Raw genomic sequence first — 56,154 nt, forward strand, 5'->3', positions numbered from 1 at the left:
GGGGGGGGGGCGGTCCCGGGTCTGCATCGCACCGCTGCGCGCTGCGCCGCATCCGGGACGACGACGGAGCGGGCCGGGAGCGGTCCCGGGTCTGCATTGCACCGCTGCGCGCTGCAATGCGCCCGGGACGACGGGCGCGGATCGGCGCGGCGCGCTTCTTTTCCCCGCTTCGCGTCGCCCGCTTCTCCCCCCGGCGCGACATGGCCTAAGCTCGTCCCATGTCGAATCGCGCCGCCGCCCAAGCCGCCGCCCCTGTCATCCGCCGTCTGCCGCCGGCGGCCGTCAACCGCATCGCGGCGGGCGAGGTGATCGAGCGCCCCGCCGCGGCGGTCAAGGAGCTCGTCGAGAACAGCCTCGACGCGGGGGCGCGGCGCGTCGACATCGAGATCCGCGACGGCGGCAAGACGGAAATCGTCGTCGCCGACGACGGCGTCGGGATGGGCCCGGACGATCTTCTCCTCGCGGTGGAGCGGCACGCGACCTCGAAGCTCGCGCCCGCCGCCGACGGCGAGTACGACCTGACGAACATCGCCACCATGGGCTTTCGCGGCGAGGCGCTGCCGTCGATCGGGGCGGCGGCGCGCCTCGACATCACGAGCCGGGCGCGCGGCGCGCGTGAGGCGTGGCGATTGTCCGTGCACGGCGGCGCTGTGGACGGACCGGCGCCGGCCGCCTTTTCCGGACACGGAACGCGCGTCGAGGCGCGCGATCTGTTCTACGCCACGCCGGCCCGGCTGAAGTTTCTAAAATCCGCCCGAGCCGAGGCTGGCGCCGTCGCCGAAATCGCGCGCCGGCTCGCCATGGCCTTTCCCGCGACCGCCTTTTCGCTCGTCTCCGAAGGGCGCAGGGTCTTCGCCCTCCCCGCGGAAAGCGACGACGCGGAAGGCCGCCTGAGGCGGCTCGGCGCGATCATGGGCCGGGAGTTCGAGGAGAACGCCCTGCCCATCGACGCCGCGCGCGAGGGCGTGCGGCTTTCGGGCTTCGCGGGCCTGCCGACCTTCAATCGCGGCCTGCCCGACAAGCAGTTTCTGTTCGTGAACGGACGGCCGGTGCGCGACAGGCTGATCGTCGGCGCGGTGAGGGGCGCCTACGCCGATTTCCTCGCCCGCGACCGCCACCCCGTCGTCGCGCTGTTTCTCGAAACCCCGCCCGAGCTCGTCGACGTCAACGTCCATCCGGCGAAGACGGAAGTGCGCTTCCGCGACCCGGGGATGGTCCGCGGCCTCATCGTCGGGGCGCTGCGTCATGCGCTCGCCGAGGCCGGCCATCGCGCGGCGACGACGACCGCGGCGTTCGCGCTGGGCCGGCTGCGCGCGGGCGGCGGCCCGTCGCGAGCCTACGCGCCGATCCGGCCGGGCCTGTCTCCAGCGGCGGCGCCCAACCCCTTCGCGCCGCATGCGGAGGATTCTGCCGCGGCGCCCGGCGGCCTCGGCGATCGCGCGCGCGCCTTCGCCCCGGCGCTGGCGGGAACCGACGCGCCCGGCGCGCGCGCCGATATCGCCGCGGGGGACGGCGCCGCGGCCCGGCGATTTCCCCTCGGCGCGGCGCGCGCCCAGCTTCACGAGACCTATATCGTCGCCCAGACCGAAGACGGGCTCGTCATCGTCGACCAGCACGCCGCCCATGAGCGGCTCGTCTATGAGAAGATGAAGGCCGCGCTCGCCGCAGGCGCGGTCCCGCGCCAGGGCCTTCTGATTCCCGAGATCGTCGAGCTCGAACCCGACGAGGCCGAGCGCGTCGCGGCGCGGGCCGAGGAGTTCGCCGAGCTCGGGCTCGTGCTCGAACGCTTCGGCGAGGACGCGGTCGTCGTGCGCGAAATTCCGGCGCTTCTCGGCCAGGCCGATATCTCCGCGCTGGTGCGCCGGCTCGCCGACGATCTCGCCGAACTCGGCGACGGCCTGGCGCTCAGGGAGCGGCTTGAAGAGGTGTGTTCGGCGATGGCATGCCGCGGCTCGGTGCGCGCCGGGCGCCGGCTCACGGTCGAGGAGATGAACGCGCTCCTGCGCCAGATGGAGGCCACGCCCCATTCCGGCCAGTGCAATCACGGCCGGCCGACCTATGTCGAGCTGAAGCTCGCCGACATCGAACGCCTGTTCGGCCGGCGCTGAGGGGACCGGCCGCGAAGGGCGGTTGACGGGCGCGAAATATGTAACCAGTATGGTACATTAGAAAGCGCGGGAGGAACATCATGCGACGGCGGATTCTTGCGGCGGCCCTTATGGGGCTGTGGACGGCGGGGGCGGGCGCGGCGGCGGGCGGCGAGCCTTCGAAGACGGCGGTCGCGGCCTATGAGCCGATGGCGCCGTTCGCGCCGCTCGCCGGTTCGGCCTGGCGCGGGGAGGGCGCGGGTCCGGACGGCGCGCCGATCGTCGACACGGTCGTCTACGACTTCATTCTGGAAGGGCGCGCCCTGCAATCGACCCATCGGCTGGCCGACGGAAGCTATGGGGGGCGCACCATCATCTTCTACGATGAAGGCGCGAAGGAATACGTCTTCCACTATTTCACGACGGCGGGCTTTCATACGACGGGAACGGTGAGGCTCGAGGAGGACGGCTTCGAGGCCGTCGAGACAGTGCACGGCCACGAGACGATCGCGCAGGTGCGCGCGCGCGCGACCATCGGCGAGGATGCGCTCACGGTCGATTCTCTCTATGTAGACAGGAACGGGGTCGAGAAGCCGGGCCGGACCATGACCTATCGCCGGCTCGACGCGAGACCGAAACTGTTCGCAGACGGAGAATAAGATCTTGCTGCAGCCGGAGTTCGTCCCGCTCGCCGCGCTCGGCGATTACGTCGCGCGCGCGGACGAGGAGATGCGCGCCCGCGCGCGCGCCTTTTTCGAGGAGATCCGGCGCCGCCACACGGTGCGCGAGTTCTCGCCCGAGCCCGTGCCGCGCGACGTCGTCGAGACCTGCATCGCCGCGGCCGGGCGCGCCCCGTCCGGCGCCAACCAGCAGCCCTGGCGTTTCGTGCTGGTGGGCGATCGCGAGATCAAACGGAAGATCCGCGCCGCCGCCGAGGCGGAGGAGCGCGCCTTCTACGCCGGCAAGGCTTCGCCCGAATGGCTCGACGCGCTCGCGCCGCTCGGCACCGACGAGGTCAAGCCCTATCTCGAGATCGCGCCGTGGCTGATCGCCGTCTTCGCCGAGCGCCGCAACGCGGCGGCGACGGGCCGCGAGCAGAAGACCTATTACATGAACGAGAGCGTCGGCATCGCGACCGGCTTTCTCATCGCCGCGCTGCATCACGCGGGGCTCGCCACGCTCACCCACACGCCGAATCCGATGGCGTTTTTAAGCGAGATTCTCGACCGTCCGCCCTCGGAGAAACCCTACATGCTGATCGTCGCAGGCCGGCCGGCGGCGAACGCGCAGGTCCCCAAACATGCGCTGAAGAAGAAAGCGCTCGAGGACATTCTGCGCGTCGTCTGACGGCCGCGCTCAGCCCTCGGCCGCGCGCCGGGCGAGGGCTTCGACCCGGTCGGCGGCCTCTTCGAGCGCGCGCCGCGCCGCGCCGGCGCTTTCGGGATCGAGCGGGGCGCCGGCGGCCTCGAGATCGGCGAGGCGCTTGCGCGTCTCGAACAGCTCGTCGCACACGGTGAGCGCGGCGAGCAGCATCAGCCGCGCGTCGCCGATCTGGCCCAGCTCGCCCGACAGGCGCGTCACATGGCGGTCGAAATAGTTGGCGAGCTGCTGCAGGCGCTGCTCCTGGCCGTCGTCGCAGGTGACCTTGTAGAGGCGCCCGTTGATCGCGATGTCCGCCTGCGCCATGGATCACGCCTCGTTCGCTTGAGCGCCGGCCGCGCCGTCGGCTTCGTCGAGAATGGCGCGCAGCTCCGCGATCACGCCGGCGATGGCTTCCGAGGCGGCCTCCGCGCGCGCCCGCGCGGCGCGCGACTGGCGGCGGGCGGCCTCTGCGAACTCGCCCTGAAGGGCGAGATTGTGAAGGCGCTGGGCGAGCGCGTCTTCCAGCGCCTCGACGGCGCCGGAGAGCCGCGCGGCCGCGTCTTCAAAGGTCGACATGGGATCGCGTCTCCTCGACTGCGGCGCGGCCAGTTTGGCGAGCGCCGCGGCGTCTGTCCAGAAAGGGCGGATTCATCCTTTAGTCAGGATGCGTTGTCGGTTAGGAGCGCTCTCTTGACCCTCCGGCGCCTGCGAGGCATGAAGCGCCGCGAGAAAGCCGCATCGCGATCCATCCCGCCCAGATCGAGGTTCGAATGGCCGACACCGCCCGCGCCGGGACTGCGCCCGCCGATCCCGCCCTTTTCGCCGGCATGGCCAACGCCATCCGCGCGCTCGCCATGGACGCGGTGGAGCAGGCGAAATCCGGCCATCCCGGCATGCCGATGGGCATGGCCGACGTCGCGACGACGCTGTTCGCGCGGTTCATGAAGCTCGACGCCGCCGCGCCGGACTGGCCCGACCGCGACCGCTTCATCCTGTCGGCCGGCCACGGCTCGATGTTGATCTACGCCCTCGGCTGGCTCCTCGGCTATGAGGGAATGGACCTCGACCAGATCCGGAACTTCCGCCAGCTCGGGTTCAAGACCGCCGGCCATCCCGAATACGGCCACGCCCCGCTCGTGGAGACGACGACCGGCCCGCTCGGCCAGGGGCTCGCCAACGCCGTCGGGATGGCGATCGCCGAGGCCCATCTCGCCGCCCGCTTCGGCGAAGACCTCGTCGACCACTACACCTATGTGATCGCGGGCGACGGCTGCCTGATGGAAGGGATCAGCCACGAGGCGATCGCCCTCGCCGGGCATCTGAAGCTCCGTAAGCTGATCGTTCTGTTCGACGACAACCGGATTTCGATCGACGGGCCGACCGCGCTCGCCGACTCGACCGACCAGCTTCAGCGCTTCGCCGCCTCGGGCTGGGCGACGGCGCGGGTCGACGGCCATGACCCGGAAGCGGTCGCGCGCGCCCTCGAGGCCGCGCGGGAAAGCGACCGGCCGAGCCTCATCGCCTGCCGCACCGTCATCGGCCGCGGCGCTCCGAAGAAGGGCGGCACGGCGGCCGCGCACGGCGCGCCCCTGGGCGCGGAGGAGATCGCGGCCGCGCGCGAAGCGCTGGGCTGGCCGCATCCGCCGTTCGAGATTCCGGACGACATTCTCGCCGCCTGGCGCGAAGCCGGCCGGCGCGGGCGCGCCGCGCGCGAAGCCTGGCGCGCGCGTCTCGACGCCTCCCCGCAAAAGGACGCGTTCGAGGCCGCGCTCAAGGGCGACTACGCCGAAACGCTGGCCGGGGCGATCCGCGAGTACAAGAAGGTTCTCGCTGAAAATCCGCCCAAGGTCGCCACGCGCAAGGCTTCGGAAATGGCTCTCGAGGTCGTCAATGCGGCGATCCCCGACACGGTGGGCGGCTCGGCGGACCTGACGGGCTCGAACAACACCAAGACCAAGGGTCTTGATGTTCTGAGCGCGGAGAATTACGCCGGCCGCTACCTCCATTACGGCGTGCGCGAGCACGCCATGGCCGCGGCGATGAACGGCATGGCGCTGCATGGCGGCGTCGTTCCCTATGGCGGCACGTTCCTCGTCTTCTCCGACTATTGCCGGCCGGCGATCCGTCTCGCCGCGCTGATGGGCCAGCGCGTCGTTTTCGTCATGACCCACGACTCGATCGGACTCGGCGAGGACGGTCCGACCCATCAGCCGGTCGAGCATCTCGCCGCCCTGCGCGCGATTCCCAATCTCAAGGTGTTTCGTCCGGCCGACGCGGTGGAGACGGCCGAATGCTGGGAGCTCGCGCTGGCGAGCCGCGACGGGCCGAGCGTCATCGCGCTCACCCGCCAGAATCTCGCGCCCGCCCGGCTCGCCCATGAGGACGAGAACCGCTGCGCGCGCGGCGCCTATGCGATCGCGGAAGAGGCGGACCCGGACGTGGTGCTGATCGCCACGGGCTCGGAGGTCGAGATCGCCCTCGCAGCGCGCGAGAAGCTCGCCCAAGGCAAAATCCGCGCCCGCGTCGTCTCCGCGCCGAGCTTCGAGCTGTTCCGTCTGCAGCCGGAGAAATACCGCGCCAGGCTGCTCGGCAAGGCGCCGCGCGTCGGCGTGGAGGCGGCGGTCCGTCAGGGGTGGGATCTGTTCCTGCGCCGCAAGGACGCCTTCGTCGGCATGACCGGCTTCGGCGCGTCGGGCAAGGGGCCGGACCTTTACGCGCATTTCGGGATCGCTGCAGACGCGGTCGCGAAGGCTGCAAAGAAGCTGATCGATTAGGAGAAGGACGATGACCGTAAGAGTCGCAATCAACGGGTTCGGGCGCATCGGGCGTCTGGCGCTGCGCTCGATGATCGAGCATGACCGGCAGGGGATCGAGGTCGTCGCCATCAACGATCTCGGGCCTGTCGAGACCAACGCGCATCTCTTGCAATACGACTCCGTACACGGACGCTTCCCGCAGGAAGTCAAGACGACCGCCGACAGCATCGACGCCGGTCGCGGGCCGATCAAGGTCTTCGCCGAGCGCGATCCGGCGAAGCTGCCGTGGAAGGATCTCGGCGTCGACATCGTCTTCGAATGCACGGGCGTCTTCACCGACCGGGAAAAGGCGGCGCTTCATCTCGACGCCGGCGCCAGGCGGGTGCTGGTCTCCGCCCCTTCCAAAGGCGCGGACAAGACCATCGTCTACAAGGTCAACCACAGCGCGCTGACGAAGGACGATCTCGTCGTCTCGAACGGCTCGTGCACGACCAACTGCCTCGCGCCGGTCGCGAAGGTTCTCAACGACGCGGTCGGGATCGACTACGGCTACATGACGACGGTGCATTCCTACACCGGCGACCAGCCGACGCTCGACACGCTGCACAAGGATCTTTACCGCGCGCGCGCGGCGGCCATGTCGATGATCCCGACCTCGACCGGCGCGGCCAAGGCGCTCGGCCTCGTCCTGCCCGAGCTGCAGGGCAAGCTCGACGGCTCGTCGATCCGCGTGCCCACGCCGAACGTCTCCGTCATCGACCTCGTCTTTACGGCGTCGCGCGAGACCGCGGTCGAGGAGGTCAACGGCGCGGTGATCGAGGCCGCCGACGGGCCGATGAAGGGCGTGCTCGCCTACACCGACAAGCCGCTGGTCTCGTCGGACTTCAACCACAATCCCCATTCCTCGACCTTCGCGCTCGCGCAGACGCAGATCATCAAGGGCCGGCTCGTGCGGGTGCTGGCCTGGTACGACAACGAATGGGGCTTCTCCACGCGCATGGCCGACGTCGCGCTCGAGATGGCCAAACACCTCTGAGGAGCCGCACTCCATGGGCGGGGGACGGGCCAAGACGGGGCGAATGCGGCGCGCGATCGCCGCGCTCGCCCTGGCCGCCGGCGCGAGCCTTTCGGCCTGCGACGGCGAGCCGGACGCCCGGAATCAGCCCCTGGAGCCCGCGGTCGAGCCCGGTCCGGGGGCGCAAGACGGCGAGCGGCCGACGGCGCATCAGCCGGTTTACATCGGCGTGTGGGCGGCGGAGCCCGCGCTTTGCGGCGTCGCCCCCGGCTCGGCCGATCCGTCGCCCGTCGCCTTCACGGCGGACGCCTTCATCGGCTATGAGAACCGCTGCCGCATCGCGAACGCGCAAGAAGGGACCGAAGGCGGCTACCGGCTCGATCTTCTCTGCGAGGGCGAAGCCGCGCCCTACGCCGAGACCGTCGATGTCGATGTGGGCGGCGACATGCTGCGGCTGAGCCGCGCGGACGGGCAGGAGACGGTTTTCGTCCGCTGTCCCGCCGACGATCGGAAGGAGCGATGATGGCGCGCTATCGCACGCTTGACGATTTCGACGTGGCCGACAAGCGCGTTCTGGTGCGCGTCGATTTCAACGTCCCCATGAAGAAGGGCGAGGTGACCGACGCGACGCGCATCGAGCGGGCGCTCCCCACCATCAAGGAGCTCTCCAAGCGCGGCGCCAAGGTGATCCTGCTGTCCCACTACGGGCGGCCCGACGGCGCGCCGAATCCGGAGTATTCCCTGCGTCCCGTGGCGAAAAAGCTCGGCGCGCTGCTCGGCGGGCCTGTGGAGTTCGCTTCCGACTGCGTCGGCGAGCCGGCGCGCCGGACGGCCGCGCGCCTCATCGGCGGCGACGTGGCGCTGTTCGAAAACACGCGCTTTCACGCCGGCGAGGAGAAGAACGACCCCGACTTCGTGAAGGCGCTCGCCGAGAACGGCGATCTCTACGTCAACGACGCCTTTTCCGCGGCCCATCGCGCCCACGCCTCGACCGAGGGGCTGGCGCGCGTTCTGCCGGCGGCGGCCGGCCGGGCGATGCAGCGCGAGCTCGATTACCTCGCCGCGGCGCTGTCGAACCCGGAGCGCCCCATGATCGCCGTGGTGGGCGGGGCCAAGGTTTCGAGCAAGCTCGACCTTCTCCTCAATCTCATCGGCAAGGCGGACGCGCTCGTCGTCGGCGGCGGCATGGCCAACACCTTCCTGTTCGCCAAGGGGCTCTCCGTCGGCAAATCGCTGTGCGAGCCGGGCCTCGCGGACACGGCGCGGGAGATCATGGCGCAGGCGGCGGAAAAGGGATGCGAGCTCGTCCTGCCCGTCGACGCGGTGGTCGCGAAAAAATTCGAGGCCGGCGCGCCGAGCGAGGTTGTCGCCGTCGATGCGGTCAGACCCGACGACATGATCCTCGATCTCGGGCCGGAAAGCGTCGATCTGATCGCCGCGAAGATCGAGGCCGCCAAAACGCTCGTGTGGAACGGACCGCTCGGCGCGTTCGAGATCGCGCCCTTCGACACGGCGACGGTGGAGGCCGCGCGCTTCGCGGCCCGGCGCGTGAAGGAGGCCGGTCTCGTCGCGGTCGCGGGCGGGGGAGACACCGTCGCCGCTCTCAACCACGCGCAGGCCGCGGACGACTTCACCTACGTTTCGACCGCCGGCGGCGCCTTTCTCGAATGGCTGGAAGGCAAGACGCTGCCGGGCGTTAAAGCGCTGGAAGCGAACGAAGACAAAGGGGACGAGCAATGAACCTCGACGCGCTCAACAAGATCGCGCTCGCCATGATGACCCCTGGCAAGGGAATTCTGGCGGCGGATGAATCCTCAGGCACCATCAAGAAGCGTTTCGAGTCCATCGGCGTCGAGTCGACGGAGGAGAACCGCCGGGACTACCGCGAGATGCTCTTCCGCACCGAAGAGGCGATGAAGGAATACATCTCCGGCGTCATCCTGTTCGACGAGACGATCCGCCAGAACGCGAAGGACGGAACGCCGCTCGTGAGGCTGATCGAGCAGGCCGGCGCCGTCCCGGGAATCAAGGTCGACAAGGGCGCGAAGGATCTTCCCTTCGCGCCGGGCGAGAAGATCACCGAAGGCCTCGACGGGCTGCGCGACCGGCTGAAGGAGTATTACGGGCTCGGCGCGCGCTTCGCGAAATGGCGCGCCGTCATCGACATCGGCCGCGGCGGCGACCGCGCGATTCCTTCCGTCTGCTGCATAAAGACGAACGCGCACGCGCTCGCCCGCTACGCCGCGCTCTGCCAGGAGGCGGACATCGTGCCGATCGTCGAGCCGGAAGTGCTGATGGACGGCGATCACGACATCGACCGCTGCTACGAGGTCACCGAATACGTGCTGCGCGCGGTCTTCGCCGAGCTCTACGACCAGCGCGTGGCGCTCGAAGGAACGATCCTCAAGCCCAACATGGTCGTGCCCGGCAAGAAATGCCCCAAGCAGGCGGGCGTTTCGGAAGTCGCCGAAAAGACGGTGAAATGCTTCCGCGCCGCCGTGCCGGCGGCCGTGCCGGGGATCGTGTTCCTGTCGGGCGGCCAGTCCGACGAGGAGGCGACGGCGCACCTCAACGCCATGAACGCGCAATATGCGGACTGGCTGCCCTGGCCCCTGTCCTTCTCTTACGGGCGCGCGCTGCAGGCCGCCCCGCTCAAGGCCTGGGCCGGCAAGGCCGAGAATGTCCCCGCCGCGCAGAAAGCCTTCGCCCACCGGGCCCGCATGAACGGCCTCGCCCAGCGCGGCGAGTGGTCCGACGGACTCGAAGAGGCGGCGTAAAGCCGGCCGGACGGTTCCGCCGTCCTCCCGGCGATGGGATCGAAGGGGCGGTCGCCGGCGGGGTCGCAGCCGGCGAGGGCGAGCGCAAAAAGCGCGACGGCGACGGACGCCGCCGGGGCGCGGGCCGCTGGGGATCGACGCATGACGCTGTCCTCCCGGCGCCATTCTATCCGAAGGCGGCGGCGATGCGAAATTTCCCCTCCCGCCCCCCCTCCCGCCCTTGACGCGGGCCGGCCGCGTACCGACATTTATTTTTGGTAAACCGGTCAGTGTAAGACTTGCCGCCGCCGCTCCGGAGATGTCGTCATGATGGCCGCCGAACACGCCAGCGCGACGCAAACCGTTCCCCCCGAAAAGATCGAGTGGATCGGGGGCTGTCCGACGCCGCCGGCCCCGCCGGTGCGCCCGCTGCACGCGCTCGTCTCCGTCGTCAAGCTCGTCCTCAACAAGGAAGACACCCGTCAGGTGTTCGAAGCCGTCGCCGCCCTGTCCGGCCGGGCCGGCAAGCGCACGTTCAGGCGGTTCGTCGCCACGCCGTACGGGCGCAGGGTCGTGAGCGAGCCAGTGAAGCTCGAGGAAATCCTTTCCGACCGCGAAAGGCTGCGCGCCATGCCGGAAGGCAGCTTCGGGCGCGCCTATCTCGCCTTCATGGAAGGGGAGAATCTGACGCCCGAAGGGCTCATCGATTCCGCCGCCGAAGCGGGCATCGACTTCCGCGGCGATACGCAGTTCCCGGAATATCGCCGCCTGTTCCTGCATCTCGACGTCAGCCACGACCTCTGGCACGTGCTCACCGGCTACGGGCGCGATGCGCTGGGCGAGTTGTGCAATCTGTGCTTCACCCGCGCCCAGACGCGCAATCCGGGCTTCCGGCTCATCATCTGGATCGGGCTTCTCGCCATGAAGCTCGAACGGCCCGGCCAGCCTTTCTGGCGTGCGGCGAACGAAGCCCGCCGCATGGGGCTTGAGGCCGAATGGATTCCCGCCCAGGATGTCGAGGCGCTGCTGCCGCTGCCGCTCGGGGAAGTCCGCCGCAGGCTGAACATCCTGGCGCCGACGGTCTACAATGCGATCCCCGAAGAGGTGAAGCGCGATCTCCTCAAGCCGAAGGTCAAGAAGACCCAGGCCCAGCGCGAAGCCGAAGCCGCGATGGCGGGGTAAGATTCAGGTTTTGGGTTTCAGGTTTTAGGGCTTAAGGGTAGGCCGCGCCGTTCGTCGCCGCCCGAAACCCAACACCTAAAACCTAAGCCCTGAGCATTATGTCCTGCCGCCTTTATCTCGTCACGCCGCCGCGCATCGCCGATCTCGCCCGGTTCGCCGCGGATTTCGAGGCCGCGCTCGACGCCGGCGACGTCGCCTGCGCGCAGCTCCGCCTCAAGGACCGCGACGGAACGCCGGCGCCTGACGAGGAAATCCTGCGCGCGGCGGCGGCGCTCCTGCCCCTGGCGCGGGCGCGCGAGACCGCGTTTCTCGTCAACGACCGGCCGGACCTCGCGAAAAAGGCGGGCGCCGACGGCGTTCATGTCGGCCAGCAGGACGCGGCCTGCAGGGACGCCCGCGCGCTTCTGGGGCCTGACGCCATCATCGGCGTGACCTGCCACGACTCGAAGCACCTCGCCATGATCGCCGGCGAGGAGGGCGCCGATTACGTCGCCTTCGGCGCGTTCTTCCCGACGGATACGAAAGAGGCGCCGACCCGCGCCGATCCCGCGCTCATCGAATGGTGGGCCTACGCCACGACGCTTCCTTGCGTCGCCATCGGCGGGATCACGCCGGAGAATTGCGGCGTCCTGGCGCGCGCCGGGGCGGATTATCTCGCCGTCTGCGGCGCCGTATGGAATGATCCCGACGGTCCGGCGGCGGCCGTGCGCCGGTTCGAGGCTGCGATCCGCGCCGCGCAGGAAGCCCCGCCCGCTGGAATCAGCGGATAAGAAGACTATGGCCGCTCGCCCCATGTCGCCCGCGCTGACGCTTCTGGCCGCCGCGCTGCTCGCCGCCGCGCCCGCCCTTCCGGCGCGCGCCGAGGCGCCGACGGTCGCCGCCGCCTTCGAGCGGATGGTCGCGGGCGATTACGCTGCGGCCCGCGCGTTGGCCGAGCCGCTCGCCGAAGCCGGCGACCGCGACGCGCAGCATCTGCTCGGCTATCTCGAAGAAAAGGGCCTCGGCGGGCCTAAAAATCTCGAGCGCGCGCTCGACCTTTATTTCAGGGCCGCGAGCGCCGGCAGCGCGGACGCGCAGTTCGCGCTCGGCGAGCTCGCCTTTTACGGGGACGGCGTGAAGCAGGACTCGGCGCGCGCCGCGCAATGGTACGCGCTCGCCGCCGACAACGGCCATCCGCCGGCGCAGGTCCGCCTGGGACTCCTTCTGATGAGCGGCGACGGCCTCGCGCGCGATCCCGTTCGCGCCGCCGACCTGTTCGAGGCGGCGGCCGAAGCCGGCGAGGCCGCGGGCCGGTTTTATCTGGGCGCGGCCTACCTTTCCGGCGACGGCCGCAGGCAGGATTTCCGCAAGGCCAAGGAGCATCTTCTTGTCGCCGCCGGGCAGGGCCATCCGGAGGCGCAATTCGATCTCGCGCTGATCCTCGGCGGGGACCTCGCCGGCCCGCCCGACCCCGCGGGGGCCGCCCGCTGGATGCGCGCCGCGGCGGAAGCGGGCCTTCCCGAAGCGGCGGTCGCGTATGGGCTTCTCATCCATGACGGCCGGGCGGGAGAGACCGACGACAGCCCCGCCGACTGGTTCGAGCGCGCGGCCGAAGCGGGCGACCCGCAGGGGCGGTTCCTTTACGCCGTCGCGCTGGCGGAGGGCGACGGGCGGGCGCGCGATCCGGTCGCCGCCCTGCAATGGGTCGACCGGGCGCTGCTCGGCGCGGCGGAGATGAGTCCGGAGCTGCGCGCCAGCGCCGAAGCCCTGCGCGCCCGGCTTGCGGCGGAGATTTCCGGGCGTTCCGACCTGCGGCCCTGATGAAAAATTCCCGTTTCGTTCTCTCGCGAAGCGGGCCATGCTTGACGGCGCATGACCATGAGCGCGCGCATTCGCATTCTGGGGCTTGATCCGGGCTCGGCCGTCACGGGCTGGGGCGTCATCGACTGCGACGGCCCGCGGCTGTCCTTCGTCGCCGCCGGCGCGGCGCGCGCGCCGCGCGGCGAAAGCGCGGCCGGCCGGCTCGCCTGCATCTTCGCCGCCCTGCGCGCCGTGATCGAGACGCACCGGCCCGACGAGGTCGCGGTGGAAGAGACCTTCGTCAACGCCAGCCCGCGCGACGCGCTGGTTCTGGGCCAGGCTCGCGGCGTCGCGCTGCTCGCGCCGGCGCTCGCCGGGCTCGAGATCGCCGAATACGCGACCAACCGCATCAAGAAGGCGGTCGTGGGCCAGGGCCACGCCGCCAAGGCTCAGGTGCAGGCGATGGTGCGCGCGCTTCTGCCGGCGGCGGGGGCGCAGCCGGCGGACGCGGCCGACGCGCTCGCCGCGGCCATCTGTCATGCCCACTGGCGCGGCGCGCGCCGCCTCGCCCGCACGGTCATGGAGGCGCAGGCGTGATCGGGCGTTTGAGGGGAACCGTGGCGGCGGTGTTCGAGGACGGCGCGCTCATCGACGTCGGCGGCGTCGGTTACGAGGTGCACGCTCACGCGCGGCTGCTGCACAGGCTCGCTGCGGGCGAGGCGGCGACGCTCAGCGTCGAGACGGTCGTGCGCGAGGACATGATCCGGCTTTACGCCTTCGAAAGCGAGGCCGAGCGCCAGGCCTTCCGCCTGCTGCAGGGCGTGCAGGGGGTCGGCGCGCGCCATGCGCTCGCGGTGCTCGCCGTTCTGCCGCCGGACGATCTTTATGACGCCGTCGCGGCGCAGGACGCCGGCGTCGTGGCGCGCGCGCACGGCGTCGGCAAAAAGCTCGCCCAGCGCATCGTCAGCGAATTGCAATCGAAGCTCGGCGCGCTCGCCGGAACCGGGCGCGGCTTCGCCGTCGTCGCGCGTTTTCCCGCCGCGGCGAGAAGCGACGCCGGCGCGCCCGACAGCCGCGCCGACGCGGTCTCGGCGCTCGCCAATCTCGGCTATGACGGCGTCGCCGCGCGCCGCGCCGTCGCCCTCGCCGCCGAGTGTCTCGGCGAGCAGGCGGGCGTCGAAGATCTCATCAAGGGCGCGCTGAAGGAGCTCGCAGCGGCGTGACGCCCGAACCCGCCCATAAGGACGACCGCCTGATCGACGCGCTTTGCTGTTCCCCTCTCCCGCGTTGCGGGAGAGGGGTTAGGGGTGAGGGTGGCGGCGCTGTGTTTTTGCACGCAGTTTACGTCGTCATGCGAGGCCGGTTTCCCTCGCGCCCGGTTCTCTCCCCTCTCCCGCCGGGGCGGGAGAGGGGAGAGAACCGGGCGCGCCGTTTCGCCTTGAATGCTTCGCCATGCTCCCGGCCCCGGCGCGCAAGCGAGAGCGAAGACGTCAGCGCGGCGTCGCATCGAACGACGATGGGGCGGTCATGAATCCGCGTCCGAATACCCGGGTCGCGCGTCGTTTCCGCAAGAACGCCAATGCGCCGGAGCGACGGGCGTGGGAGTCGCTGCGCTCCCTTCGCGCGCAAGGTTTTCCGGTGCGCCGTCAACATCCGATAGGTCCGTTCATCGTCGACTTCGCGATCGTCAAGGCGAAGCTGGTCATTGAGATAGACGGCGGCGTTCGCCGCCTTTCGTCCGTCTCGGAAAAAGACGCCGTTCGCGAGCAGGCGATCAGGGGACAGGGCTGGCGGCTCTTGCACGTTCCCGCCGCGACTGCGATGAGCCGGGATCATCTTCTCGCGCTGGTTCAGAAAGAGCTTGGGCTTTGATGCGACGAATCCACCCTCACCCCCGGCCCCTCTCCCGCAAGACGGGAGAGGGGAGAACGCGCGGCGTTTGGGGAGGCCCTCGTGTCTGAACTCCTGCGCAAGGACGACCGCCTGATCGACGGCGCGCGCAAGGCCGAAGACGCCGACGCGGCGCTGCGCCCGAAGCGCCTCGACGACTTCGTCGGCCAGCCCCAAGCGAAGGACAATCTGCGCGTTTTCGTCGAGGCGGCGCGCGCGCGCGGCGAGGCGCTCGATCACGTGCTCTTTCACGGCCCGCCCGGCCTCGGCAAGACGACGCTCGCCCAGATCGTCGCCAACGAGCTCGGGGTGAATTTCCGCGCGACCTCGGGGCCGGTCATCACCAAGGCGGGCGATCTCGCCGCGCTCCTCACCAATCTCGAGGCGGGCGACGTTCTTTTCATCGACGAGATTCACCGCCTCTCGCCGGCGGTCGAGGAAGTGCTCTACCCGGCGATGGAGGATTACGCCCTCGATCTCATGATCGGCGAGGGACCCTCGGCGCGCTCGGTGCGGATCGACCTGCCGCGCTTCACGCTCATCGGCGCGACGACGCGCTCGGGCCTGCTCGCCAAGCCCCTGCTCGACCGCTTCGGCATTCCCGTGCGGCTCGATTTTTATTCCCATACGGATCTTTGCGCCATCGTGCGGCGCGGCGCGGAAAAGCTCGGCGCGGCGATCTCGCAGGACGGCGCGATGGAGATCGCGCGGCGCTCGCGCGGCACGCCGCGCGTCGCCGGCCGGCTCCTGCGCCGGGTGCGCGACGTCGCCACCGTCGAGGGCGCGCCGGTGATCGACCGCGCCGTCGCCGACCGCGCGCTCGCCCGGCTCGAGATCGACGCCGTCGGCCTCGACCCGCTCGACCGGCGCTATCTTCGGCTGATTGCGGAGCATTTCGGCGGCGGGCCCGTCGGGGTGGAGACCATCGCCGCGGCCCTCGCCGAGGCCCGCGACGCCGTCGAGGACGTGATCGAGCCGTTCCTCCTGCAACAGGGCCTCATCCAGCGCACCCCGCGCGGGCGCGCGCTGTCGGCGAGCGCCTGGCGGCATTTGGGCCTGCCGGCGCCGAAGGGCGTCGGGCCCGGCCTGTTCGACGAGGCGGAGACGTGACGGGGCTCGCCGACGCGCTGCCCGCCGACCATGAAGCGGCGATTCTGGTCGGGCGCGTGTGGCGGCGGGACGCCGGCGGGCCGTCGCCCGCGCTCTTCCGGGACGGGACGGTCTTCGATCTCTCGGCGCTCGCGCCGACGACGAGCCTTCTGTTCGAGATCGACGACCTGCCGGCGCGCCTGCGGGAAGGGTCTTTCGACGCGCTTGGCGGCCTCGACGAAATCGGCCCGCCGGGCGCGGATGCAGACCTGACGCTTCTGGCGCCCTGCGATCTTCAGGCGGTGAAGGCGTGCGGCGTCACCTTTGCGGCGAGCCTGATCGAGCGGGTGATCGAGGAGCGCGCCGGCGGGGATCCGGCGAAGGCCGACGCGATCCGCAGCCGCCTCGCCGCGCATGTGGGCGCGAGCCTCGAAGGCGTGCGCCCCGGCTCCGGGGCCGCCGCCCGGCTCAAACAGGCGCTGACGGCCGAGGGCCTGTGGTCGCAATATCTCGAAGTCGGGATCGGTCCCGACGCGGAGATTTTCACCAAGGCCCAGCCGATGTCCGCGGTCGGCTGGGGCGCGCCCGTCGGGGTTCATCCGGCCTCGTCTTGGAGCAATCCCGAGCCGGAGATCGCGCTGGCGGCGAATTCGAAGGGGCGCGCCGTCGGAGCGAGCCTCGGCAACGACGTGAACCTGCGCGATTTCGAGGGGCGCAGCGCGCTTCTGCTCGGCAAGGCCAAGGACAACAACGCCTCCTGCGCCGTCGGGCCGTTCGTCCGGCTTTTCGACGACGATTTCGCCATGGCGGACGTCGAGCAGGCGGTCGTGCGCCTGGAAATCGAGGGGCGCGACGGCTTTTCGCTCGCCGCCGAAAGCCGCATGAGCGAGATCAGCCGCCCGCCCGCCGCGCTGCTCGCGCAGACGATCAACGAGAACCATCAGTATCCGGACGGGCTGATGCTGTTTCTGGGCACGATGTTCGCGCCGGTCGAGGATCGCGGCGAAAAGGGGCGCGGCTTCACCCATCGCGAGGGCGACCGGGTCGTCGTCTCCTCGCCCCGTCTCGGCGCGCTCGTCAATGTCGTGACGACGAGCGACCGCGCGCCGCCCTGGACTTTCGGCGCCGGCGCGCTGATGAAGAATCTCGCCGCGCGCGGGCTCCTCGGGAATTCATGACCGACTTCGCCGTCGCCATCCGCGTCTATTACGAGGACACCGACTTTTCGGGCGTCGTCTATCACGCGCGTTATCTGCATTTCTTCGAGCGCGGGCGCACCGAGGCGCTGCGCGCGTGCGGGGTCCGTCATTGCGAGCTTTTGCAGCGGGCCGAGCCGCTGGTCTTCGCGGTTCGGAAAATGACGGTCGAATGGCTTGCGCCGGCGCGCATCGACGATCTGATCGAAGTGCGCACGCGGTTCGTCGAGACGCGCGGCGCGCGCTTTCTGCTCGAGCAGGAAATCCGCCGCGAGGGGCGGCTTCTCGCCCGCGCCGACGTGGAGGCCGCCTGCATGAACCGGGACGGCCGGCCGCGCCGCCTTCCGGCGGACGTCGCCGGGCGGCTCGCTGCTCGCGTCCGCGACGAAACATCGAGGGCGCGCTCAACCGGCGATTAAAAATCCGACAGGCGCGCGTCGCTTTCGCCGCGCCGGCCGCGATTCGGCCAAATTGTATGGGCATCTGCGCGGCGAACAGGTTACAAGATCGCATGCGGCGGTGTTATTGGACGGCGCAGGGCGGCGCTTGCGCCGCGAGTCCAGGGTCGAAGGAAGACCAGGGTCGAGGGAAGCAACGAGGCCGTCACGCCGGCCGCCTAATATATTCGGCAATTCCGTCAGCGGCCCGCCGGCGCGGGCAGGTGCAGGGGATCGTAAACTATGGAGACTGATGTCGCGATAGCGGCGGGCGCAGGACTGGGGGGCGATTTCAGCCTCTGGAGCCTGTTTCTGAGCGCCGGCCTGGTGGTGAAGGCCGTCATGGGCATCCTGGCGGTCGCTTCGGTCTGGTCCTGGGCGATCATCATCGACAAATCGATGTTGTTCGGCCGGCTCAAGGCGAAATCGCGCCGGTTCGAGGACCAGTTCTGGTCGGGCCGGCCGCTTGACGAGCTGCATCGCAAGATCGCCGACAAGCTGGACCATCCGATGGCCCGGGTGTTCGCCGCCGGCATGGGCGAGTGGGGCCGCGCCAAGGACGCCGGACGCACCGACGCGCTCGTGGCCGGCGCCAAGCAGCGCATCGAGAAGGTCATGAACGTCGCCGTCGCCCGCGAGCTCGAAGCGGCCGAGCGCAATCTCGGCACGCTGGCGACCATCGGCTCGGCGGCGCCCTTCGTCGGCCTGTTCGGCACGGTCTGGGGCATCATGACCTCGTTCCAGGCGATCGCGGCCACCAAGGACACCAATCTCGCCGTCGTCGCGCCGGGTATCGCCGAGGCGCTGTTCGCCACCGCCCTCGGCCTTCTGGCGGCGATTCCGGCGGTGGTCGGCTACAACCGTTATTCCGCCGCGCTCAATTCCTTCGCCGTGCGCCTTCAGGGTTTCGCCGACGAGTTCGCGGCGATCCTGTCGCGCCAGCTCGATGAAAGGGCGCGCTGATGGCTGCAGGCGTCGTCCAGACCGGAACAAGCAACGGCCGGCACCGTCCGGGCCGGCCGCGGCCGATGGCGGAGATCAACGTCACGCCCTTCGTCGACGTCATGCTGGTGCTGCTGATCGTGTTCATGGTCGCCGCGCCGCTGCTGACCGTCGGCGTCGCCGTCGACCTGCCGGAGACCGCCGCCCAGCCGATCCCGGATCAGGGCGAGCCGCTCACCGTCACGGTCGCCGCGGACGGGACCATTTATCTGCAGGAGACGCCGGTGGAGCTCGAAAATCTGGTGCCGCGGCTCAACGCCATCGCCACGGCCGGCTATGAACAGCGGATCTACATTCGCGGCGACCAGTCGCGCTCTTACGGCGAGGTGGTCCGCGTCATGGGCCGCATCAACGCCGCGGGCTATCGCCAAATCGGCCTCGTCACCGATCCAGAGTTGAACTAGCGCGACGGGGAGGCGCCGCGGGAGCCCATGCGTTTCGGCCTCTTCGCTTCGATCCTGCTGCATCTCGCGGTCGCGGGCCTCGCCTTCCTGTCGCTGCCCGAGAGCTGGCGCACGCGGATCGTGAGCGAGCCTGTAGTGCCGATCGAGCTGATCTCCGAAGCGGAGCTGGCGGAGCTGACCAGCGCGCCCGCGGCGCGTCCCGAGCCGGAGCCCGAACCGGAGCCCGAACCGGAGCCTGAACCCGAACCTGAACCCGAACCCGCGCCGCCGGCGGCGGCGGAGGTCAGGCCCGAGCCGGCGCCCGCGCCGCCGCCGCGAGTCGCCGCCGCCGAACCCGAGCCCGAACCGAAGCCGGTCGAGCCGGAGCCGGAACCGGAACCTCAGCCGAAGCCCGAGCCGCCCAAGCCGCAGCCCAAGCCGAAACCGAAAGACGAGGAAATCGATCTCGACCGCCTCGCGGCGCTGGTCGACAAGGCGCGCGACCGGCAAGCCGCTCCCGCGCAGGCGCCGGCCGAAACCGCTCAGCAGGCGGACAGACCGCAGGCCCGCGTCGGCCCCGGCGACCGTCTGACGGCCAGCGACCGCGCGAAGATGAAAGCCGCCGTCGCGCGCTGCTGGAACGTCACCGCGCTCGCCGGCGCGCCGGAGGCGAACAAGCTCATCGTGACCGTCGAATTCGAGCTCAAGCGCGACGGCACGCTGGCCGGCCAGCCGCGCGTGGCGAACGCGACCCAGATCGCCCTTTCCGGCAACCGGTTCTGGCGGGCGGCGGAGCAGACGGCGCTGCGCGCCATAATTTCGTGCCAGCCCTATGATTTCCTGCCGCAGGAACGCTATGACGACTGGAAAGCGTGGGCGATCAATTTCGACCCCAGCGAGATGGCCGGATATTAATTCTTTCAGGGGCGCGAACCGCCGGAAAGCGAGACGATGAGCAAGACCTTCAGACTGCTTTTGAGCCTTGTCGCCTTACTCGCGGCTGCGGCCGCGCCGTTCGCCGCTTCGGCGCGGGTGCGCATCGACGTCACGCAGGGCAATATCGAGCCGATGCCGATCGCCGTGCCGGATTTCATCGCGACCAGCGCGCCGATGAGCGATCTTGCGCGCGACATCACCGACGTCGTCAAGGCCGATCTCGACCGCTCGGGCCTGTTCGCGGTGATTGATCCGCGCGCCTATATCGAGAATCTCGAATCGGTGAACGTGCGCCCGCGCTTTCCGGACTGGCGCCTCATCAACGCGCAGGTGCTGGTCGTCGCCGAAACCCGCGATCTCGCCGACGGACGCATCGAAGTCGCCACGCGCGTCTGGGACGTGTACGCCGGCGAGCAGCTCGGCGCGGTCGCTTTCAAGACGCCTGCGGACAATTGGCGCCGAGCCGCCCACAAGGTCGCCGATTTCGTCTATAAGTCGCTCACCGGCGAGGACGGCTATTTCGACACCCGCGTCGTATTCGTCCATGAAACGGGACCGAAGGACAATCGCGTCAAGCGCCTGATGATCATGGATCAGGACGGCGCCAATCCCACCTTCCTGACCGACGGGCTGAGCTATCAGGCGCTGACCCCGCGTTTCTCTCCGACCCAGCAGCAGATCACCTATATGGCCCTGTTCCAGAATCGTCCGGGCCAGGTCTATCTGTTCAACATCGAGACGGGCGAACAGGAGCAGCTCGGATCGTTCCGGGGCATGACCTTCGCGCCGCGCTTCACGCCGGACGGCGCGCGCGTGCTCATGTCCATGGAACGGGGCGGCAATTCCGACGTATTCATGATGGATCTGGCCACGCGTCGACTTACGCGGCTTACGGACAATCCCGCCATCGACGTGTCGCCCTCGATGTCGCCCGACGGCCGGCGAATCGCTTTCGCGTCCGACCGCGGCGGCTCGCAGCAGATCTATGTGATGAACGCCGACGGATCGAACCAGCGCCGGATCACCTTCGGAGAAGGGCGCTATCAGACGCCCGTGTGGAGCCCGCGCGGCGACCTCATCGCCTTCACGCGGCAATATCAGGGCCGATTCTACATCGGCGTGATTCGCCCTGACGGGACGGGCGAGCGCCTGTTGACCGAGAGCTATCTCGACGAAGGGCCGACCTGGGCCCCGAACGGCCGGGTCATCATGTTCTACCGTCAGACCCCGACCAATCGCGACGGCTCGGGCGGGACGAGCGCGCTCTGGTCGATCGACCTAACGGGCCAGAATCTGCGCCGAATCCCCACGCCGGGCGACGCCTCGGATCCCGCCTGGTCCCCGCTTCTGCCGTGAGGGAAGAAGGATGGAGAACCCGCAACCGAAAATTCATTAGGGCGCCGGAACGGCTTTGCTTGCGCGCGTCAACGGACGCCGCTACTTTTCAGCCATTGGTTAAACTTTGACGTTTAACTGATAGGCGATCGTAAAGGGCCCGATTATAAGTTGTAGCGCGCCCGGCGATCGCGAGGCGCAGGGTCAATTCGAGGGGCTCAAAGCGGGGGCGCTCGCAAAGCCCGAAGATGGCAAGGTGGAGCAGGGAAGATCATGAAGTTCGATACCGTCGTCAAAGTCGCCAGCGCCGCCAGCGCGCTGATTTTGCTTTCGGCATGCGCCAGCAGCTCGGGTCCGGACGTCGCGGCGACGGATACGGGCGCGGCGACGACCGCGCCGGCCCCGTCGGGCCCGGCGCCGGGCAGCCAGGCCGATCTCGAACAATCGGCCGGACATCGCGTTTTCTTCGCCTACGATCAGTACACGCTGACGCCGCAGGCGCAGGCCACGCTCGCCCGTCAGGCCGCGTGGCTCAAGCAGTACCCCAATGTGCGCATTCTGATCGCCGGCAACTGCGACGAACGCGGCACGCGCGAGTACAACCTTGCGCTGGGCGCCCGCCGGGCGGAGGCTGCGCGCGCCTATCTCGTCAGCCTCGGCGTCGACGGCTCGCGCATCACCACGGTCTCCTACGGCAAGGAGCGCCCGATCGATCCGCGCTCGACCGAGGAAGCCTGGTCGCTCAACCGCAACGCGACGACCACCATCACGGGCGTGAGCTCGTAAGCGGCGCGCAGCTTTAAGGCGAATTTCGCCGTCGACAGCGCCGGCCCCGGCGTCGAACCGGGGTCGGCGTTTTTCGTCGCGGCGGGCGTCGTCGTCGGGTCCCCGCCACGGTTTCGTCGCAGAAGGCGGGTATCGCCGAGCGGTGACTCGCGGCGGCGTTTGCCGTTAGAGTGCGCCCTCGCGCCGACCGTCCCATGGCGGCGACAAGGCCGTCCGGCGCTAGAGGATGCGCAAAAGAAAGAGCGACATCATGCGTGGAAAGATCTCCGTTCTGCTGGCTTCCGGCGTTCTGGCCATGGCGGGCGCGTGCGCTTCCGGCCCCGCCGCGGCGCAATCGACGAAGGAAAGGCTGACGGCGCTCGAGCAGGCCGTGGCCGATCTCCAGGCGCGCGCGCCGGCCGCCGCCGACACTTCGGTCAGGCTCGGCCAGCTCCAGGAGCAGATTCAGGAGCTCACCGGCCGCATTGAGGAGCTGTCCTATGAGCTCGAGCGAACCCAGGCCCGGCTCGACGCCGTGAGCGCGGCGCTGGCGGGCGGCGCGGAAGGCGCCGACGGGGCGGCGGCGACGGGCGGGCCGGTCGCGCTCGGACCCGGCGGCGATCCGATCGCCGAGCGCATCGCCGAGGCGAGCGGCGAGGAGTCCGACGTCGCCCTGCCGTTCGATCCCGACGAGGCGTTCAGTTACGCGTCGGGCTTTCTGCTGCGCGGCGATTACGCCCGCGCGGAGGAGGCGTTCGAGCTTTACCTGGAAGCGTTTCCCAATCATCCGCGCACGGCGGATGCGCAGTTCCGCCTCGGCGAGATTTATCTGGCGACAGGCAAGAACGCCGACGCGGCGGACGCCTTCATCGCGCATATCAAGAAATATCCGAACGATTCGCGCGCGGCCGAAGCCTATCTGAAGCTCGGCACGGCCTTTGCGCGCCTCGGCCAGACGGGCGAGGCCTGCCAGGTCTTCAAATCCATGCGCTCGAAATTTCCGAACGCGTCGCAACCCGTGCGCGATCGCGCCGATCTCGAAATGTCGCGCATCAATTGCCGCTAGGCGCGATCGGGCGCTGAGGCGAAAAGGCGCCGCTGCGATGCCCGCGCCCCTCGATCTTGATTTTTTTTGCGCGCGCCTGTCCGCTCTCGGCGCGCCGCGACGGTATATCGTCGCCGTCTCCGGCGGGCCGGATTCGATGACGCTCGCCCGCCTTGCGGCGGCTCATCAGCGGAGGGGCGCGGCGCGCGTCCTCGCCGTCACCGTGGATCATGGCCTGCGCCCCGAATCCCGCGCCGAGGCGGCGCAGGCGGGCGACTGGTGCCGCGCCGCCGGTCTCGACCATCGCATCCTGGTCTGGGAAGGCGAAAAGCCGACGACGGGGCTGCAGCAGGCCGCGCGGCGCGCCCGCTATCGGCTGCTCGCCGCGCAGGCGGCGGCGAACGGCTTCGAAGCGGTCCTGACCGCCCATACGGCGGACGACCAGGCCGAGACCGTCTTCATGCGGCTCGCGCGCGGCGCAGGCCCCGCAGGGCTTGCGGGCATGGCGGCGCGTAAGATGATCGCCGCCGGCGCCGCGCCGCCGGTCGCCCTGCTGAGGCCCTTTCTCGACGTCTCCCGCGCGCGGGCGCGGGCGACGCTCGAAAGCTTCGGCCAGCCGTGGATCGACGATCCGTCTAATGACGATCCGGCTTTCGAGCGGGTGCGCGCCCGCGCGCTGCTCGCCGCGCTCGAAGAGCAGAATCTCCTGACCGGCGAGGCGCTGCGCCGGACGGCCGCGCGCGCCCGCGCCGCGAGCCTTGCGATGAGGCGGGCGGAGGAAGACGCGTTCGCCCGCGCGGGCGGATGCTTTTACGCCGGCGGCTGGGCGTCCGTGCGCGCCGAGGCCGCGGCCGAGCCCGGATTCGAGGCGGTCGCGGCGCGCCTCGTTCGCGCGGTTTCGGGCGGCGATTACGCGCCGTCGCCTGAAGACGCCGCCGCGGCGCTCGCGGCGGCGCGCGCTTCCGGCGCGGCGACCCTGGGCGGGGCGCTGCTGAAACGGCGCGGCCCGGCGCTTTTCTTCCTGCGCGAGCCGGCGGCCCTGTTGGGCCGGGCCGGCGTCGCGCCGGCGCCGGCCCTCGCGCTGGCGCCGGGCGGACGGGCGCTGTGGGACGGGCGGTTCATCGCGGAGAACAGCGGCGGCGAAACGGCGCAGGTCGCCGCCCTCGGCCCGGAAGGGCTCGCGGCGCTGGGTCCGGCCCGGGCTCTGTTCGACGCCCCCGAGGAGGCGCTTCTCGCCGCGCCGGCGGCGCTTTTCCGCGGAAAACCGGGCCTTCGGCTCGTCCCGCTGGCCGAGGAGCGGTTTTATGACCGCATCTTGCGGTTTCCTGACCCTTGAGCCCGCCAGGGCCGGCGCCGGGACGACGCCGTAAAAGCGCGCGCCCCCCGTGGCGCCCGCCTTTCTTAACCCCTATCTTGTAACAGGATCACACAACCCGCGGGCGCGCCCGCCAGCAGGACCGGTCGATGAACGGACGCAACATTCTCATCTGGGGCCTTGTCTTCATCTTTTTCATCATCGCGCTCCAGCTTTTCGAGTTCTCCTCGCCGGGGCCGACGGTCGAGCGGCTGTCCTATTCCCAGTTCGTCACGCGCATCGACGAAGGCGCGATCCGCCAGGCCGAAATCGACGGAGTCAACGTCAAGGGCGCGCTCGACAACGGCCGCCAGTTCGTCGCCGCGATTCCGGAAGGGGCCGCGCCCCAGATCGCCGACCGACTGATCGCCGCCGGCGCGGAGACCACGATCACGCCGGTCGAGGAGCTGCCGCTCGCTCTGTCGCTGCTGTTCAACATCCTGCCCTTCCTCATCTTTCTCGCCTTCATCTTTTTCGTCATGCGCCAGATGCAGGGCGCGGGCGGCAAGGCGATGGGTTTCGGCAAAAGCCGCGCGAAGCTCCTGACCGAACGGCAGGGCCGCGTGACTTTCGACGACGTCGCGGGCATCGACGAAGCCAAGGAAGAGCTTGAGGAGATCGTCGAGTATCTCAAGGACCCGATGAAGTTTCAGCGCCTCGGCGGCAAGATTCCGAAAGGCGCGCTGCTCGTCGGCCCGCCGGGAACCGGCAAGACCTTGCTCGCGCGCGCCATCGCCGGCGAGGCGAACGTGCCCTTCTTCACGATTTCCGGCTCGGATTTCGTCGAGATGTTCGTCGGCGTCGGCGCTTCGCGCGTGCGCGACATGTTCGAGCAGGCGAAGAAGAACGCCCCCTGCATCATCTTCATCGACGAGATCGACGCGGTCGGACGCCATCGCGGCGCCGGGCTCGGCGGCGGCAATGACGAGCGCGAGCAGACCCTCAACCAGCTTCTCGTCGAAATGGACGGCTTCGAGGCGAATGAAGGCATCATCCTCATCGCGGCGACCAACCGGCCGGACGTGCTCGACCCGGCGCTCCTGCGCCCCGGCCGCTTCGACCGACAGGTCGTCGTTCCGAACCCGGACGTCGTCGGCCGCGAAAAGATTCTCCAGGTGCACGCCAAGAAGGTGCCGCTCGCCCCGGACGTCGATCTGCGCACCATCGCGCGCGGCACGCCGGGCTTTTCCGGCGCCGACCTTGCGAACCTGGTCAACGAGGCCGCGCTTCTGGCCGCGCGCCGCGGCAAGCGCTTCGTGACCGCCAAGGAGTTCGACGACTCCAAGGACAAGGTGCTGATGGGCGCCGAGCGCCGCTCCATGGTGATGACCGAGGAGGAAAAGATGCTCACCGCCTATCACGAGGCGGGCCATGCGCTGGTCGGGATCACCGTGCCGGGCAACGATCCGGTGCACAAGGCGACAATCATTCCGCGCGGGCGGGCGCTCGGCATGGTGCAGTACCTGCCGGAACGCGACCGTTATTCGATGACCCTGCAGCAGATGCAGGCGCGCATCGCCATGGCGATGGGCGGGCGCGTCGCGGAGGAGCTGAAGTTCGGCCGCGAAAAGGTGACGTCCGGCGCCCAGCAGGACATCGAGCACGCCACCAAGATCGCGCGCGCGATGGTGACCCAGTACGGACTTTCCGAAAAGCTCGGCCCTATCGCCTATGCCGAAGACGAGGGCGAGGTCTTTCTCGGCCAGTCCATCGCGCGCACCAAGTCGATTTCTCCGGACACGGCCAAACTGATCGAGGACGAGATCAAGCGCTTCGTCATGGAGGGCTACGAGACCGCCAGGCGCATCCTCACCGAGCGGCGCGACGACTGGGAGAGGCTCGCCCAGGCGCTGCTCGAATATGAGACGCTGACGGGCGAGGAGATCCAGAAGCTGCTCAAGGGCGAGCCGATCGTGCGCGAGGAGCCGGAGGATTTCGCCGCGTCCCCGCCGTCCTCCGTGCCGACCACCGGCGCGGGCGCCGACAAGGAGCGCAAAGGCCCCGAAGGCTTCGAGCCGAGCCCGCAGGGGGCGTGAGCGGCGAGCGGCGATTAGCGAATGGCCGATAAATATCGCAGCGGCGATTCATGACCACCATTCGCCATCCGCCATCCGCCGTTCGCCCAGTCCGCATCATGGGAATCGTCAACGTCACGCCGGATTCCTTCTCCGATGGCGGACGTTATTTTGATGCGCAGGCGGCGATCGCGCACGGCCTGAAGCTCGTCGAAGAGGGCGCGGATATTCTCGACATCGGCGGGGAGTCGACGCGCCCCGGCGCCGAGCCGGTCGAAGAGGCGGAGGAACGCGCCCGCGTGCTGCCGGTGATCGAGGCGCTCGCCGCGCGCGCCGGCGTCCCGCTTTCCATCGACACGCGAAAGCCGGCGGTCGCGCGCGCGGCCGTAAAGGCCGGCGCGGCGATCTGGAACGACGTCTCGGCTCTGACCTACGCGCCCGACAGTCTCGAGACGGCCGCCGCGCTCGATTGCCGGATCGTCCTGATGCACGCGCAGGGCGATCCCAGAATCATGCAGAATAATCCGCGTTATGACGATGTCGTGGGCGAGGTGCGCGCGTTTCTAGAGGCGCGCATCGAGGCGTGCCTTGCGGCGGGAATCGACCGGGCCCGCCTCATCGTCGATCCCGGCATCGGTTTCGGCAAGACGGTCGCCCATAATCTGGCGCTCATCGCGGGGCTCGACCGCATCGCCGGGCTCGGCCGCCCCGTGCTTCTGGGCGTCTCGCGCAAGCGGTTCATCGCGGCGCTCGACCGCGACGGACCCGCCGACGCGCGCCTCGGCGGCTCTCTCGCCGCCGCGCTCGAAGGCTGGCGGCGCGGCGCGGCGATCCTGCGCGTCCATGACGTGGCCGCGACGCGCCAGGCCCTCGCGGTCGCGAGAGCCCTTTTTCAGGCCTGACGCGGCCATGGAAAAGGCCCGATCCTTGCGTTAAGCCCCTGCTAGCGCCAGACTGATAGGCTCGGCGCGAGCGTGAGGAGAGACCGGCCATGCGCGGGGACGACGAGACGCCGAAAGCGCCTGTGACGGAACGCAAGATCTTCGGCACCGACGGAGTGCGGGGCCTGGCCAACGCCGGGGCGATGACGCCGGAGCGGATTCTCCGGCTCGGCATGGCGGTGGGACGCGTCTTCCGCAACGGCGCCCATCGCCACCGGGTGGTGATCGGCAAGGACACGCGGCTGTCCGGCTACATGATCGAGCCGGCGCTGACGGCGGGCTTCGCCGCTTCGGGCATGGACGTCTTTCTGCTCGGGCCCCTGCCGACGCCGGCGATGGCGATGCTGACGCGGAGCTTGCGCGCCGATCTCGGCGTCATGATTTCCGCCTCGCACAATCCGTACCAGGACAATGGCGTCAAGTTCTTCGGGCCGGACGGCTTCAAGCTGTCGGATGAGACTGAGCTCGAAATCGAACGCCTTATGGAGGACGGGCCGGAAGCCGGCCTCGCCGCGCCCGCCGATCTCGGCCGCGTGAAGCGCGTCGACGACGCCGGCGCGCGCTATATCGAGTTCGCCAAGGCGGCCTTTCCGCGCCGGCTCTCGCTCGAGGGCCTGCGCGTCGTCGTCGATTGCGCCAACGGCGCGGCCTACAAGGTGGCGCCCACCGTGTTGTGGGAGCTTGGCGCGGAGGTCAAGGCGATCGGCGTCGATCCCAACGGCTTCAACATCAACCGCGAGTGCGGCTCGACCGCGACCAAGAAGATGCAGGATGCGGTGCTTGAATACCGCGCCGACATCGGCGTGGCCCTCGACGGCGACGCGGATCGCGTCATCATCTGCGACGAAAAGGGCCGGATCATCGACGGCGATCAGATCCTCGCGCTGATCGCCGATATGTGGAAGGCGCAGGACCGGCTCCGCGGCGGCGGGGTCGTCTCGACCGTGATGGCCAATATGGGCCTTGAGAAATTTCTCGCCGCGCGGGGGCTTACGCTTGAACGAACCAGGGTCGGCGACCGCTATGTGGTCGAGGCGATGCGCGCGAAGGGCATGAATGTCGGCGGCGAGCCGTCCGGACACGTCATATTGAGCGATTACGCGACGACGGGCGACGGCCTGGTCACGGCGCTGCAGGCGCTCGCGGCGATGGCGGAGACCGGCAAGCCGGCGAGCGCGGTCTGCCGCCGGTTCGAGCCGCTGCCCAGCCTGCTCGAAAATCTGCGCTATTGCGGCGGCGACCCTCTGGCGGACCCCGGCGTCAAGGCGGCGATCGCGGCGGGAGAAGAAAGGCTTGGCCGCGCCGGCCGTCTCGTCATCCGAAAGTCCGGAACCGAGCCGGTCATCCGCGTAATGGGCGAGGCCGACGACGCCGCGCTTCTCAAGACCGTCGTCGCCGACATCTGCGCGGCGATCGAAAAGGCGGGCGCCGCCTGACGGGACTTCAAGGCTCGTGCGCCCCTCGCCGGCGCATCCCGGCGAAAACGGGGACGCGCGAGCAGAACGGTTCATTACGAAACAAATCCGGTCAAACGAGAAATTCGGCGCCGGTTGGGATAGAATGCGGCCATGAAAGGGCGCGTGCTCATCATCGCAGGCTCTGATCCGTCCGGCGGGGCCGGCGTGCAGGCCGACATCAAGACGACGACGGCGCTCGGCGGCTATGCGGCGACGGCGATCACCTCGATCACCGTGCAGAACACCCTGGGCGTGACGGCCGTTCATCCCGTCCCGCCCTATGTGATCCGCGAGCAGATCCTCGCCGTGCTCGACGATATCGGCGCGGACGCGGTCAAGATCGGCATGATCGGCGAGAAAGACGCCGCGCTCGCGATCGCCGACGCGCTCCGCGAGCGCGCGGACGGGGTCCCCGTCGTGCTCGATCCGGTGCTGGCGGCGACGACGGGCGGAGCGCTCGCCGCGCCGGAGATGATTCCCGTCCTGATCGAGCGCCTTTTGCCGCTGGCCGCGCTCGTCACGCCGAACGCCGACGAGGCGGCGGCGCTGACCGGTCTTGAGGTCGTCGGGGAAGACGACCTCGCCGCCGCCGGGCGCGTCCTGCTCAGCCGGGGCGCGCGCGCCGCGCTCGTCAAGGGCGGTCATCTCAAGGGCGATACGGTGACGGATGTTCTCCTTACGGAAGAAGGCGAGAAAACCTTCCGCAACCCGCGCATTGAGACCGGCGAGATTCACGGCGGCGGCTGCACGCTCGCTTCGGCCGTCGCGACGGGGCTCGCGCAAGGGGCGACGCTTGAAGCGGCGATCGCCCGCGCCATCGCCTATGTGCGCGAAGCCATACGCGCCGCGCCCGGCTTCGGCGGCGGCGCCCAGCCGCTCGGTCACGCTTTCTCCTGCCGATTCGGGGAATGAAGAGCGAGAGACAATCGCGGCGCGGGCGAGGGCCGCCCGCGCCGGATTTGACCGCCACCATCACGAAAGTCGGCTCGATGTCGCAGACGCGCCTCGCCGCGCGCCGCGTCATGGGCCGATCATCGCGCGCCGGGTCTTTAGACTTCGCATCGAATGCGCTTCAAATTGCAGCGATCGCATTCACCATGATGCATGCGTAAGATCGACGCGCGAACGCGGCGCAGCCGTTGGGGCGGCGCAGAAACGCTAAGCCTTCGGCGCAGAATTTTTCGATTGCGCGCGCCTATTTGCGCCCCACATGGTGAACGATCGGGCGCGGCTCGTGAAAATTTGAATGAAATTTCGGCGCGCGCCTTTGCAAACCCGCAAAGGTCTGCGCGACAGGCAGGCGAGGAGGCGAAGAGATGCGCAGCTATGCGTTCGAGACCTGGGACGTTTTCACCGACCGTCGCTTCGCCGGCAATCCGCTCGCGGTGGTTACCGACGCGCGCGGACTGTCGGACGAAGAGATGCAGCTCATCGCGCGCGAGTTCAATCTCGCTGAAACCGCTTTCGTTCTGCCGCCGGACGACCCCGCCCATACGGCGCGGGCGCGGATCTTCACGCCCGCCTACGAGATGCCTTTCGCCGGCCATCCGACGGTGGGGACGGCGATCGCCATCGCGACGGCGCGCGGTCTCGACGGCCTGCTGCTGCTGGAGCTGAAGGCCGGCCTTTTCCCCGTCGCGGTCGAGCGCGCCGGCGCGGCGGCGTTCGCAGAGTTCGAAAATCCCAATCCGCCGCGCGAACGCGGTCCCGCGCCGGCGGTCGGGCTTATCGAAGCCGCGCTGTCCTTGCCGGAGGGCGCGCTTGATCGCGCCGCCCACAAGCCCCGCCGAATCGGGGCGGGCGTCGATTTCGTTTATGCGCGCGCGAGCCTTGAGGCGGTGCGCGCGGCGCGGCTCGACAACGCCGCCTGGGCGCGGCTCGATCTCGCCGGCGTCGTAGGGGTTCTTCTTTATGCGGAAGGCGGCGAGGCGGCCGATGCGGCCTATCATGCGCGCATGTTCGCGCCCGATGCGGGCGTCTTCGAGGATCCGGCGACCGGCTCGGCGGCCTGCGCCCTGCCGGGTCAGATCGCGCTTTCGGGCGCGCTCGCCGACGGCGCCCATGACTGGATCGTCGAGCAGGGATTCGAGATGGGCCGGCCGAGCCGCATCCGCGTGCGTTTCGAGACGAAGGGCGGCGAGGCCGGTCGGGTGCGCGTCGGCGGCCAGGCGGTTCCCGTGTCGGCCGGTCAGCTCGCGCTCTGATCCGGGCCGGCGCGTCTGGCTTCGGCCTTGAGGGCCACGGGGCTGAGCTCGCCGGCGAGCGCCGGGCGCCGGCGCGGTCGGCGTCGGCTCAGCGCCACGCCCGACAGAATCACGCCGAGCGCCACGAACGCCTGCGGCGCCAGCCGCTCGCCGAACAGAACCGCGCCGAAAAGCACCGCCATGACGGGCACGAGATAGTTCGCAAGCGCCATGAAGCCCGCGCCGGCGCGCTTGATGAGAATGATGATGATGAGGCCTGCAAGACCCGTCGGTCCGACGCCGAGACCGACGACGCACAAGATGCTCGTCGCCGACCAGGCTTCGAGTTCGAGGTCCGTGAAAAACAACACGGGCGTGGTCATGATCGCCGCCCCGAGCGCGGTTCCCGCGGCGAACACACGCGGGCGGATCGCCGGCGCGCGCCGGGCGATCACGGCCGAAGCGGCGTAGCCGAAGGTGGCGAGAAGCAGGCCGGCCTGCGCGATCATGTCCGACGCGAACACGCCGCGCAGCGCGCCGGGGCCCAGCAGGATCATCACGCCTGTGAAGCCGAGCGCGAAGCCGGCGAGCTTTCCCGGCGTCAGACGCTCATCGGCGAACAGAGAAGCGAGCGCCAGGGTCCAGATCGGCATGAAGGCCATGTAGATCCCGGCGAGGCCGCTTTCGACATATTGCTGCGCCCACGGAAAAATGAGGAAAGGCATGGCGTAGCCGATCGCGCTGACCGCGAGCATGTAGGCCCACGCCCTGTGCAGGCGCGCGCCTTTGGGCGTGCGGGCGAGCAACGGCGGAAAGCGCCGGCCGGCCAGACGCATGACGGCGAACATCAGCGCCGCGCCGACCCACAGCCGTCCGGCGCTGACCGCCGCCGGCGGAATGGTCTCGACCGCGCCGCGGATCATCGCGAAGGACGAGCCGCCGATGCAGACGAGGACCGTCAGCAGCAGCCAGTCGAACGCCCGCGCCTCCGCGACGGGTCTGGCCATGCGTGTGCGGCGCTGATCCATGCCTTTCTTCCGCGTTGCGACCCATCGCGCTAGACCACCGCGCGCCAGGCCGGTCAAGCGAGGGATTCTGCGTCTTTCGTCACCTTTTCTTTCAGCCGGATTCATCCGGGTGCGGAGCGCGATCATCGGCCACGGCGGCCCGTCGCAGCGGCGAAGGCGTTTTCTCTTCTTGCCCCTGCGGAGCAGAATCCGCTCGCGCGGGCATAATGTTGCGCTGCAAAAATTCTGATTGACGCCGTCCATGATTTCGGCTGAAAGTCCGCGCGGGCCACCTTTCCCCACCGAAAGGCGACCCATCTGAGAGGATGGGAGACGACATGACGATCGACAAACCGGCTGCGCGCCCGGCGCGCGCGCATTTTTCATCCGGCCCCTGCGCCAAGCGCCCCGGATGGTCCCCCGAAAAGCTGAACGCCCCGACGCTCGGCCGCTCGCACCGGGCGAAGGTCGGCAAGGCGCGCCTGAAAGAAGCGATCGAGCGCACGCGCGCGCTGCTCGAAGCGCCGGACGAGTTCCGCATCGGCATCGTGCCGGCGTCGGACACCGGCGCGGTGGAAATGGCCATGTGGTCGCTTCTGGGCCCGCGCCCGGTCGATCTGCTCGCCTGGGAGAGCTTCGGCGAGGGCTGGGTGACGGACGCGGTCAAGCAGCTCAGGCTCGACGCGCGGGTGCTGCGCGCCCCTTACGGAGAACTCCCGGACCTTGCGCAGGTCGATCCCGCCCATGACGTCGTTTTCACCTGGAACGGGACGACCTCCGGCGTGCGGGTTCCGAACGCCGACTGGATCAGCGCGCAGCGCGAGGGCGTGGTCATCTGCGATGCGACTTCGGCCGCCTTCGCGCAGCCGCTCGACTGGGCGAAGCTCGATGTGGTCACCTTTTCATGGCAGAAGGCGCTGGGGGGGGAGGCCGCGCACGGCGTGCTCATCCTCGGGCCGCGCGCGGCGGCGCGCCTTGAAAGCTATACGCCGCCCTGGCCGCTGCCGAAAATCTTCAGGCTGACGAAAGACGGCAAGCTCGTCGAGGAGATTTTCGAAGGCTCGACCATCAACACGCCTTCCATGCTGTGCGTCGAGGACTATATCGACGCGCTCGAATGGGGCGAGCGGCTGGGCGGCCTCAAGGCGCTCATGGCGCGCGCCGACGCCAATCTCGCCGTGCTGGAGCGGTGGGTCGCGAAGACCGCCTGGATTGAATTTCTGTGCGCCGATCCGGCGGCGCGCTCCAACACTTCCGTGTGTCTCAAGATCGTCGATCCGGCTTTCGTCGCGCTCGACGAGGGGGCGCAGCGCGCCTTCGTCAAGAAGATGGAGGCGCTGCTCGAAGCCGAAGGCGCGGCCTACGACATCGGCGGCTATCGCGACGCGCCGCCGGGACTGCGCGTCTGGTGTGGGGCGACGGTCGAGACGGACGACGTCGAGGCGCTGACGCCCTGGCTCGACTGGGCGTTCGAGGAAGCGAAGAGCGCATAACCCGCGGCTGAAAAGGAAGAAAGAGCCGCCGCCGTTCGCGTTCGCCGCCCCATTCGCCATTTCACCCTTCAACCGCCTCGCCATACGGACAACGACATGCCCAAAGTTCTCATCTCTGACGCGCTGAGCGAAACCGCCGTGCAGATCTTCCGCGCGCGCGGCATCGATGTCGAATACGCCCCCGAGCTGGGCAAGGACCGTGACCGGCTGATCGCCGCCATCGGCGAATTCGACGGCCTGGCCGTGCGCTCCGCGACCAAGGCGAGCGCGCCCGTCATCAAGGCCGGCAAAAACCTGAAAGTGATCGGACGCGCCGGCATCGGCGTCGACAATATCGACCTGCCGGCGGCGACGGCGGCCGGCGTGGTGGTGATGAACACGCCCTACGGCAACGCCATCACTACGGCCGAGCACGCCATCGCGCTGATGTTCGCCCTTGCCCGGCAAATTCCGCAGGCGAATGAATCGACTCACGCCGGCCGGTGGGAGAAGAACCGCTTCATGGGCGTCGAGCTTTACGGCAAGACGCTCGGGATCATCGGCTGCGGCAATATCGGCTCCATCGTCGCCGATCGCGCCATCGGCATGAAGATGCACGTCATCGCCTATGATCCGTTCCTGACCGACGGCCGGGCGGTGGAGCTCGGCGTCGAAAAAGTCGAGCTTGACGAACTTTTGAAACGCGCCGACATCATCTCGCTGCACGCTCCGCTCACCGAGCAGACGCGCAACATTCTGAGCGCGGAAAACATCGCCCGGACGAAAAAGGGCGTGTTCATCGTCAACTGCGCGCGCGGCGGCCTCATTGACGAAGACGCCCTGAAAGACGCGCTCGATTCGGGTCATGTCGCCGGCGCAGGTCTCGACGTCTTTGCGGTCGAGCCGGCCAACGAACATCCCCTGTTCGGGCATGAACGGGTGGTCGCGACGCCGCATCTGGGCGCCTCGACCCGCGAGGCTCAGGAGAACGTGGCGATCCAGATCGCCGAGCAGATGGCGGATTTCCTCCTGCGCGGCGCGGTGACCAACGCGCTCAACATGCCCTCGATCACCGCCGAAGAGGCGCCGAAGCTCAGGCCCTATATCAAGCTGGCGGAGAATCTCGGTCTCTTCGCCGGCCAACTCACCGAGACGAGCATCCGCGCCATCGAGGTGGTCTACGCCGGCGCCGCCGCCAAGCTCAATACGAGGCCGCTGACGGCGGCGGCCGTCGCGGGCGTGCTCAAGCCGATCCTCTCGGAGGTCAACGTGGTCAACGCGCCGGTGATCGCCAAGGAGCGCGGCGTCGCCATCGCGGAGACCTATCGCGACGACGCGGAGAACTTCGAAAGCGTCATCCGCTTACGGATCGTCACCGAGCGACAGGACCGGGCCGCGGCCGGCGCGCTGTTCGGCGCCACGCCGCGCATCGTCAACATCAAGGGCGTGGAGATGGAGGCCGGCTTCGCGCCGCACATGCTCTATGTGACAAACGAGGACAAGCCGGGCTTCATCGGCGCGCTCGGCCAGACCTTGGGCGCGGCCGGCGTCAACATCGCGACCTTCAATCTCGGCCGCTCCGCCCCGGGCGCGGACGCCATCGCGCTCATCGCCGTCGACGAGCCGGTCAGCGAGGCCGTTCTCGCGCGGGTGCGCGCCCTGCCGCATGTGAAGCAGGCCAAGCCGCTGACCTTCAACGGCTGGTAGGGCCGGGCGGCGCGATACCCTGCGAAAGTTGATTTCGTAGGGTATCGCTTCCCAGAACGCTCATCCTGCGAACAGCAGCGCCCTGAGGCCGTAGGCGAGCGCGGCGGTCGCAACGAGGCCCGCCAGCCATAGCGCGACGAACCAGGCGAGCTTCTCGCGCAGGGGCCGCGCGCGCCCGTCCTCTTCGCCCTCAGTGATAAGCGGTCTCCGGCGAGGCTTTTCCGCGGAAAATCCAGTAGACATAGGCCGTGTACCCCAGAATGACGGGCAGCAGGACGACGACGCCCGCGAGCATCAGCGCCAGCGCGTTGTCGGCGGCGGCGGCCTGCCAGATCGTGACCTCGAACGGGACCGCATAGGGAAAGAGCGACACCCCGAGCCCGACGAAGCCGCAGGCGAAAATGACGAGTCCGGCGAGGAAGGGGCGCAGCTCGTATTTTTCGTTCTGCGCCCAGCGCCACAGAAGGATCGCCGCTGCGGCCGCAAGGAGCGGCAGCGGCGCCAGGCGGATGAATTTCCCCGGCTCGATATGGGTCATCGACGCGCCCCAGCGCTCGGTGACGAGCGGGTCGAGCGAAAGCGTCGCGAGGCTCACCGCCGCCATCGCCGCGCCCACGCCGATGACGAGCTGGCTCGCCCAGCGCCGCGCCTTGGCCTGAAGCGCGTCTTCGGTCTTGTAGATGAGCCAGCACGCGCCGAGCAGCGCGTAGCCGGCGGCGAGCGAGACGGCGACGATGAGACTGAACGGCGTCAGCCAGTCGAAATGCCCGCCGGCGAAGGCGCGCCCTTCGACTGCGATCCCCTGCAGAAAGCCGCCGAGCACGAGGCCCTGCGCAAGCGCGGCGACGAGCGAGCCGCCGGCGAAAGCCGCGGTCCAGAATTTCCGCCCTCGCCCGGACGGGCCGGCTTTCGCCCGGAATTCGAAGGCGACGCCGCGGAAGATGAGCGCGACCAGCATGAAGCCGATGGGCAGATACATCGCCGGCATGACGATCGCATAGGCGAGCGGAAAAGCGGCGAGCAGGCCGCCCCCGCCGAGCACCAGCCAGGTCTCGTTGCCGTCCCAGACCGGCGCGATGGAAGCGGTCATGAGATCGCGCTCCTTCGGCGTCGCGGCGGGAAACAGGATCCCGACGCCGAGATCGAAGCCGTCGAGCGCCACATAAAGCAGCACGGCCGTCGCGATGAGAATCGCCCAGATGAGAGGAAGGTCGAGGCTCATGGCGTCACTCCGCTGGCTGAGGGGCGGGCCGGAGTCCGTCGCCGCCGTCGTCGTCGTCGGAAGAAGCAAGGGGCGTGGCCGGCGCGCGCGGCCCCCGGAGCGCGATCGGCGCGCCTTCCTGCTCCGGCCCGCGCCTCATGATACGCAGGATGTAAAGCGCCCCTGCGCTGAACACGATGGCGTAAACGACCATGTAGACGAGAAGCGAGGCGCCCACCTGGCCGGCGCCCACCGGCGAGACCGCGTCGGCGGTGCGCAGCGCGCCGTAGACGACGTAGGGCTGGCGGCCGACCTCCGCCGCCGTCCAGCCGGCCAACACGGCGATGAAGCCGGACGGGCCCATCAGCACGGCCGCGCGATGAAAGAGCTTCGCGCCGTCGAGTCGGTTCCTGATCCAAAGAACCGCGCCGGCGAGCCCCATGGCGATCATCAGCAGGCCGATCGCGACCATGATGCGGAACGACCAGAACACGACGCCGACGGGCGGCCTTTCCTCCGGCGGAAAGGCTTTCAGCCCTTCGAGCTCCGCCCCCGCGTCGCCGGCGACGACCCAGCTTCCGAGGCCGGGAATTCCGACCTCGAACCGGTTGCGCTCGCTCCGCCCGTCCGGGACGGCGAAAAGGATCGTAGGCTGACCTTCTTTCGTCTCCCACCAGCCCTCCATGGCGGCGACTTTGGCGGGTTGATATTCATGCGCCACGACGCCGCTTTCATGGCCGATGAGAAGCTGCGCAGGGGCGAGAACCGCGATCAACAGCACCGCCATGCGCCGCATGACGCGCGCGCCAGGCCCGTCCTCGCCTTTCAGCGCGAGCCAGCCCGCCGCGCCCAGCACCGCGAAGGCGGTGGTGAGATAGGCCGCCGCCGTCATGTGCAGGAAGCGCGAGGGGAAAGACGGGTTGAAGATCACCGCCATCCAGTCGTTGGCGATGAACCGCCCGTCCCCGGCGATCTCGTAACCGGCCGGCGTCTGCATCCAGCTGTTGGCGGACAGAATCCAGAAAGCGGAAATCAGCGTGCCGACGGCCACAGCCAGGGTGGCGATGAAATGCAGCCGGGGTCCGACCCTGTTCCAGCCGAACAGCATCACGCCGAGAAACGAGGCTTCGAGGAAGAACGCCGTCAGCACCTCATAGCCGAGCAACGGGCCGATCACGCTGCCCGCCTTGTCGGAGAAGACCGACCAGTTCGTACCGAACTGGTAGCTCATCACCACGCCGGAGACGACGCCCATGCCGAAAGCGAGGGCGAAGATTTTCATCCAGTAGAAATAAAGATTCTTGTAGACCTCGCGTTTCGTTTTGAGCCACAGCCCTTCCAGCACGGCCAGATAGCTTGCGAGCCCGATGGTGAAGCTCGGAAAGATGATGTGAAACGCGATGGTGAAAGCGAATTGCAGACGCGACAGCAGCAGGGCGTCCCATTCCATGAACGGTCCTCCTCTCCGGCGTTTGCATCACATATAGCGCCTGTCGGCGCGCATATCTCTTAAAAGTCCGCCTACGCGACAATCGGGCGCGCCGCCGCGGCGAAATGGTCAGTGCGCGCCCGCGGATTTCAGCTTATAGACGCCCGTGAACCATTCCCGCCAGGCGCCGGTTTCGGCGTCGCGCTGCTCGAAGAACTGACGCACGTCGCCGTTCTCAAGCGGAGTCCATGTCCCGCGGAACGGCGCCGTGCGACCGTCCCGATAGGCGATCGTCCCTTCAAGGACCATCTCGCCTTTCGCGTTCAGGCCGCCTTCATAGTCGATGACGAAGCCGGCGCTCACCCAGATCTGGCGCCATTTCTGCGTCGTCGGATCATAATAATTGTAGCTCTGGCCGGTTCCGCCCCGCGCGCCGGTCCAGCGTTCGACGAGCAGGCAGCCGTCTTCTTCGGCGACGATCGAATTGTCGCCGGCCTTTTCGCCCGCCCTGTTGAAGACCTCCCATTCGCCGATCCAGAAGTCGAAGGCGCGATAGGCCTCCTCCGCGCAGGGGCCGGCGGCGGACTGCGCCGCAGCCGGCGCGGCGAGCAGGCACAGGGCGGCGGCGAAAGCGTTGCGCATGGGAGCCTCCCCGGTTCGCGCCCGGACGGGCCGGGCGGCCGGTGGAGCATCGCCCGCCCGCCCGGCGGGATCAAGGCCGCGGACGCGCCGACCAGCGGATTCCTGAAGCGTTTGACTGGGGCCGCGCCGGGGCTAAGGTGCGCCCGGATTCTCCCCAAGACAGGCGGAAGGAGCGGGAAGCATGGCCGATGTGGCGGTCGTCGGCGCCCAATGGGGCGACGAGGGCAAGGGCAAGATCGTCGACTGGCTGTCGGCCCGCGCCGACGTGGTGGCGCGCTTTCAGGGCGGCCATAACGCCGGCCACACCCTCGTCATCGACGGGACCACCTACAAACTCTCGCTGCTGCCGTCGGGAATCGTGCGCGCCGGCCGGCTGAGCGTGATCGGTTCGGGCGTGGTGGTGGACCCCTTCGCCCTGCTCGAGGAGATCGCCCGGCTCGAGTCGCAGGGCGTCAATGTGACGCCCGACAATCTCGCCGTCGCCGAGAACGCGGCGCTGATCCTGCCGGTCCATCAGGAGCTCGACCGGATGCGCGAGGGCTCGGCCGCGGGCGTGAAGATCGGCACGACCAGGCGCGGCATCGGCCCGGCCTATGAGGACCGGGCGGGCCGGCGCGCCCTGCGCGCGGGCGATCTTGCGCGGCCCGAAACGCTGGCGGCGAAGGTCGAGAACCTGCTCGTCCATCACAACGCGCTGCGGCGCGGCTTCGGCGCGCCGGAAGCCGACGCCGGCGCGCTCGTCCGCGCGCTGACGGAAATCGCGCCGAAGATCACGCCCTTCGTCAAGCCGGTCTGGCGGCTGCTCGACGAGGCGCGCCGGGAGGGCAAGCGCATCCTGTTCGAGGGCGCGCAGGGCGCCCTGCTCGACGTCGATCACGGCACCTATCCTTACGTGACCTCGTCGAACACGGTCGCAGGCCACGCCGCGACCGGTTGCGGCCTAGGGCCCCGCGCGGTCGGCTATGTGCTGGGCATCGTCAAGGCCTATACGACGCGGGTCGGCGAAGGCCCGTTCCCGACCGAGCTGACGGACGAAACCGGTCTTCGCCTCGGCGAGCGCGGCCATGAGTTCGGCACGGTCACGGGCCGGAAACGCCGGTGCGGCTGGTTCGACGCCGCGCTCGTGCGCCAGTCGCTGAAGGTGGCCGGCGTGGACGGCGTGGCGCTGACGAAGCTCGACGTGCTCGACGGTTTCGAGACGCTGAAAGTCGGCGTCGGCTATCGCATCGACGGCGAGCCTTACGACTATCTGCCGGCGGGCGTCGATATGCAGACCAAGATCGAGCCGATCTATGAAACGGTCGAAGGCTGGTCCGCCTCGACCGCGCGCGCCCGTTCGTGGGCGGAGTTGCCCGCCCAGGCCGTCAAATATGTCCGCCGACTGGAGGAGTTGATCGAACGGCCGATCGCGCTCGTCTCGACGAGCCCCGAGCGCGAGGACGTCATTTTGATGCGCGATCCGTTTCAGGACTGAGCCGCTCTCGCGCGAATGTGACGCCAGACCTGGCGGAAAGGCTGGAAGGCGCATGGCGGTTCGTTAAGTTAGGAGCGCCCGCAGGAAATACGCCGCCATGAAATCGCGTCGCTTTCTCTTCGTCCTCTTTGCGGTTCTCGCCGCGGCCGCCGTCGCTTCGGCGTCCGTGGCCGGAAGGAATTCATTATCCAACGCCGCGCGGTTTGAAGGCGAAGCGACTCTCATCGCCGCGACCTTTTCTTCGGCGTGGTGCGCGGCGTGCAAGATTCTCGAGCCGCGCCTGGCGCGCGTGATTCCGCAATTCGAGGGCGCGCCGGTGAAATTCGTCGAGTACGATTTCACTTTCGGCGAAAAAGAACGCAATCGCGCCGCCGCGCTTGCGGACGGCGTGAGCGGCGAGGTTTATGACCGCTTCGCCGGAGCGACCGGGTTCACGCTGCTGATCGACGCGAAAAGCGGCGCCGTCGTCGACATGCTGACCGCCAGTCATTCGCCCAAAGCGATGCGCGCGGCGATCGCGCAGGCGCTCGCCCGCGCCGGGCGCGCGCCGTCCGCTTCCCTGTAAAACAACGTATAGGGACGAAACGCCGGAAACGCCTGCGCGGGCGGGGTTTTCGACTGGTCGCCGTCGGCGCGGATTACACTGATCCGTTTCGCGCGGCGGGGCGCGCGCGCCTGATTCTTCTTGTCTGTCGAGGCTTTTTGAGGCACGATAGGACAGTTCCGAGGGGCGTCCCGCCTGTCGCCATTGGACGACGGCTCGTGCGACGCGCACCTCTCCGGCCAGCCTTTGGGGGAGTATGGAGAGCAATGCGCGCCAGGGAGCAAGGGCGTAGGGGACTGAGAAGAACCCTTAGAACCTGATCCGGGTCATGCCGGCGCAGGAACGGAACAGGCCGTTTTCCTCATCGCGGGATCCCAAGCAATTGCAGCGATGAGGGGAACGGCGATTGCGAGCGCGTTGCGTAAACCGACAGGGAAAGCCGAACGCCGCGGGGGAGAGGCGTAACGGCGTTCTGCATGCGCCGAACCGGCGTCGGGTTTTTCTCCGGTTTATCCGTTATTCGGCCTTCGTTTTTCCGTTTGCGAGCGACGCCCGCTACGCCGCGCTTTTCTTCCGTCGTATACGGAACGCAGCCCGACCCTCGGGCGGCCGGACCGCGCAGACCCAGGCCCGCTGGCCTCCGGCGCTCGAACAGCCGGCCTTGAAGGCGCGGGGCCGATTTGTTACGTGCTAAGGGAGCATTCCGAGGGGCGCGGGAGAGCACCCGCTGAGATCCGGCTGCGGCTGTCGGAGCACCCTTTGAACCTGATCCGGGTCAGACCGGCGTAGGGACGGAGAAGACGTTGATTTCCCCGCGCCAGGAATTCCCGATCGCAGCGGCGGCGCGAAGGCGCGCCGCGCAGGAGCGAGCCATGCCGGAAGGATCGAGGCCGGCGCCTGTCGGCGCGATCGTCATCGAGGAACGCTATTGCGGCCCGCGCGGCTCGGCCAATGGCGGTTACGCCAGCGGCGCGCTGGCGGCTTTTCTCGACGGGCCGGCCGAAGCGACGCTGAAAGCCCCCCCGCCACTGGGCCGGCCGCTCGACGTCGTCGCGTCGGACGGCGCCGTGGCGGCTTTCGACGGCGAGACGCTGATCGCGACTGCGCGCCCGGCCGCGGTTGCGGTCGACCTGCCGGCGATTCCTGACGCGGCGGCGGTCGACGAGGCCCGGCAGGCTTATCTTGCGGACCCGCAAAGCGCGATCTTTCCTTATTGCTTCGTGTGCGGCCCGCGCCGGCCGGAAGGCGAGGGGCTGCGCATCTTCGCCGGCGCGATCCCGGAAAGCCCGATCAACGCCGGCTGGTGGACGCCCGGCGCGGATCTCGCCGACGGGGACGGCCTGGTGCGCGGCGAATTCCTGTGGGCGGCGCTTGATTGCCCCTCGGCCTTCGCGTTGCGCCGCACGGGCGGGCTGGTGCTGCTCGGCCGCCTCGCCGCCGAAATCCGCCGCCGGCCGAAGCCCGGCGAGCGCCTGCTCGCCATGGCCTGGAAGACTCGTGAAGAAGGCCGCAAGCAGTTCGCCGATTCCGCGCTGCTCGACGCGCATGGCGAGATCATCGCCGCCGCCAACGCCCTGTGGATCGAGGTGAATGATCCCCAACTGCTCAACCGATTGAGGTCGGAGAATGAATAAGCCTATCCCCCAGGCCGAGTTTCAGACGCCGCGCGTGACGACGGGCGCCTTGCCCGCCTCGCGTAAGGTTTACGTTCCCGGCGATCTTTACCCGGACATTCGCGTCGCCATGCGCGAGATAGACCTGCACCCGTCGGCGAACGAGCCGCCCGTGCCGGTCTACGACCCTTCGGGGCCTTACACCGATCCCGCGATCGCGATCGACGTGGAGCGCGGCCTGCCGCGCCTGCGCGAAGCGTGGATTCGCGCGCGCGGCGGGGTGGAGGAATATGACGGCCGCGACGTGCGCCCCGAAGACAATGGCGGAGCGGCGGGCAAATATCTCGCCCGCGAATTTCCCGTGAAGCATCGGCCGCTGCGCGGCCTTCCCGGAAAGCCGGTCACCCAGCTCGAATTCGCCCGCGCCGGGATCATAACCAGGGAAATGGAGTATATCGCCATTCGCGAGAATCTCGGCCGCAAGAAGATGCGCGAAGAAGCCGAGGCGAAGATCGCCGAAGGCCAGAGCTTCGGCGCGGAGATTCCGCCCTTCATCACGCCGGAATTCGTGCGCGACGAGGTCGCGCGCGGGCGCGCCATCATTCCGGCCAACATCAACCATCCCGAATCCGAGCCGATGATCATCGGCCGGAACTTCCTTGTAAAGATAAACGCCAATATCGGCAACTCGGCCGTCGCTTCCTCCGTGGAGGAGGAGGTGGAGAAGATGGTCTGGGCGACGCGCTGGGGCGCCGATACGGTGATGGACCTGTCGACGGGCCGCAACATCCATAACACCCGCGATTGGATCATCCGCAATTCGCCGGTCCCGATCGGCACGGTGCCGATCTATCAGGCGCTCGAAAAGGTCGGCGGCGTGGCGGAGGATCTCACCTGGGAGGTCTATCGCGACACTCTGATCGAGCAGTGCGAGCAGGGGGTGGACTACTTCACCATCCACGCCGGCGTGCGCCTCGCCTATATTCACCTCACCGCGAACCGCGTCACCGGCATCGTCAGCCGCGGCGGCTCGATCATGGCGAAGTGGTGCCTCGCTCATCACAGGGAATCGTTCCTCTACGAACATTTTGAAGAGATCTGCGAGATCATGCGGCGCTACGACGTGTCGTTCTCGCTCGGCGACGGGCTCAGGCCCGGCTCCATCGCCGACGCCAACGACCGCGCCCAGTTCGCCGAGCTCGAAACCCTGGGCGAGCTCACGAAGATCGCCTGGAAGCACGGCTGCCAGGTGATGATCGAAGGGCCGGGCCACGTGCCGATGCACAAGATCAAGATCAACATGGACAAGCAGCTCGCCGAATGCGGCGAGGCGCCGTTCTACACGTTAGGCCCGCTGACGACCGACATCGCGCCGGGCTACGATCACATCACCTCGGCCATCGGCGCTGCGATGATCGGCTGGTTCGGCACGGCGATGCTCTGCTATGTGACGCCCAAGGAGCATCTTGGTCTGCCCAACCGCGACGACGTCAAGACCGGCGTCATCACCTACAAGCTGGCCGCGCACGCCGCCGATCTCGCCAAGGGCCACCCGGCCGCGCAGATCCGCGACGACGCGCTGTCGCGCGCGCGCTTCGAGTTCCGCTGGGAGGACCAGTTCAACCTCTCGCTCGATCCCGAAACGGCGCGCGACTTTCACGATCAGACCCTCCCCAAGGAGGCGCACAAGGTCGCTCATTTCTGCTCCATGTGCGGGCCGAAATTCTGCTCCATGAAGATCACGCAGGACGTGCGCGACTATGCGGCGAACCTTTCCGACAACGAAAAGGCCGATCTCGAGCGCCGCGCCGAGGAAGGCATGAAGGAGATGAGCGAGAAATATAGGGAAATGGGCTCCGCGCTCTATCTCGACGCGGAGACGGCGAGGAAGGCGAACGAGGGGTTGTAGCCGGCCAGTGACTTGTCCGGCCCGCTCATGCTAGGAATCGCCGTGACCAGGAGGCCTCCTATGAAAGCCGAGATATTCCCGCGCATCACGATAGATCCGGAAGTATGCTTCGGGAAACCGACCATCAGGGGGCTGCGCGTGCGCGTGAGCGATATTCTCGACATGTTGGCGGCCGGCGCGACTCGCGAGGAAATCCTCAAGGATTTTCCCTATCTCGAAGAGGGCGACATCACGGCGGCGCTTGCCTACGCCGCCCGCGCGGCCGATAACAAGATCGCCTTTGCAGCGGAATGATCCGTGCGCTTCCTGATCGACGCGCAACTGCCGCCGCGCCTTGCCGACTGGCTTCGTGAAAAGGGCCATGACGCCTTGCATGTGCGCGAGGCGCCGGGGCTTGGGGCCGCCGACAGGGAGATCGTGGCAAGCGCTCGCGCCGGGAACATGGCCATCGTAACCAAGGACGCCGACTTCCTCGACCTCATCGATTCTTCGCCGCCTCAGCTCCTTTGGGTGCGGACTGGAAACGCTGCAACCACAGCGCTGCTTGCTCGGTTCGAAGCGCAATAGGCGGGTGTGCTTGGGGCGCTCGAAGCGGGCGAAGCGGTTGTGGAGATCGAATGAGTTCGATGCGTCGCGCACGCGCTCGCCTTTCCCCTTCTGTTCTAGGCTGGGCCGCCTCCCGCGCAGGAGAGGGAGGGACGTTCTACGCTTCTGGCGCGGCGCCCGCGCGCGTCTTTCGCGGGGCGTGACGGCGCATGGGCGCGTCCGCTATAAGCGGGCGAGCATCGCCGGAAGGACGTCATGCCGCGCTCTCTAAATCCCGTCTTCGCCGAGCGGCCCGTCACCATCTTCGCCGTCATGTCGGCGCTGGCGAACGAGCACGGCGCGATCAATCTCGGCCAGGGCTTTCCCGACGAAGACGGTCCGCGCGCGCTGCTCGACGCCGCGGCGCGGTTCGTGGTCGAGGGCCCGAACCAGTACGCGCCGGTGACGGGAATTCCTGAGTTGCGCCAGGCGGTCGCGCGCGCCAACGGGCGCTTTTACGGCCTCGACGTCGACTGGGAGCGGGAGACCCTCGTCGTTTCGGGCGCGACGGAAGGGCTCGCCGCGTCCTTCCTGGCGTTTCTCCAGCCCGGGGACGAAGCGATCGTGCTGGCGCCTTTCTATGACTCCTACGCGCCGATGATCGAGGCCGCCGGCGCGCGCGCCCGTCCGATCAACCTCGAACCGCCCGACTGGCGCCTCGCCGAGGAGGCGCTCGCCGCCGCGATCACGCCGAAGACGAAGCTCATCGCCGTCAATTCGCCGCACAATCCCACAGGCAAGGTGCTCGCCGACGACGAGCTGGCGCTTATCGCCGACGTTTGCCGCGCGCACGATCTCATCGCCGTATGCGACGAGGTCTATGAGCATCTCATCTTCGACGGGCGCCCGCACCGGCCGCTGATGACGCTGCCCGGCATGCGCGAGCGAACCGTGCGCATCGGCTCGGCCGGCAAGACCTTTTCGCTCACCGGCTGGCGCATCGGCTATGCGACGGGTCCGGAGCATCTTATCGCCGGTCTCGTCAAGGCGCATCAGTTCGTCGCCTATACGACGCCGGCGCATCTGCAGCGCGCCGTGGCGCTGGGCCTTGATTTCGGCGACGATTATTACGAGCGCTTCGTCGCCGAAATGCAGCAAAAGCGCGACCGGATGCGCGCCGGACTCGAAGCGGCCGGCTTCGACGTTCTGCCCTGCGAGGGCACCTATTTCATGACCGTCGACATTCGATCGGTCGGCTATGACGGCGACGATATGGCGTTCTGCCGCGAGATCACGCAGAAGGCGAAGGTCGCCGCCGTGCCGGTCTCGTCCTTCTATCATCCCGCCGCGCCGGGCCCGCGCCGATACGCGCGCTTCTGCTTCTGCAAGAAGGACGACGTCCTGGAAGAGGCCGCCCGGCGGCTCAAGTCGTATTTCGGTTGAATGCTGACGAAAGAGGGGAAAGGCCGATGAAAAGTCTCCTGCGCGCCGCCGCGCTCATCGTTTCGCTCTGCGCCGTCGCGTCGGCGGGCGAACGCGATTGGCCCGAAGGCCGGCGCGCGGCGATCGCGCTCACCTATGACGACGCGCTCGCCTCGCAGCTCGACGTCGCGCTGCCTCAACTCGATGAAGCCGGGCTCAAGGCGACGTTCTTTCTAAGCCGCCTGTCCGAACCGGCGCGCATTGCGCGCTGGCGCGGGGCGGCCGCCGCCGGCCACGAGCTCGCCAACCACACGCTGTTTCACCCCTGCGCGCGCGGCGCGTTCGAAATGGCCGACCGCTACAACAACGAGAATTACACGATCGAGACCATGCTCGATGAAATCCGCATGATGAACGCCTTCCTTCATGCGATCGACGGGCGCGTGCGGCGAACCTACGCCACGCCCTGCGGCCAGACCGTCGTCGGCGACGGCGATTATATCGAAACGCTTCGCGCCTCGGGCCTCGTGACGGCGGCGCGCCATGTCGGCCCCCTGTCAGACGAGCCGGTCGATCCTTTCAACATGCCGGGCGAATTCTTTCCGGAAACGGTGACGGGCGAGGCGCTGATCGCCTGGGTCGAGCGCGTCGTCGAAAGCGGCGGCTTCGGCGTGATGGGCTTTCACGGCGTCGGCGGCGATTATCTGCCGGTGACCGCCGAAGCCCATCAGGCGCTCGTCGACTATCTTCGCGCCCATGAGGACGATATTTGGGTCGTTCCCTTCGGGGAGCTCGTCGATTACCTGACCGAGACCGCGCCGGCCCGATAGAGCGGCGCGGTCTCGGCGGGATGGGTCAGGCCTTGGCCTTCGCGCTCTGCTCGACGGTCCAGTAGGACACGCAAGGAATCTTCGAGCGGTCGCAGCGGTCGGCGTATTTGCGCGCGATCTCGGTCACCTCGTTCAGAAGGCCGTCCTCGAGCGTGATGGGATCGAGGCCGAGACCCAGAAGCCGGCGGTTCTCCACATGGAGATCGTTTTCGTCGGCCTCCTTGCGCGGATTGTCCACATACTGGATTTGCGCGCCGGTCTTGTCCGCGATCATCCTGGCGAGATCGCGCACGCGGTGCGTTTCCGTCATCTGATTGAGAATGTGCACCCGCTCGCCGTGCTGCGGCGGATTCTCGATGGCGAGCTGGATGCACTTCACCGTGTCCTGAATATGAATGAAGGCGCGCGTCTGCCCGCCGGTGCCGTGCACGGTGAGCGGGTAGCCGATGGCCGCCTGCATCAGGAAGCGGTTGAGCACGGTGCCGTAATCGCCGTCATAGTCGAAACGGTTGATGAGCCGCTCGTCGAGGCGCGTCTCGGCGGTCTGCGTGCCCCAGACGATGCCCTGATGCAGGTCGGTGATCTTCAGCCCGTCGTTCTTGTTGTAGAAAGCGAAAAGCAGCTGATCCTGCGTCTTGGTCATGTGATAGATCGAGCCCGGATTGGCCGGGTAGAGAATCTCCTGCCGGATCTCGCGCCCGTCGTCGGTCTCGATCTTCACCGGCAGATAGCCTTCCGGAATTTTCAGCCCCGCCGTGCCGTAGCCATAGACGCCCATCGTTCCAAGATGGATGAGATGGGGGTCGACGCCGGCTTCCACAATGGCGGCGAGAATGTTGTTGGTGGCGTTGAGATTGTTGGAGACGGTGTAGCGCTTGTGCCAGGACGATTTCATCGAATAAGGGGCGGCGCGCTGCTCGCCGAAATGGACGATCGCCTCGGGCCGCTCTTCCTGGATGAGCCGCAACAGGCGCGCGTAGTTGGCCGCCACGTCGATATTGACGAAGCCGATCTCGCGGCCTGAGATTTCTTTCCAGGCGGCCAGGCGCACGGAGATCGGCCGGATGGGCGTGAGCGACTCCACCTCCAGCTCGATGTCGATTTTGCGCCGCGATAGGTTGTCGACGATGATGACGTCGTGGCCGAGATTGGAAAGGTGCAACGAGGTCGGCCAGCCGCAGAATCCGTCGCCGCCGATCACGAGGATCTTCATGCAATTCTCCGCTTCTTGCGGGCGGCGGCGTCCCCCAGCCGTTCACGCCCCTGTTACGGCGCTTCTTAAAAGCCCTGCCGCCGGAGAAGCAAGCCTGCCGACCTCCGCGTGACAGGTCCGGATCGGTCCGGGCGGCGGGCTTTCCCGGCGCACGGGCCTGCGGCGCCCGTCAAAAGAGGGCGCGGATTTCAGGAAATGTGCGGCCGGGTCTCGGGTGCTGGGGTGGTGGAGCTAGGCGGAATCGAACCGCCGACCTCTTGAATGCCATTCAAGCGCTCTCCCAACTGAGCTATAGCCCCGAACCAGGCGATCGCGAGGAGTTGGGGCCCTCGCGGCGCGCGGGAAACTAGCCGCAGGTCCGGACCGATGCAAGTCCCCGCCTGCGGCGCGGAAACGGCGCGAATGCTCTGCTCCCGCGTCGGCCCGCCGCTATTGACCTCCGCTTTAATCCTCGTCGTCGCCGCTTGAGACGATGCCGGCGACATCGTCATCATCGTCGTCGTCTTCAAGCAGCCCGTCGTCGTCGTCATCGACGTCGATGTCTTCGAGATCCTCGATATCCTCGAGGTCGTCGTCTTCCGTCTCCTCGTCGTCGAGCGAAGGCTTGCGTTTGGACTTCGCGGCCTTGGCCTCCTTGTCGGCGGTCTCGAGCGAGGTTTCGGCCGGGACGCCGGCGGTCTTCTCGGTCTCGGCGCCTTCCTCGTCCTCCCGGCGCGGCTTGCGCGGTTTGAGGAGCGCTTCGGGCACGAATTCGTGCTTGCATTTCGGGCAATGGGCGGGCGTGCGATTGAGGTCGTAAAAGCGCGCGCCGCATTCCGGACAGTCGCGCTTCACGCCAAGCTCAGGCTTCGTCATGGCGGTGGAGTCCCCGAGAGGAATATCGATCGTCGGGCCCCATTGCCACGCGCCAGGGCGCCTGTCAAAAGGTTTGCGCCTCGGCTGTCTGCGTCGGATTCGCCTGTCGGAGAAGGCCGCGCGAGAACATGCTCGGGCGATGAGGAACGGCGGATGAAGGTTGACAGGGAGAAACCGGCGGGGCCGGCTTCGGCGCGCCCGTCGGCGGCGCTGAAAGGCGCGGTCGCGGCGCCGGGCGACAAGTCCATTTCGCATCGCGCGCTTATGTTCGGCGCGCTCGCCGAAGGCGAGACGATCGTGCGCGGCCTGCTCGAAGGCGACGACGTCTTGCGCACGGCGGCGGCGATGCGCGCCCTGGGCGCCGAGGTCGAGCGCGACGCCGCTCCCGACGGGCCGCGCTGGCGCGTCGCCGGCGCGCCGTGGCGGGCGCCGGCGCGACCGCTGTATTTCGGCAACGCCGGGACGGGATGCCGCCTCGTCATGGGCGCGGTCGCAGGCCAAGGAGTCGCGGCTGCGTTCGACGGCGACGCGAGCCTGCGCAGCCGGCCGATGGACCGCATTCTCGCGCCGCTCGCTCTGATGGGCGCGACAGCGACAAGCCGCGACGGGCGTCTGCCGGTCGAGATCGAAGGCGGCCGGAAACTGCGCGCGATCGACTATGCGCTGCCCAAGGCGTCCGCGCAGATCAAGTCCGCCGTCCTGCTCGCCGCGCTGGGCGCGCAGGGCGAGACCGCGGTGCGCGAGCCGGAGCCGTGCCGCGACCATACCGAGCGGATGCTCGCCGCCTTCGGAGCGCAGATCGCCGTCGAGGCTGACGAGACCGGGGGGCGGATCATCCGGCTCGCGGGCGGCCAGCAGCTGCGCGCCGCGACGATGCATGTCCCCGGCGATCCTTCCTCCGCGGCGTTTCTCGTCGCGGCGGCGCTTGTGACGCCGGGCTCGGAGGTCGTGGTCAGGGAGGTTCTCGTCAATCCGCTGCGCACGGGCTTCTACGAGACCCTGCGCGAGATGGGCGCCGATATTTCTTTCGAGAACGAACGCATGGCCGCGGGCGAGCCGGTCGCCGACATCCGCGCGCGCCATTCCATGCTGAGCGGCGTCGAGGTTCCGGCGCGCCGCGCGCCGTCGATGATCGACGAGTATCCGATCCTGGCCGTCGTCGCCGCCTTCGCCGCGGGCGAGACCCGCATGCCCGGCGTCGGCGAGCTGCGGGTGAAGGAAAGCGACCGCATCGCCGCCGTCGAAGCGGGGCTTGCGGCGAACGGCGTGGAAACGGCTTCGGGCCCTGACTGGCTGCGCGTGAGGGGCCGGGACGGCGCGGTTCCGGGTGGCGGGCGCGTCGAGACGCGACATGACCACCGCATCGCCATGAGTTTTCTGGTCATGGGCCTGGCCGCGCGCGCGGCGGTCGAGATCGACGACGCGGCGATGATCGCAACGAGCTTTCCGAACTTCTTCGCGTTGATGAGGTCGCTCGGCGCGGCGTTCGATGTCGCGGCGACGGCGTGAGGAAGCTGCGCGCCCTTGAACCGGCAGCTTGCATGGGCGAGGCTGATCGTCCATGGACCGCGCCATGGATCGCAAGTCTTTCGTCGTCGCGCTCGACGGGCCCGCCGCCTCCGGCAAGGGCACGCTGGGGCGCCTGATCGCGGATCATTACGGCTTCGCCTATCTCGATACGGGCTCGCTCTATCGCGGCGTGGCGCGCCGGCTGCTCGACGCCGGCGCCGACCCGGGCGACGAGGCGGCCGCCGCGCGCGCGGCGAAAGAGTTCTCGCTCGATCAGATCGACGGCCGCGACATCCGGACCCGCGAGGTGGGGGCGGCGGCCTCGAAGGTCGCGGCGATGCCGTCGGTGCGCGCGGCGCTTCTGGACTTCCAGCGCCGCTTCGCCGCGAACCCGCCGGGCGGCGCGCGCGGCGCGGTGCTCGACGGGCGCGACATCGGCACGGTGGTGTGCCCCGAGGCGGACGTGAAGTTCTTCGTCGTCGCCAGCCCTGAGGTGCGCGCCCGCCGGCGCTGGCTGGAGCTGCGCGCGGCGCGGCCGAGCCTCACCGAGCGGGAAGTCTTCGAGGATCTCGCCGAACGCGACGCGCGCGATGCGGCCCGCGCCGACGCCCCCATGACGCGCGCTGAAGATGCGGAGTTGCTAGATACGACTCATTTGACTATAGAAGCGGCCTTCGCGGCGGCGCGCCGCGTCATCGACGGCGTTTTCCAGCGCTGCGAGGGCTGATCTGGGACGAGGCTTCAGCCGCTCCCAAATCCAAGTCGGCTCTCCCGGGCGCACGCTCGCAAAGGCGAGGGCTTGTCAGACGCAGAGCGCCTGCGTGCTGCGGCCTGCATTTCGCGAACCGCGACCTTCCATCGTTCAACCATTCAACATCCACCAAGGATCAACCAACCCGTGTCTGCCACCGAAACCCTTAACCCCTCCCGCGACGCCTTCGCGGAAATGCTCGAAGCCTCCCTCGTCGACCGCAAGGAATTCGAGGAGACCGTCGTCAAGGGCGTCGTCACCGCCATCGAAAAGGACGCTGCCGTGGTCGACATCGGCCTCAAGACGGAAGGCCGCGTGCCCCTCAAGGAATTCGCCCAGGCCGGCAAGCCCGCCGACCTCAAGGTCGGCGACGAGGTCGAGGTCTATGTCGAGCGCGTCGAGAACGCGAACGGCGAGGCCGTCCTCAGCCGCGAAAAGGCGCGCCGCGAGGAAGCCTGGGAGCGTCTCGAGAAGATGTTCGACAAGGGCGAACGCGTCGAAGGCGTCATCTTCAACCGGGTCAAGGGCGGCTTCACGGTCGACCTCGGCGGGGCGGTCGCGTTCCTGCCGGGCAGCCAGGTCGACATCCGCCCGGTGCGCGACGCCGGCCCGCTCATGAACATCCCGCAGCCCTTCCGCATCCTCAAGATGGACAAGCGCCGCGGCAACATCGTCGTCTCGCGCCGCGCCGTGCTGGAGGAGGATCGCGCCGAGCATCGCCAGGAGGTCGTGCGCGAGATGAACGAGGGCGACGTGCGAGAAGGCGTGGTGAAGAACATCACCGATTACGGCGCCTTCGTGGAGCTGGCGCCGGGCGTGGACGGCCTGCTGCATGTCACCGACATGTCTTGGAGCCGCGTCAACCATCCGTCGGAAGTCCTGGGCGTCAACGACACGGTCAAGGTCAAGATCATCAAGATCAACCCGGAGACTCACAGGATCTCGCTCGGGATCAAGCAGCTTCAGCCCGATCCGTGGGAAGGAGTGGCCGCCAAGTATCCGGTCGGCGCCAAGTTCAGAGGCCGGGTCACCAACATCACCGACTACGGCGCGTTCGTGGAGCTGGAGGAAGGCATCGAGGGCCTCGTCCACGTCTCCGAGATGAGCTGGGTGAAGAAGAACGTCCACCCCGGCAAGGTGGTCTCCACCTCGCAGGAGGTCGAGGTCATGGTCCTCGAAGTCGACGAGAACAAGCGGCGCATCTCGCTGGGCCTCAAGCAGTGCCTCGACAATCCCTGGGAGCGCTTCGCCGAAGATCATCCCATCGGCTCGATCATCGAAGGCGAAATCAAGAACATCACCGAGTTCGGCCTGTTCGTCGGCCTCACCGAGGAGATGGACGGCATGGTCCATCTGTCCGATCTTGACTGGAACCGGCCGGGCGAGGAGGCGATCAAGGACTATCGCAAAGGCCAGGTGGTCAAGGCGAAGGTCCTCGACGTCGATCCCGAGAAGGAGCGCATCTCGCTCGGCATCAAGCAGGTCGGCTCCGACCCGCTCGACTCGGTGGGCGAGATCAGGAAGGGCGACGACGTCACCTGCACCGTCACGGCGATCGAGACCGGCGGGATCGAGGTGCAGGTCGGCGGCGAAGGCGGGCCCAAGGCCTTCATCCGCAAGTCCGACCTGTCGAAGGACCGCGCCGAGCAGCGGCCTGATCGCTTCGCGGTGGGCGACAAGGTCGATGCCCGGGTGATCAGCTTCGATCGCGTGACGCGTCGCATCGGCCTGTCGATCAAGGCTCGCGAAGTGGCCGAGGAGAAGGAAGCCGTCGAGCAGTACGGCTCGGCCGACGCCGGCGCCTCGCTCGGCGACATTCTCGGCGCCGCCCTCAAGGAGCGCGAAAAGAAGGAATAGGACGCGCCCCGGCGCTGCGCGTTCCAAACGCCCCCGCCGCGGCGGGGGCGTTTTGCGATGCATGACATGCGCGCTGATCAAACTATGCTTTGACGGCATGCCGGCTCGCAGCGGGCAAGCATCGTCAGACTGGAGGCTCGCGATGACCATCACCATCACCGCCTTTGAACGGTCGCCCGATCAAGGCAAGGGTCTGGCGCGCGACATGCCTGTTCGCTGGGCGCTCGAAGAAGTCGGCCAGCCTTACGACGTTCGACTCGTTTCGTTCAGCGAGATGAAGGAGCCCGCGCATCGCGCGCTTCATCCCTTCGGACAGATTCCGACCTATGAGGAAGGCGATCTCGTCCTGTTCGAGTCAGGAGCAATCGTGTTGCATATCGCCGCGCGCCATGCGGGCCTCTTGCCGGAAGACGCCAATGGCCGGGCGCGCGCAATCGCATGGATGTTCGCCGCGCTCTCCACAGTGGAGCCGACGATCGTTCAGCGCGAAGCCGCCATCTATCTGGAGCGCGACAAAATCTGGCACGAGGAGCGCCTGCGTCTCGTCGAGGATCGCATCCGCAACCGGCTGGAGGAGCTGTCCCGTCGGCTTGGCGACGCCGACTGGCTCGACGGCGCCTTCGGCGCCGGCGATCTGCTGATGGTGCAGGCGCTGCGCAGGCTGCAAGGATCGGGCATGCTGGAGGAATATCCGAACCTAGCGGGTTACGTCGCCCGCGGCGAGGCGAGGCCCGCCTTCAAACGCGCTTTCGACGCTCAATCGGCGGTTTTCGCCGGCAAGCCGCCGACCAATTGATAGAGGTTTGTTCTGTTGCATCTTTCGGCCGTGACCGTCGTCGTTCCGGACTATGACGAGGCGATCGCCTTTATGTAGGCAGGCTCGGCTTCGAACTGGTCGAGGATGCTCGGCTGTCGGAGACGAAGCGCTGGGTCGTAGTCCGCTCACAGGGCGGGGAGTGCGGATTCCTCCTCGCCAAAGCCGCATCAGAAGCCCAACGCCGAGCGGTCGGAACCCAGACCGGCGGGCGCGTTTTCCTGTTCCTTTCAACCGATGATTTCGACCGGGATCACAGGGCCATGATCGGCGCGGGCGTGCGATTTCTTGAGGCGCCCCGTCTTGAGGCTTATGGCAAGGTCCCCGTTTTCGAGGATCCTTTCGGCAATAGATGGGACCTTATCGAACCGGTTCGCCCGTGATCATATCTCCAGCCTATGCCCGAGCTGCCTGAGGTCGAAACCGTGCGTCGGGGGCTCGCCCCCTTCATGGTCGGCGCGCGGATTCGCCGCGTCGAGGCGCGTCGCGCCGACCTGCGCTTTCCGCTGCCCAGAGACTTCGCCGCACGGCTCCAAGGCGCGCGCATCGAAGCGCTCGACCGGCGCGGCAAATATCTCGTCGCGCCGCTGTCCGCCGGCGAGAGCCTCGTCATGCATCTGGGCATGTCGGGACGCTTCACGGTCGACGGCGGCGACCGGCCTGACGGGCGCTATTACGCCGCCGGCGCCGATCCGCGTCACGATCACGTCGTGTTCGAGCTCGACGGGCCGGCCGGCCCGGCGCGCGTCGTCTATAACGATCCGCGTCGCTTCGGTCTCATGGATCTGGTCCCGTCGGGCGGCCTCGACCGATGCCGGCATTTCGCCGGCATGGGTCCGGAGCCCCTGTCCGACGCATTTGTCGCGGAGACGTTCAACGCCGCCCTCAAGGCCCGGGCCGCGCCGATCAAGGCCGCGCTGCTCGACCAGCGCATCGTCGCGGGGATCGGCAACATATACGCCTGCGAGGCGCTGCACCGGGCCGGCGTGTCGCCGCGCCGGGCCGCCAGAAGCGTCGCGGGGGCGCGCGGGATGAGGCTCTGGTCGGCGCTGCGCGCGGTCCTGCGAGAGGCGATCGAGGCGGGCGGATCGTCCTTGCGCGACTTTGCGGCCTCGGACGGCGCGCTCGGCTATTTCCAGCACCGGTTCAGGGTTTATGACCGCGAGGGCGCGGCATGCCCTGTCTGCCGCGCGCCGGTGCGGCGGATCGTCCAGTCGGGCCGCTCCACCTTCTATTGCGGGGCCTGCCAGCGCTAGCGGCTCGGGCGCGCGAATCCGCGCGCCGCCGCGTTGACGGGCCGGAACCTCGCCGCTATACACCACGCCTCGCGCCCCGGCGGGGCTCAAGAATTCATCTGTAGGATCTTATGGCCAACACCCGTTCCGCCAAGAAGATGGTGCGCAAGATCGCGCGCCGTACGGCGATCAACAAGGCGCGCCGGTCGCGCGTGCGCACCTTCGTCCGCCAGGTCGAAGAAGCCATCGCCGCCAAGGACAAGAAAGCGGCTGACGAAGCCTTCCGCCTCGCCCAGCCGGAACTGCATCGCGCCGTCGCCAAGGGCGTGATGAAAAAAGGCGCGGTCGCGCGCAAGCTGTCGCGCCTGTCGGCGCGCATCAAGGCGCTGTCGGCTTAAGACCGGACGACGTCATTACCTTTCATTTTCGTCATGCTCGCGCCGCCCTGAGCGGCGCGTTTTCGTCTAGCGCAGCCGCGCGACAAAACTTTCAACAGCCTGTTTGCGCCCGTTGCCATTCGGGTCATGAGAGCGCACACTGCGCGTGTTGAAAGACGATGAAGCCAAAACATGGCGGAGGGGCGCACGCGTCATTCGACGCGCCGGCGGCGCATGATTGCGCATCTTCTTCACAAGGACCGTTTCCAGCTGATGACGGCTCAGGCGCATTCCGTGCCGGACGCACGCAGTGCGGTCCGGCGTTGCGAAAATGCAGCAGTCGCTAAGGTTTTGATTTTCCTTCCGCAGGGAAAACGCAAGCGGAATTGCATCAAAAAATTGCGTCGTCGCGGCTGTCCGCGCTTGCCTTCACGAAACCGTTAAACTATCCTTAAGACCTCAGACGCGACGTCTACGGATGAACGCGGCGTCGTATTAAGTTTCAGTACGGATTACATGAAGTCGGGGTCCGCAAAACCCGGAACGGTTTTGCGGAAGCAGCGGGTCGGCGCGTGTTTCGCAAACCAAAAGGCGGGAAAATGGGAAGGGGCGAAATCGGTTCTCACGCGGTGTCTGTTTTCTTGCAAATCGCCAATTGCGATCCGGTTCGGATCCTGTATTAGACCTTGGTTCGACGACGCGCTGATAATCGCGCGTTCACGCCAAAAGCTTGACGAAAAAACCTCGCGCCGAGGCGGCGGCGCGAACGATGGGTTGTTGCGTTTGACGTTTAACGATTCAGC

At 68.2% G+C, this 56,154-nt stretch carries 53 protein-coding genes, 1 tRNA gene, 1 pseudogene and 1 riboswitch; of the genes and pseudogenes, 46 read left to right on the forward strand and 9 right to left on the reverse strand.

Annotation, left to right across the window (positions count from 1 at the left end; translation table 11 throughout):
- The first annotated feature begins 218 nt into the window (after window positions 1–218).
- From mutL to CHB64_RS13170, 3 genes are all read left to right on the forward strand, one after another.
- Window positions 219–2,108, forward strand: coding sequence for a DNA mismatch repair endonuclease MutL (gene mutL, locus CHB64_RS13160; protein WP_089413093.1), 1,890 nt, complete (start codon window positions 219–221; stop codon window positions 2,106–2,108).
- An 80-nt stretch (window positions 2,109–2,188) separates the two neighbouring features.
- Window positions 2,189–2,746 carry a hypothetical protein gene (locus tag CHB64_RS13165; RefSeq protein ID WP_089413094.1) on the forward strand — a complete coding sequence of 186 codons (558 nt, stop codon included), beginning with the start codon at window positions 2,189–2,191 and terminating at the stop codon, window positions 2,744–2,746.
- A gap of 7 nt (window positions 2,747–2,753) precedes the next feature.
- A complete protein-coding gene (locus CHB64_RS13170) occupies window positions 2,754–3,434 on the forward strand; it encodes a nitroreductase family protein (RefSeq protein WP_375790372.1) in 681 nt (226 codons plus the stop codon).
- 9 nt (window positions 3,435–3,443) lie between these two features.
- On the opposite strand, the gene CHB64_RS13175 is transcribed toward CHB64_RS13170, so the two are convergent.
- Window positions 3,444–3,773 (reverse strand): cell division protein ZapA, encoded by a 330-nt coding sequence (locus CHB64_RS13175; RefSeq protein WP_089413095.1) that lies wholly within the window; start codon window positions 3,771–3,773, stop codon window positions 3,444–3,446.
- A 3-nt stretch (window positions 3,774–3,776) separates the two neighbouring features.
- Window positions 3,777–4,025 (reverse strand): hypothetical protein, encoded by a 249-nt coding sequence (locus CHB64_RS13180; RefSeq protein ID WP_089413096.1) that lies wholly within the window; start codon window positions 4,023–4,025, stop codon window positions 3,777–3,779.
- A 194-nt stretch (window positions 4,026–4,219) separates the two neighbouring features.
- On the opposite strand from CHB64_RS13180, the gene tkt reads away from it, so the two are divergent.
- From tkt to CHB64_RS13310, 26 genes are all read left to right on the forward strand, one after another.
- Window positions 4,220–6,223 carry a transketolase gene (gene tkt, locus CHB64_RS13185; RefSeq protein ID WP_089413097.1) on the forward strand — a complete coding sequence of 668 codons (2,004 nt, stop codon included), beginning with the start codon at window positions 4,220–4,222 and terminating at the stop codon, window positions 6,221–6,223.
- A gap of 10 nt (window positions 6,224–6,233) precedes the next feature.
- Window positions 6,234–7,241 carry a type I glyceraldehyde-3-phosphate dehydrogenase gene (gene gap, locus CHB64_RS13190; RefSeq protein ID WP_089413098.1) on the forward strand — a complete coding sequence of 336 codons (1,008 nt, stop codon included), beginning with the start codon at window positions 6,234–6,236 and terminating at the stop codon, window positions 7,239–7,241.
- A 13-nt stretch (window positions 7,242–7,254) separates the two neighbouring features.
- A complete protein-coding gene (locus tag CHB64_RS13195; RefSeq protein WP_143266021.1) occupies window positions 7,255–7,743 on the forward strand; it encodes a hypothetical protein in 489 nt (162 codons plus the stop codon).
- Window positions 7,743–8,960, forward strand: a complete 1,218-nt coding sequence (locus tag CHB64_RS13200; protein WP_089413100.1) for a phosphoglycerate kinase — start codon at window positions 7,743–7,745, stop codon at window positions 8,958–8,960. Before CHB64_RS13195 ends, CHB64_RS13200 begins: the two co-directional genes overlap by 1 nt.
- A complete protein-coding gene (locus tag CHB64_RS13205) occupies window positions 8,957–9,997 on the forward strand; it encodes a class I fructose-bisphosphate aldolase (RefSeq protein ID WP_089413101.1) in 1,041 nt (346 codons plus the stop codon). Before CHB64_RS13200 ends, CHB64_RS13205 begins: the two co-directional genes overlap by 4 nt.
- Window positions 9,998–10,303: 306 nt before the next feature.
- The gene (locus CHB64_RS13210) at window positions 10,304–11,158 is read left to right on the forward strand and encodes a Coq4 family protein (RefSeq protein ID WP_089413102.1); all 855 of its coding nucleotides are present in this window, start codon (window positions 10,304–10,306) and stop codon (window positions 11,156–11,158) included.
- A 98-nt stretch (window positions 11,159–11,256) separates the two neighbouring features.
- Window positions 11,257–11,928 carry a thiamine phosphate synthase gene (gene thiE, locus CHB64_RS13215; RefSeq protein ID WP_089413103.1) on the forward strand — a complete coding sequence of 224 codons (672 nt, stop codon included), beginning with the start codon at window positions 11,257–11,259 and terminating at the stop codon, window positions 11,926–11,928.
- Window positions 11,929–11,935: 7 nt separating this feature from the next.
- Window positions 11,936–12,958, forward strand: coding sequence for a tetratricopeptide repeat protein (locus tag CHB64_RS13220; protein WP_143266022.1), 1,023 nt, complete (start codon window positions 11,936–11,938; stop codon window positions 12,956–12,958).
- Window positions 12,959–13,009: 51 nt separating this feature from the next.
- Window positions 13,010–13,534, forward strand: coding sequence for a crossover junction endodeoxyribonuclease RuvC (ruvC, locus tag CHB64_RS13225; protein ID WP_089413105.1), 525 nt, complete (start codon window positions 13,010–13,012; stop codon window positions 13,532–13,534).
- Entirely contained in the window at window positions 13,531–14,160 is a 630-nt protein-coding gene (gene ruvA, locus CHB64_RS13230; RefSeq protein WP_089413106.1) for a Holliday junction branch migration protein RuvA, read from the forward strand. Before ruvC ends, ruvA begins: the two co-directional genes overlap by 4 nt.
- A 304-nt stretch (window positions 14,161–14,464) precedes the next feature.
- Window positions 14,465–14,809 carry an endonuclease domain-containing protein gene (locus CHB64_RS13235; RefSeq protein ID WP_159462507.1) on the forward strand — a complete coding sequence of 115 codons (345 nt, stop codon included), beginning with the start codon at window positions 14,465–14,467 and terminating at the stop codon, window positions 14,807–14,809.
- Between the two features lie 93 nt (window positions 14,810–14,902).
- Window positions 14,903–15,937, forward strand: coding sequence for a Holliday junction branch migration DNA helicase RuvB (ruvB, locus tag CHB64_RS13240; protein WP_089413243.1), 1,035 nt, complete (start codon window positions 14,903–14,905; stop codon window positions 15,935–15,937).
- Window positions 15,934–17,094, forward strand: a complete 1,161-nt coding sequence (locus CHB64_RS13245; RefSeq protein WP_183233972.1) for a fumarylacetoacetate hydrolase family protein — start codon at window positions 15,934–15,936, stop codon at window positions 17,092–17,094. The genes ruvB and CHB64_RS13245 overlap by 4 nt, the downstream gene beginning before the upstream one ends.
- Window positions 17,091–17,531, forward strand: a complete 441-nt coding sequence (gene ybgC / locus CHB64_RS13250) for a tol-pal system-associated acyl-CoA thioesterase (RefSeq protein WP_089413108.1) — start codon at window positions 17,091–17,093, stop codon at window positions 17,529–17,531. The genes CHB64_RS13245 and ybgC overlap by 4 nt, the downstream gene beginning before the upstream one ends.
- A 261-nt stretch (window positions 17,532–17,792) precedes the next feature.
- Complete coding sequence (tolQ, locus tag CHB64_RS13255; RefSeq protein ID WP_089413109.1) at window positions 17,793–18,512, forward strand: protein TolQ; 720 nt, start codon at window positions 17,793–17,795, stop codon at window positions 18,510–18,512.
- Entirely contained in the window at window positions 18,512–18,955 is a 444-nt protein-coding gene (gene tolR / locus CHB64_RS13260) for a protein TolR (protein WP_089413110.1), read from the forward strand. The genes tolQ and tolR overlap by 1 nt, the downstream gene beginning before the upstream one ends.
- A 27-nt stretch (window positions 18,956–18,982) precedes the next feature.
- Window positions 18,983–19,849, forward strand: coding sequence for a hypothetical protein (locus CHB64_RS13265; protein WP_089413111.1), 867 nt, complete (start codon window positions 18,983–18,985; stop codon window positions 19,847–19,849).
- Between the two features lie 36 nt (window positions 19,850–19,885).
- Entirely contained in the window at window positions 19,886–21,226 is a 1,341-nt protein-coding gene (gene tolB / locus CHB64_RS13270; protein ID WP_089413112.1) for a Tol-Pal system beta propeller repeat protein TolB, read from the forward strand.
- Between the two features lie 252 nt (window positions 21,227–21,478).
- On the forward strand, window positions 21,479–21,991 hold the full coding sequence (gene pal, locus CHB64_RS13275) for a peptidoglycan-associated lipoprotein Pal (RefSeq protein ID WP_089413113.1): 513 nt from the start codon (window positions 21,479–21,481) through the stop codon (window positions 21,989–21,991).
- A gap of 250 nt (window positions 21,992–22,241) precedes the next feature.
- Window positions 22,242–23,036 (forward strand): tol-pal system protein YbgF, encoded by a 795-nt coding sequence (gene ybgF / locus CHB64_RS13280; RefSeq protein WP_143266023.1) that lies wholly within the window; start codon window positions 22,242–22,244, stop codon window positions 23,034–23,036.
- A gap of 37 nt (window positions 23,037–23,073) precedes the next feature.
- On the forward strand, window positions 23,074–24,351 hold the full coding sequence (tilS, locus tag CHB64_RS13285) for a tRNA lysidine(34) synthetase TilS (protein ID WP_089413115.1): 1,278 nt from the start codon (window positions 23,074–23,076) through the stop codon (window positions 24,349–24,351).
- A gap of 128 nt (window positions 24,352–24,479) precedes the next feature.
- Entirely contained in the window at window positions 24,480–26,405 is a 1,926-nt protein-coding gene (ftsH, locus tag CHB64_RS13290) for an ATP-dependent zinc metalloprotease FtsH (protein WP_089413116.1), read from the forward strand.
- Between the two features lie 50 nt (window positions 26,406–26,455).
- The gene (folP, locus tag CHB64_RS13295; protein WP_200815390.1) at window positions 26,456–27,286 is read left to right on the forward strand and encodes a dihydropteroate synthase; all 831 of its coding nucleotides are present in this window, start codon (window positions 26,456–26,458) and stop codon (window positions 27,284–27,286) included.
- Window positions 27,287–27,375: 89 nt separating this feature from the next.
- Window positions 27,376–28,761, forward strand: a complete 1,386-nt coding sequence (glmM, locus tag CHB64_RS13300) for a phosphoglucosamine mutase (protein WP_089413117.1) — start codon at window positions 27,376–27,378, stop codon at window positions 28,759–28,761.
- A gap of 132 nt (window positions 28,762–28,893) precedes the next feature.
- Window positions 28,894–29,694: a bifunctional hydroxymethylpyrimidine kinase/phosphomethylpyrimidine kinase gene (gene thiD, locus CHB64_RS13305; RefSeq protein WP_089413118.1), complete on the forward strand. Its 801-nt coding sequence runs from the start codon at window positions 28,894–28,896 to the stop codon at window positions 29,692–29,694.
- A gap of 404 nt (window positions 29,695–30,098) precedes the next feature.
- Window positions 30,099–30,986, forward strand: a complete 888-nt coding sequence (locus tag CHB64_RS13310) for a PhzF family phenazine biosynthesis protein (protein ID WP_089413119.1) — start codon at window positions 30,099–30,101, stop codon at window positions 30,984–30,986.
- Here CHB64_RS13310 and CHB64_RS15125 read toward each other — a convergent pair.
- On the reverse strand, window positions 30,971–31,993 hold the full coding sequence (locus CHB64_RS15125) for a DMT family transporter (RefSeq protein ID WP_159462508.1): 1,023 nt from the start codon (window positions 31,991–31,993) through the stop codon (window positions 30,971–30,973). The two genes, CHB64_RS13310 and CHB64_RS15125, sit on opposite strands and share 16 nt — an antisense overlap.
- 317 nt (window positions 31,994–32,310) lie before the next feature.
- On the opposite strand from CHB64_RS15125, the gene CHB64_RS13325 reads away from it, so the two are divergent.
- Together CHB64_RS13325 and serA are read left to right on the forward strand one after the other, a co-directional pair.
- Window positions 32,311–33,465, forward strand: coding sequence for a phosphoserine transaminase (locus CHB64_RS13325; protein ID WP_089413246.1), 1,155 nt, complete (start codon window positions 32,311–32,313; stop codon window positions 33,463–33,465).
- 96 nt (window positions 33,466–33,561) lie between these two features.
- Entirely contained in the window at window positions 33,562–35,151 is a 1,590-nt protein-coding gene (serA, locus tag CHB64_RS13330; protein ID WP_089413121.1) for a phosphoglycerate dehydrogenase, read from the forward strand.
- A 190-nt stretch (window positions 35,152–35,341) separates the two neighbouring features.
- Here the strand turns inward: serA and cydB are convergent, their stop codons facing one another.
- From cydB to CHB64_RS13345, 3 genes are all read right to left on the reverse strand, one after another.
- Window positions 35,342–36,373, reverse strand: coding sequence for a cytochrome d ubiquinol oxidase subunit II (gene cydB / locus CHB64_RS13335; protein WP_089413122.1), 1,032 nt, complete (start codon window positions 36,371–36,373; stop codon window positions 35,342–35,344).
- Between the two features lie 4 nt (window positions 36,374–36,377).
- Window positions 36,378–37,802: a cytochrome ubiquinol oxidase subunit I gene (locus tag CHB64_RS13340; protein ID WP_089413123.1), complete on the reverse strand. Its 1,425-nt coding sequence runs from the start codon at window positions 37,800–37,802 to the stop codon at window positions 36,378–36,380.
- 108 nt (window positions 37,803–37,910) lie between these two features.
- Complete coding sequence (locus tag CHB64_RS13345; protein ID WP_089413124.1) at window positions 37,911–38,423, reverse strand: hypothetical protein; 513 nt, start codon at window positions 38,421–38,423, stop codon at window positions 37,911–37,913.
- Window positions 38,424–38,604: 181 nt separating this feature from the next.
- On the opposite strand from CHB64_RS13345, the gene CHB64_RS13350 reads away from it, so the two are divergent.
- The 8 genes from CHB64_RS13350 to CHB64_RS13380 all read left to right on the forward strand — a co-directional run bounded on the left by CHB64_RS13350 (window position 38,605) and on the right by CHB64_RS13380 (window position 46,740).
- Window positions 38,605–39,897 carry an adenylosuccinate synthase gene (locus tag CHB64_RS13350; RefSeq protein WP_089413125.1) on the forward strand — a complete coding sequence of 431 codons (1,293 nt, stop codon included), beginning with the start codon at window positions 38,605–38,607 and terminating at the stop codon, window positions 39,895–39,897.
- A gap of 97 nt (window positions 39,898–39,994) precedes the next feature.
- Entirely contained in the window at window positions 39,995–40,462 is a 468-nt protein-coding gene (locus CHB64_RS13355) for a YbbN family protein (RefSeq protein ID WP_089413126.1), read from the forward strand.
- A 675-nt stretch (window positions 40,463–41,137) separates the two neighbouring features.
- Window positions 41,138–41,250, forward strand: a riboswitch (TPP riboswitch).
- Window positions 41,251–41,313: 63 nt separating this feature from the next.
- The gene (locus CHB64_RS15135; RefSeq protein WP_143266025.1) at window positions 41,314–42,075 is read left to right on the forward strand and encodes a hotdog family protein; all 762 of its coding nucleotides are present in this window, start codon (window positions 41,314–41,316) and stop codon (window positions 42,073–42,075) included.
- Window positions 42,068–43,963: a phosphomethylpyrimidine synthase ThiC gene (gene thiC / locus CHB64_RS13360; protein ID WP_089413127.1), complete on the forward strand. Its 1,896-nt coding sequence runs from the start codon at window positions 42,068–42,070 to the stop codon at window positions 43,961–43,963. Before CHB64_RS15135 ends, thiC begins: the two co-directional genes overlap by 8 nt.
- Before the next feature lie 60 nt (window positions 43,964–44,023).
- Window positions 44,024–44,257, forward strand: a complete 234-nt coding sequence (locus CHB64_RS13365) for a DUF433 domain-containing protein (RefSeq protein ID WP_089413128.1) — start codon at window positions 44,024–44,026, stop codon at window positions 44,255–44,257.
- Window positions 44,258–44,260: 3 nt separating this feature from the next.
- Complete coding sequence (locus CHB64_RS13370) at window positions 44,261–44,530, forward strand: DUF5615 family PIN-like protein (RefSeq protein WP_089413129.1); 270 nt, start codon at window positions 44,261–44,263, stop codon at window positions 44,528–44,530.
- 234 nt (window positions 44,531–44,764) lie between these two features.
- Entirely contained in the window at window positions 44,765–45,931 is a 1,167-nt protein-coding gene (locus CHB64_RS13375) for an aminotransferase (RefSeq protein WP_089413130.1), read from the forward strand.
- Between the two features lie 26 nt (window positions 45,932–45,957).
- Entirely contained in the window at window positions 45,958–46,740 is a 783-nt protein-coding gene (locus tag CHB64_RS13380; RefSeq protein ID WP_089413131.1) for a polysaccharide deacetylase family protein, read from the forward strand.
- Between the two features lie 25 nt (window positions 46,741–46,765).
- On the opposite strand, the gene CHB64_RS13385 is transcribed toward CHB64_RS13380, so the two are convergent.
- The 3 genes from CHB64_RS13385 to CHB64_RS13395 all read right to left on the reverse strand — a co-directional run bounded on the left by CHB64_RS13385 (window position 46,766) and on the right by CHB64_RS13395 (window position 48,808).
- Window positions 46,766–47,953 (reverse strand): NAD-dependent epimerase/dehydratase family protein, encoded by a 1,188-nt coding sequence (locus CHB64_RS13385; protein ID WP_089413132.1) that lies wholly within the window; start codon window positions 47,951–47,953, stop codon window positions 46,766–46,768.
- 223 nt (window positions 47,954–48,176) lie between these two features.
- Window positions 48,177–48,252, reverse strand: a tRNA-Ala gene (locus tag CHB64_RS13390).
- A 145-nt stretch (window positions 48,253–48,397) separates the two neighbouring features.
- Window positions 48,398–48,808, reverse strand: a complete 411-nt coding sequence (locus CHB64_RS13395) for a TIGR02300 family protein (RefSeq protein ID WP_089413133.1) — start codon at window positions 48,806–48,808, stop codon at window positions 48,398–48,400.
- A gap of 153 nt (window positions 48,809–48,961) precedes the next feature.
- Here CHB64_RS13395 and aroA point away from each other — a divergent pair, with 153 nt between their 5' ends.
- The 7 genes and pseudogenes from aroA (at window position 48,962) to rpsT (ending at window position 55,372) form a co-directional block, all read left to right on the forward strand.
- Window positions 48,962–50,317, forward strand: coding sequence for a 3-phosphoshikimate 1-carboxyvinyltransferase (aroA, locus tag CHB64_RS13400; protein WP_089413134.1), 1,356 nt, complete (start codon window positions 48,962–48,964; stop codon window positions 50,315–50,317).
- Between the two features lie 64 nt (window positions 50,318–50,381).
- Window positions 50,382–51,044 (forward strand): (d)CMP kinase, encoded by a 663-nt coding sequence (gene cmk, locus CHB64_RS13405; RefSeq protein ID WP_089413247.1) that lies wholly within the window; start codon window positions 50,382–50,384, stop codon window positions 51,042–51,044.
- 171 nt (window positions 51,045–51,215) lie between these two features.
- Window positions 51,216–52,925: a 30S ribosomal protein S1 gene (rpsA, locus tag CHB64_RS13410; RefSeq protein ID WP_089413135.1), complete on the forward strand. Its 1,710-nt coding sequence runs from the start codon at window positions 51,216–51,218 to the stop codon at window positions 52,923–52,925.
- A 142-nt stretch (window positions 52,926–53,067) separates the two neighbouring features.
- Complete coding sequence (locus tag CHB64_RS13415; RefSeq protein WP_089413136.1) at window positions 53,068–53,721, forward strand: glutathione S-transferase family protein; 654 nt, start codon at window positions 53,068–53,070, stop codon at window positions 53,719–53,721.
- A 15-nt stretch (window positions 53,722–53,736) separates the two neighbouring features.
- Window positions 53,737–54,122: pseudogene (locus CHB64_RS15820) on the forward strand (VOC family protein).
- Between the two features lie 15 nt (window positions 54,123–54,137).
- Window positions 54,138–54,995 (forward strand): bifunctional DNA-formamidopyrimidine glycosylase/DNA-(apurinic or apyrimidinic site) lyase, encoded by an 858-nt coding sequence (gene mutM, locus CHB64_RS13425; RefSeq protein WP_089413137.1) that lies wholly within the window; start codon window positions 54,138–54,140, stop codon window positions 54,993–54,995.
- 110 nt (window positions 54,996–55,105) lie between these two features.
- The gene (rpsT, locus tag CHB64_RS13430) at window positions 55,106–55,372 is read left to right on the forward strand and encodes a 30S ribosomal protein S20 (RefSeq protein WP_089413138.1); all 267 of its coding nucleotides are present in this window, start codon (window positions 55,106–55,108) and stop codon (window positions 55,370–55,372) included.
- The last annotated feature ends 782 nt before the right edge of the window (window positions 55,373–56,154 follow it).

This window comes from Amphiplicatus metriothermophilus (assembly GCF_900199215.1).
Taxonomy (GTDB): Bacteria; Pseudomonadota; Alphaproteobacteria; order Caulobacterales; family Parvularculaceae; genus Amphiplicatus; species Amphiplicatus metriothermophilus.

Coding starts and splice junctions, on each gene's coding strand:
- mutL (WP_089413093.1), top strand. CDS start 219: ATGTCGAATCGCGCCGCCGCCCAAGCCGCCGCCCCTGTCATCCGCCGT.
- CHB64_RS13165 (WP_089413094.1), top strand. CDS start 2,189: ATGCGACGGCGGATTCTTGCGGCGGCCCTTATGGGGCTGTGGACGGCG.
- CHB64_RS13175 (WP_089413095.1), bottom strand. CDS start 3,773: ATGGCGCAGGCGGACATCGCGATCAACGGGCGCCTCTACAAGGTCACC.
- CHB64_RS13180 (WP_089413096.1), bottom strand. CDS start 4,025: ATGTCGACCTTTGAAGACGCGGCCGCGCGGCTCTCCGGCGCCGTCGAG.
- tkt (WP_089413097.1), top strand. CDS start 4,220: ATGGCCGACACCGCCCGCGCCGGGACTGCGCCCGCCGATCCCGCCCTT.
- gap (WP_089413098.1), top strand. CDS start 6,234: ATGACCGTAAGAGTCGCAATCAACGGGTTCGGGCGCATCGGGCGTCTG.
- CHB64_RS13195 (WP_143266021.1), top strand. CDS start 7,255: ATGGGCGGGGGACGGGCCAAGACGGGGCGAATGCGGCGCGCGATCGCC.
- CHB64_RS13200 (WP_089413100.1), top strand. CDS start 7,743: ATGGCGCGCTATCGCACGCTTGACGATTTCGACGTGGCCGACAAGCGC.
- CHB64_RS13205 (WP_089413101.1), top strand. CDS start 8,957: ATGAACCTCGACGCGCTCAACAAGATCGCGCTCGCCATGATGACCCCT.
- CHB64_RS13210 (WP_089413102.1), top strand. CDS start 10,304: ATGATGGCCGCCGAACACGCCAGCGCGACGCAAACCGTTCCCCCCGAA.
- thiE (WP_089413103.1), top strand. CDS start 11,257: ATGTCCTGCCGCCTTTATCTCGTCACGCCGCCGCGCATCGCCGATCTC.
- CHB64_RS13220 (WP_143266022.1), top strand. CDS start 11,936: ATGGCCGCTCGCCCCATGTCGCCCGCGCTGACGCTTCTGGCCGCCGCG.
- ruvC (WP_089413105.1), top strand. CDS start 13,010: ATGACCATGAGCGCGCGCATTCGCATTCTGGGGCTTGATCCGGGCTCG.
- CHB64_RS13235 (WP_159462507.1), top strand. CDS start 14,465: ATGAATCCGCGTCCGAATACCCGGGTCGCGCGTCGTTTCCGCAAGAAC.
- ybgC (WP_089413108.1), top strand. CDS start 17,091: ATGACCGACTTCGCCGTCGCCATCCGCGTCTATTACGAGGACACCGAC.
- tolQ (WP_089413109.1), top strand. CDS start 17,793: ATGGAGACTGATGTCGCGATAGCGGCGGGCGCAGGACTGGGGGGCGAT.
- tolR (WP_089413110.1), top strand. CDS start 18,512: ATGGCTGCAGGCGTCGTCCAGACCGGAACAAGCAACGGCCGGCACCGT.
- CHB64_RS13265 (WP_089413111.1), top strand. CDS start 18,983: ATGCGTTTCGGCCTCTTCGCTTCGATCCTGCTGCATCTCGCGGTCGCG.
- tolB (WP_089413112.1), top strand. CDS start 19,886: ATGAGCAAGACCTTCAGACTGCTTTTGAGCCTTGTCGCCTTACTCGCG.
- pal (WP_089413113.1), top strand. CDS start 21,479: ATGAAGTTCGATACCGTCGTCAAAGTCGCCAGCGCCGCCAGCGCGCTG.
- ybgF (WP_143266023.1), top strand. CDS start 22,242: ATGCGTGGAAAGATCTCCGTTCTGCTGGCTTCCGGCGTTCTGGCCATG.
- tilS (WP_089413115.1), top strand. CDS start 23,074: ATGCCCGCGCCCCTCGATCTTGATTTTTTTTGCGCGCGCCTGTCCGCT.
- ftsH (WP_089413116.1), top strand. CDS start 24,480: ATGAACGGACGCAACATTCTCATCTGGGGCCTTGTCTTCATCTTTTTC.
- folP (WP_200815390.1), top strand. CDS start 26,456: ATGACCACCATTCGCCATCCGCCATCCGCCGTTCGCCCAGTCCGCATC.
- glmM (WP_089413117.1), top strand. CDS start 27,376: ATGCGCGGGGACGACGAGACGCCGAAAGCGCCTGTGACGGAACGCAAG.
- thiD (WP_089413118.1), top strand. CDS start 28,894: ATGAAAGGGCGCGTGCTCATCATCGCAGGCTCTGATCCGTCCGGCGGG.
- CHB64_RS13310 (WP_089413119.1), top strand. CDS start 30,099: ATGCGCAGCTATGCGTTCGAGACCTGGGACGTTTTCACCGACCGTCGC.
- CHB64_RS15125 (WP_159462508.1), bottom strand. CDS start 31,993: ATGGATCAGCGCCGCACACGCATGGCCAGACCCGTCGCGGAGGCGCGG.
- CHB64_RS13325 (WP_089413246.1), top strand. CDS start 32,311: ATGACGATCGACAAACCGGCTGCGCGCCCGGCGCGCGCGCATTTTTCA.
- serA (WP_089413121.1), top strand. CDS start 33,562: ATGCCCAAAGTTCTCATCTCTGACGCGCTGAGCGAAACCGCCGTGCAG.
- cydB (WP_089413122.1), bottom strand. CDS start 36,373: ATGAGCCTCGACCTTCCTCTCATCTGGGCGATTCTCATCGCGACGGCC.
- CHB64_RS13340 (WP_089413123.1), bottom strand. CDS start 37,802: ATGGAATGGGACGCCCTGCTGCTGTCGCGTCTGCAATTCGCTTTCACC.
- CHB64_RS13345 (WP_089413124.1), bottom strand. CDS start 38,423: ATGCGCAACGCTTTCGCCGCCGCCCTGTGCCTGCTCGCCGCGCCGGCT.
- CHB64_RS13350 (WP_089413125.1), top strand. CDS start 38,605: ATGGCCGATGTGGCGGTCGTCGGCGCCCAATGGGGCGACGAGGGCAAG.
- CHB64_RS13355 (WP_089413126.1), top strand. CDS start 39,995: ATGAAATCGCGTCGCTTTCTCTTCGTCCTCTTTGCGGTTCTCGCCGCG.
- CHB64_RS15135 (WP_143266025.1), top strand. CDS start 41,314: ATGCCGGAAGGATCGAGGCCGGCGCCTGTCGGCGCGATCGTCATCGAG.
- thiC (WP_089413127.1), top strand. CDS start 42,068: ATGAATAAGCCTATCCCCCAGGCCGAGTTTCAGACGCCGCGCGTGACG.
- CHB64_RS13365 (WP_089413128.1), top strand. CDS start 44,024: ATGAAAGCCGAGATATTCCCGCGCATCACGATAGATCCGGAAGTATGC.
- CHB64_RS13375 (WP_089413130.1), top strand. CDS start 44,765: ATGCCGCGCTCTCTAAATCCCGTCTTCGCCGAGCGGCCCGTCACCATC.
- CHB64_RS13380 (WP_089413131.1), top strand. CDS start 45,958: ATGAAAAGTCTCCTGCGCGCCGCCGCGCTCATCGTTTCGCTCTGCGCC.
- CHB64_RS13385 (WP_089413132.1), bottom strand. CDS start 47,953: ATGAAGATCCTCGTGATCGGCGGCGACGGATTCTGCGGCTGGCCGACC.
- CHB64_RS13395 (WP_089413133.1), bottom strand. CDS start 48,808: ATGACGAAGCCTGAGCTTGGCGTGAAGCGCGACTGTCCGGAATGCGGC.
- aroA (WP_089413134.1), top strand. CDS start 48,962: ATGAAGGTTGACAGGGAGAAACCGGCGGGGCCGGCTTCGGCGCGCCCG.
- cmk (WP_089413247.1), top strand. CDS start 50,382: ATGGATCGCAAGTCTTTCGTCGTCGCGCTCGACGGGCCCGCCGCCTCC.
- CHB64_RS13415 (WP_089413136.1), top strand. CDS start 53,068: ATGACCATCACCATCACCGCCTTTGAACGGTCGCCCGATCAAGGCAAG.
- mutM (WP_089413137.1), top strand. CDS start 54,138: ATGCCCGAGCTGCCTGAGGTCGAAACCGTGCGTCGGGGGCTCGCCCCC.
- rpsT (WP_089413138.1), top strand. CDS start 55,106: ATGGCCAACACCCGTTCCGCCAAGAAGATGGTGCGCAAGATCGCGCGC.